This is a genomic window from Flavobacterium sp. A45 (assembly GCF_002001005.1).
In the GTDB taxonomy this organism is placed as follows: domain Bacteria; phylum Bacteroidota; class Bacteroidia; order Flavobacteriales; family Flavobacteriaceae; genus Flavobacterium.
The window spans coordinates 1-57,671 of sequence record NZ_MUNX01000090.1; the positions used below are offsets into that span (position 1 = coordinate 1).

Genomic DNA, 57,671 nt, shown 5'->3' on the forward strand with positions numbered 1-57,671 from the left:
ATCCAGAAATTATATAAATTGTAAATAAGTGATTTTAATTTTTTTGTTGAAAAACCAATTTTAAGTATTGATAACTTTTCTAAAAATTCATCAAACTAAATTAGGATTTCTAAAGTGGGTTTTGGATTACTTATTTTTTGTTTAGAAACACAAAAAACTTCTAAAATTCTATCTAAAGTTATAAACAATTTATGTTAATTTAAGGTTAACTGAATATCAAGTAGTTAGCTTTTAGTATTAACAATTCAAAATATTAACATTTTAATTTCATTCTTCCTATTGATTTGCAGACTATTGTGTATTTATGAAAATGTTAATAAACCTCAAAATTTCTTATAATCAAGGAGTTGTGTTACATTTATAAAAAATGTTTATCTACCTTATTTCTTAATCTATTATTAGAATTGAATAATTGTTTTTTGGCTTATATCTAAAATACTTTGGTTAAATTTGCAGTTCAAAATCTAATACAAAAAAAATGAAAATTTCGATAGGGAATGACCACGCCGGACCAGATTATAAAAAAGCAATTGTTGCAATGCTTGAAGCAAAAGGATATGAAGTAACCAATTACGGTACAGATACTGAAGCAAGTGTTGATTATCCTGATTTTGCACATCCGGTTGCTGAAGATGTAAGTGAAGGTAGAGCTGATTTTGGAATTGTTATTTGCGGAAGCGGGAACGGAATTGCCATGACTGTTAATAAACATGCTAAAATCCGAGCTGGTTTATGTTGGACTAAAGAAATTGCAGTTTTAACGAGATTGCATAATGATGCCAATATTGTTAGTATTCCGGCACGTTTTACTTCGATTCCACAAGCTGTAGAAATTGTTGAAACTTTCTTGGCTACGGAATTTGAAGGAGGAAGACACCAAAACAGAGTGAATAAAATAGCTTGTCACTAAAAAAATCGCGAGGTGCTTCGCACCAAAATATTTAAAGGCTCAGTTTTAAACTGGGCTTTTTTTGTTTTATAATAGTATTAGATCAAAATAAAACAATATGATAATGGTTATAATTTGAAGGGAAACGATTCCGAAAAATTTCAACAAAAAGCTTGTTTTTGCTGTTTTGTGCTGAAAAATCGACATCGCAAGCGATGATCCTATTGTTCCACCAAGTGCCACCCAGGCCAAAAGAGTTTTTTCGGAAATTCTATTTTTGTTTTTAATGGCTAGTTGTTTGTCGTAGCCTATTAATACAAAAGCTATTAAATTAATGAATAAAAAAGAATATAATAAAATCATAATTGGAGTTCAATTAAAATTTAAAGATAGTATTTTAGCATCTCTTTTTTTCAAAGAAAAAGATTCCTTTTTAAATAGAAATACACAATGACCAACTTACAATTCATTTCAAAGTACGTTGCAACGGCAACGATTAACATTCAAAATACGGTTCAATTATTGCAAGAAGACTGCACGATTCCGTTTATCTCAAGATATCGAAAAGATAAAACTGGAAACTTAGATGAAGTTTTTATTGAGCAAATTGCAAAATTTCAAAAGGAATATGAAACGATTGTAAAACGTAAAGAAGCGATTTTAAAATCCATTCAGGAACAAAATGCTTTGACACCAGAATTGGAGAAAAAAATCCAGATGAGTTTCGATTTACAGGAATTGGAAGATTTTTATCTGCCATATAAAAAGAAAAAAAGAACCAAAGCCGACGTGGCAAGAGAGAACGGATTGGAACCTTTGGCCAAGATAATTATGGCGCAAAGCAAAGATGATGTTGATTTCTTGGCAACGCAATATCTTAATGAAAATGTGATTAATGAGGAGTCGGCCTTGCAAGGAGCAAGAGATATTATAGCAGAATGGATTAATGAAAATATCTACGTTAGAAAGCAACTCAGACGCTTGTTTGAGCGTAAAGCAACAATCACAACAAAGGTGGTTAAATCCAAAAAAGACGAGGAAGGCGCCCAGAAATTCAATCAATATTTTGATTGGTCAGAGCCATTGACCAAAGCACCATCACATCGTTTACTAGCTATTATGAGAGCCGAAAACGAAGGTTTTATCAAGTTTAAAGTGGATGTGGAGCTGGATGATGCCTACGATATTATTGACGAATTAATTATAAAAGGTGATAATAGCACCACGCCACACATTCAGTTGGCGATTGAGGACTGTTATAAACGTTTGTTGAATCCTGCGATTTCCAATGAAGCATTACAGGAAGCTAAGGCAAAAGCGGATGCCAATTCGATTCAGGTGTTTGCGAATAATTTAGGGCAGTTGTTATTGGCTCCACCATTAGGGGAGAAACGAATTTTGGCGATTGACCCTGGATTTCGTTCGGGATGTAAAGTGGTTTGTTTGGACGAGAAAGGGGATTTGTTGTACAACGAAACCATTTATCCGCACGCTCCGCAAAAGGAGGAAGCAATGGCCATAAAAAAAATCCGTTCGATGGTCAATGCGTATCAAATAGATGCGATTTCGATTGGAAACGGAACTGCATCGAGAGAAACCGAATTCTTCATCAAGAAAATAGCTTTTGATAAACCAATACAAGTATTCATCGTATCGGAGGCTGGAGCTTCGGTGTATTCAGCTTCGAAGATTGCGAGAGAGGAGTTTCCTAATTATGATGTTACGGTTCGTGGATCGGTTTCTATTGGGAGAAGATTGTCGGATCCATTGGCTGAATTGGTGAAAATTGATCCAAAAGCGATTGGAGTTGGGCAATACCAACACGATGTGGATCAAAATAAACTTAAGGAAGAACTGGACAATACGGTTATTCGTTGTGTGAACTCGGTGGGCATAAACATCAACACGGCGAGTAAGCATTTGTTGGGTTATGTGAGTGGAATAGGAGAGAAGCTTGCCGAAAACATTGTAAACTACCGTTCTGAAAACGGCCCTTTTACAGATAGAAAGCAACTAAAAAAAGTGCCACGTTTGGGAGACAAAGCGTATCAACAAGGAGTTGCCTTTATCCGAATTTCGAATGCTAAAAATCCGTTGGATAATTCGGCGGTGCATCCTGAAGCGTATGGCATTGTGGAAAAAATGGCAAAAGATTTAAAACTTTCTGTAAACGATTTGATTGCCAACAAAGAAAAAACAGCTTTAATAAAACCCGAAAATTACATTACTTCCGATATTGGAGTTTTGACCTTGAAAGACATCATTAAAGAGTTAGAAAAACCAGGATTAGACCCAAGAAAAGCAGCTACAGTTTTTGAATTTGACCCGAATGTCAAATCGATAAAAGATGTTAGAACCGGCATGATTTTGCCTGGAATTGTCAATAACATTACCAATTTTGGCTGTTTTGTCGATATCGGAATCAAAGAAAGCGGTTTGGTTCACATTTCCCAACTTAAAGCAGGTTTTGTAAGTGATGTCAATGAAGTGGTTAAATTGCACCAACATGTTCAGGTGAAAGTGACGGAAGTTGATGAGGATAGGAAAAGGATTCAGTTGACGATGGTGATTTAAAAACCATTAAAATGACGAAATTTAATTAAATATCGTCAGTTAACTGACGGAAATCAATTAAATTCCGTCACTTAACTGACGGAAATCAATAAATATATTTATATTTGTGTCAATAAAATCTAATTTTATGGAAATAAATAGATTGGCACTTGATTTAGTTTTGCAAAAATTGCAACCCAACAAAGTGGTTGTTTTGTTAGGAGCAAGACGAGTAGGCAAGACCGAACTGATTAAAAAACTTATGGAAAAAGTAACTGAAAAAGTACTTTTTTTAAACGGAGACGATATTGAATCCCATAATTTATTGGAAATTCAGAGTACAGCCAATTTTAAAAGATTGCTCGGAGACACTAAATTTTTGATAATTGATGAAGCACAAGAAATACCTGCTATTGGCAAAAAATTAAAGTTGATGGTGGATACCATTGAAGATTTAAAAGTTTTGGTAACGGGTTCTTCAGCATTTGAAATAAACAATCAGTTAGGTGAGCCGTTAGTTGGGCGTATGAAAACCATAAATTTATATCCAATTGCACAAATTGAGTTTTCTGAAACCGAAAATTTTCTCGAAACCCGTAATAACCTTGAAGATCGATTAATATTGGGAAGTTATCCCGAATTGAGCCATATTACAAATCGAGAAGGTAAAATAAACTATTTAAAAGAATTGGTAAATACTCAATTGTTGCGGGATGTTTTTGCTTTTGAAGGTATCAAAAAAAGAGACAAAATTATTGCATTACTTCAGATTATTGCCTTTAGAACGGGTAGCGAATTGTCACTCGAAAGTGTTGGACGTGATTTGCAAATCAGTAAAAACACGGTCGAAAAGTATTTGGATTTATTTACTAAAGTATTTATAATTTACAGTGTATCAGGATTTAGCAGGAATAGGGATAATGAGATTACTAAGATGAAAAAATGGTATTTTGTGGATAACGGTATCCGAAATGCTATAATCAATTCATTTAATCCATTGAATACGAGAGAAGATGTAGGTAAACTTTGGGAAAATTACCTGAATTCGGAACGAATTAAAAAAATGAGTTATACCGAAAATTTTGTTCACGACTACTTTTGGCGAACCCATACCAAACAGGAAATTGACCGAATAGAAGAAAAAGACGAACAGTTATCGGCTTTTGAATATAAATACGGAAAAGTAAAAGCAAAGATTCCTTCAGAATTTGCAAAGTCATATCCGGATGCTACTTTTGAAATTATCAATCAGGATAATTATTTGGATTATATATTGTAATACTTTGTTTTATCGAGTTATCTTAAAATAAATTATAAAAATCCCAATCCAATCATTTCTGGATCGGATTTTTTGTTTAAGCAAAAAGCTACAAATTATATAAAACTACGTATTTTTACTTATTTACAAAAAATTGCGAATATCCAAAAAGCACCGACTCTAAGTAGATGAAATGATAATTGACATCATTTTTTCGGGTTCATTTATAAAAAATGCATAAAAAAGGAGTCTTTTTTTGAGCTGATGACCTGACTTATCGGCTTGAGTCAATTACCATTTATTGCGAAAAACTCATACATTTACTTCAAATAAAGACAGTTACAGTATAATTTTTACTGATTTTGTCATTTAACCAAGATTTGTTCATTGGATTAAATGTCTTGTTTACCGCAAACACTTAAAAATAAACAATAATTAACTACAGATGAAAGAGAATCAAGCTATTTGCAACAGTTGTAGTAATGAAAATTGTTTTATCAAAAAGCATATTCATTTGCCCAACATGCAAAGTTATATAGAAAAGAAACACAGTTTTACCTGCAAGAAGACACAGCAGTTCATTATAGAGGGCGCACCTATTCAGGGGCTTTATTTTGTGCAAAAAGGAAAGGTGAAAACGGTAAAAACAGGAATCAACGGAAGAGAACAAATTGTTCGGTTTACCACGAATGGAGACACGGTTGGTTTTAGGGGATTTGGTACGAGCAATCGGTATTTGATAGGGGCTTATGCCTTGGAAGATACGGTTTTGTGCAACTTTAACAATGAAGTGATGCTGGACATTCTTAAAAATGTTCCGGAATTCACTTATGATATGATGCTTTTTTATGCAGAGGAATTGAACAAGAGCGAGAACAACATTCGAAAAATTGCCCACATGAATGTGAGAGAGCGCGTGATCGATACCTTATTATATATTCATAGAAAATTTGGACAAACAAATGATTTGATTAATCTTGATTTGTCCCGAAAAGAAATAGCCGACTTTGCCGGAACAACCGAAGAACAGGTAACCCGAGTGATTTCGAGTTTGAAGAGAGAGACACTGATAAAAACGGTTGGGAAGAAAATAGGATTGCAACAAATCAATAAAATGAAATCCGAAATTATGGAACATAAGTATGTATAAGTAGTTTTAGATTTGAACTTTGAATTTATTAAGCCCTTCTGGGGCTTTTTTTGTGGAAATAAATGTCGTTTTAGGAGTATTGGAGGAAAAATATTTTTTTGTCATTGAGCTAAGTACGTATTTAGATAAAAACTAAGTGTTTGTTAATATCAATAATTATAAGGCTTAACAATAATTATTTGCGTTAACGCAGTAAATAAGTTGTTATCAGAATATTTTTTTCTGTGTAAAAAAGAGGTTTCAGGCTGTAAAAAGTAAATACGTAAGTATTAATACGTATGTATATTTGCTTCATACTAATCAAAACCAATTTACCATGCAAAAGATTACAACCACAATACAAAAAATAAAAGCACTTAAAAAGAGAAAGAATTCAAAATCGATACTATTAGGTTTGACCATAACATTGTTTGGTTATAACGCTGCAAATGCTCAGTTAACAGCATCAGGACAATTTAGACCAAGAACAGAATTTAGAGACGGTTACAGCACATTGCAGGCCAAAGATATGGAGGCTGCTGTTTTTACTTCACAAAGAACAAGATTGAATGTTGGTTTTACAGGATACAGATTCAAATTTTTTGTTGCCGTTCAGGATGTTCGTGTTTGGGGACAGGATGCTTCAACTATTAACAGAGCAACAACTGCTGAGAATAATGGAATTCAATTGCACGAAGCCTGGGGTGAAATTATGCTGGTAGACACTACTAGTACCATTCAAAATTTATCCTTAAAAATTGGACGTCAGGAGATTTCGTATGATGACCAGAAGGTTATTGGAGGTCTTGACTGGTTACAGCAAGCGCGTTACCATGATGCCGTTGTACTGAAATATGCTAACAAAGGATGGACAGCCGATTTTGGAGCTGCATTCAATCAAAACAAAGAACTGTTAGCCGGAACAATTTATAATGGAGTTCCAGCCGCAACTTCAGGTTATACCGCTGGAACGAACGGTTTGGGAACTAATTATAAATCCTTGGAATATTTGTATGTGGCGAAGAAGTTTTTCTTTGGAGACATTTCATTTTTGTTTTTAAGTGACAACTTTAATAAATATACCAATGTTACGGCAGGAACTCCGCCAGTTGTTACCAAAGTAAATGAGCAGGGAATCTGGACCCGTAACACTACTGGTTTCTACTATAATGTGAATGCAACCCGAAAATTGAAATTCGAAGGAAGTGTGTACCACCAATTTGGTCACGACAAAAACGGACGTAGTCTGAGCAGTAATTTGGCTTCTATAACCTCTACAGTACAAGTTGGACGAAAATTATTTATAGGGCCTGGAGTTGATTATTTATCAGGAAACGACGGTACAAAAGCAGTTACAGCAACTTCCGATAACAATCAGTTTGATCCTCTTTATGGAACGCCTCACAAATTTTGGGGAACTATGGATTACTTCTATGCCCCAAGCGGATTTGGAGCACAAGGTTTGTTAAACTACTTTTTGAAAGCAAAATACAATTTGAAAGACAACCTGACTCTTTTTGCAGACATACACTGTTTTGAATCGGCAAACACTTTATCTAATGGAGCAGGAGGAAAGCAAAACAGTTATTTAGGAACAGAACTTGACCTAAAATTGTCCTACAATATGACCAAAATGATCAATATAGAAGCAGGTTACTCATTCATGCAGGCTACCAACTCTATGGCTTCGGCACAAGTTAAAAATGTCGCCAACGCCAACCTAACGCCGCAATGGGCATATGTGATGGTGAATATTAAACCAAACTTTTTGTCAGCAAAAAAAATGTAATAAATAAGCAATAAATCTATTTAATATGAAAACAATAAAAACACAAATAGTAGCACTCCCAAAATCAGTATTGGTTTTGGCAGTAGCAGTAAGCACGGCCTTCTCAACAATAAGCGCTCAAAGTGATCCTGTAAGATTAGGTTTTATTCCATTGACGGACTGTTCGCCAATAGTTATGGCAAAAGAATTGGGATTGTTCAAAAAGTATGGAGTTGAAGTAGTGGTTACCAAGGAATCTTCTTGGGCCAATGTCCGCGACAAAATCCTGACAGGAGAACTGGACGGAGCACATTGCTTGTATTCCATGCCTTTTTCAGTATATACTGGAGTAGGCGGGAAAGCAGGATCAGAGATGAAAATCGCAATGATGCTGAACGTAAACGGACAAGCGATTACTCTTTCTAATGATTTCTGCGGTAAAGTAGGATTCAAACAAATGAACAAAGTGACACCAGTCGTTGCCGCTAAACTGAAAGCCGAAAAAGAAGTAACTTTTGCAATGACTTTCCCTGGAGGAACTCACGATTTATGGCTGCGTAACTGGATGTCATCAGCAGGGCTAAATCAAAAAGCGGTAAAAATCATCACGATTCCGCCTCCGCAAATGGTTGCCAACATGAAAGTAGGCAATATGGACGGATACTGCGTGGGTGAGCCTTGGGGTGGTGTTGCCGTAAAACAAGGAGTTGGATTTACTCAAATAGCTTCTCAAGACATTTGGAAAGACCATCCAGAAAAAGCATTGGTAGTAAACAAAGATTTCAGTGCCAAACGCAAAGCGGATTTGGTAAAAGTAATGAAAGCCGTTATGGAAGCCTGCAAATGGTTAGATGTTCCTGCCAACCGCAAGAAAGCTGCCGCTATCATTGGGAAAGCGCCTTATGTAAACGCTCCTGCTGATGTAATTGAAGGAAGACTGATGGGAGATTACAACTTAGGATGTAATCAAGGAACCGAAGTGTATGACAACGATTATATGCTGTTTCACAAAGGCGGAGCCGTGAATTATCCACGTAAATCGCATGCTATCTGGGCTATGGCACAGTTTGTACGATTTGGATATTTGAAAGAAGAACCAAATTATCAAGCAATCGCCGATAAATTAATTCTTCAGGATTTATACGAAGAAGTTGCCGCAAGTATGAAAATCAAAATCCCGACTGACGATATGAAACCGTTCTCGCTTACAATGGACAAAACAGTTTTCAACCCTGCAAATCCATCAGCATATTTAAAAGTAGTGAAACATTAAAAATAATTAGGGCGTGACCCTGTTGAGCAAAGGGGCTTACATACAGCACTGCTCATCAGCCCCTTTACTCAACAGGGTCGGGCTATCCGCGCTACTTCGGTAGCCAGCTTCTATCCCTCACGCGCTCGTAGAAGCTTAGAAAATCAGATTCTTAGCATCTTAGAAACTAAAAAAAACATTAAATTACAGCATTATGTCACATTCAACTACAGCAGCAATCGAAACAGAATTAGCCCCAAAAAACTATTCTCTTCAAAAAACTTTTGGTAAAGTAATCAAGAAAAAAAGCCTTAAAAAAGCGTCACGTTATATTTTAGAAAAAGTAAAATCAATTGGATTTGCTTGTATTGGACTGGCTATTTTTTGCGGATTTTGGAGCTTATTGAGTTTATATACAAAGGAAGCACTTCCTGGACCAACAGCTACTTTGAAGGTATTATATGAAATGTTGAGCGATCCGTTTTATGATTACGGACCAAACGACAAAGGAATCGGACTGCAGTTGTTTGTTTCTATCAAAACCGTTTTATTGGGATTTGCATTGGGTTCTTTATTCGCAATTCCGTTCGGAATCCTGATTGGGGCGAGTTCTTTTTTCAAAAAACTCTTTTATCCTATCGTTCAGTTTCTAAAGCCGGTTTCGCCTTTGGCTTGGTTTCCTATTGGCTTGGTTGTTTTTAAAGATACTGGAATAGCAACCATATTCATTGTTTTCATAACATCTTTATGGTCAACATTAATCAACACTTCTTTTGGAGTGAGCACTATTCCGCAGGATCATAAAAATGTAGCCAAGGCTTTTGGTTTTTCAAAATGGAGGTATTTAACCAAAGTTGTTTTTCCATACACCTTACCACACATTATTACTGGATTGCGATTGAGCATCAGCGTTGCATGGCTGGTAATTGTGGCTGGCGAAATGCTGTCAGGCGGTGCAGGAATTGGATTCTTTGTATGGGACAGCTGGAATGCATTGAGCTTGGAAAAAGTGATTTCGGCCATCATCATCATCGGATTTGTGGGAATTATTTTTGACGGATTTTTTACAATGATTGAGAAAAAAGTATCTTATTTATAAGATTCTAAGACTCTAAGATTCTGAGTTACTAAGATTTTAAAAGTTGTCTTAGTATTAAAATTTTTTAAAAAAACTTAGAAACTTAGTATCTCAGCATCTTAGTAACTTTAAAAACAAACAAACGTTATGAGCTATTTAGAAATAAAAGATTTGGAAATCTCTTTTCCAACTCCAAAAGGAAAATATATTGCAGTAAAAGACATTAACCTTTCTATCAAAAAAGGCGAAATCATATCCATCATCGGACATTCAGGCTGTGGAAAATCAACCATTATGAATGCGATAGGAGGAATGCTGACCCCAACTGGCGGATCGGTAGTATTAGAAAATAAAAACATCAAAGGTCCGGGACCAGATCGTGGAATTGTTTTTCAAAACTATTCGTTACTGCCTTGGCTAACAGTGGAAAACAACATTTTTCAAGCGGTGGATTCGGTTATGGATTGTTCCAAAGCTGAGAAACATGAAATCGTGATCAAAAACCTCAAAATGGTTAATTTGTTTCAGCACAAAGATAAATTACCGGGACAGCTTTCGGGCGGAATGAAACAAAGAGTAGCCATTGCCAGAGCATTTGCTATTAATCCAGGCGTTTTATTGTTGGATGAACCATTTGGAGCATTAGACGCTTTAACCAAAGGCTCGATGCAGCTCGAAGTTTTAAAATTGTGGAATCTGGACAATAGAGAAAAAACGATTATAATGATTACGCACGATATTGAGGAAGCTTTGTTTTTGTCAGACCGAATCGTGGTTTTGCATAACGGTCCTGCTTCAACTATTAGGGAAGTTGTAACGGTAAATTTACCAAGACCAAGAAATAAAATCGAAATTGTAAAAACTCCCGAATATATTGAGTTAAGAGATCATTTACTGCACCTGTTAACGGATCATTTTTCCATTGAAGATATGGGAGTTACATATAAAAACTAGTTAATTTTGTTTGCCCCAAAAAAGGCTTTTCAAGAAATTGGAAAGCCTTTTTTATTAAAAAAAATTCCAAACTCCTTAATATATTGGAATTTGGAATTTATAAAATTAGAATTTAGATAATTCTTATTTTGTTTCTTCTTCTTTTTTGTCAGCTGGCTGCTCGTCTTTGGCTGCGTTTTTAAATTCTTTAATACCGCTTCCTAACCCTTTCATTAATTCTGGAATTTTTTTACCTCCAAAAAGTAATAAAACAACTGCCAATATAATAAGGATTTCTGTAAGTCCAAATCTTCCCATGATTGAATATTTAATGCCGTAGCAAATTTGTAATGAATCTAATGTGCAAATGTATATAGAATAACTTAATACACATTCATTTTGGCGAATTTATTTGCTTTTGTCAGCGTTAAATATTTTATAAAATAGTGAAGTCAGCAATCCAAGAACTTAAAAGAGGCTAGTACTGACAACGTTTTAAATTGTTATATTTGTGATTAAAAACAAATAGCATGTCCAAGAAGCAGTTAAAAAAGAAGAAGTTTTTTGACAGATTATTAATCAAAAACCGATTAATAATTTTGAACGAGGATACTTTTGAGGAAATTTTTTCTTTCAAATTGAACATTATGAGTGTCTTTGTTTCGCTTTCATTGGGGGCTATTTTCCTGATTTCGATTACGACCGTTTTAATTGCTTTTACTCCTTTACGTGAATTCATACCTGGTTATTCTTCTTCTCAATTAAAGAGAGACGCGACAGTTCTGGCCTTAAAATCAGATTCGCTTACCACAGCTTTGAAGAAAAATGAAGCCTATATAAAATCGATTCAAAAAGTATTGAATGGAGAATTAGAATATGCCAAATTCAGTAAAGACTCTATACTTTCAAGTGTTGATGAAGCTTTAGAACCTGTAGATTTATCTCCTTCCAAAAAAGAAATGGAGTTGAGGGAAAGAGTGAAGGAAGAAGAGAATACTAACCTAGTATCTCCAAAGGGAAAGAACCAAAACACCAAAAAATAATCCGATAGCTTCGGAATTATAACAGAACATTACAATTTTTAAACAAAGCCCAAAAGAATGTCACTAAAATCGCTTGCAGCAAGATTGTTTGCACAAAAAATATATAAAAAGACACAAGCTTGGGCCAATTCTCCCGTTGAAACCCAGAAAGCTGTTTTCCTTAATTTGATACAGACCGCTAAGCAAACTCAATTTGGGAAAGATCATCATTTTGACCAGATAAAAACATATCAAGATTTTGCCAATCATGTTCCTGTTCGTGATTACGAAGCGTTGAAATCATACGTGGATAGAGTGGTAAAAGGGGAAGAAAATATTCTTTGGAAAGGAAAACCGCTTTATTTTGCAAAAACTTCGGGAACGACGTCGGGAGCGAAATATATTCCGTTGACCAAGGAATCAATGCCGTTTCATATTGAAGCCGCCCGAAATGCAATTTTGCTTTACATTCACGAAACTAAAAACGCCGATTTTGTAAACGGCAAAATGATTTTCTTGCAAGGAAGCCCTATTCTGGAAGAAAAATACGGAATTAAACTGGGCAGATTGTCTGGAATTGTGGCGCATTTTGTTCCAAAATATTTGCAAAAAAACCGACTGCCTTCTTGGGAAACCAATTGTATCGAAGATTGGGAAACCAAAGTAAATGCGATTGTTGGGGAGACAATCAACGAGGATATGACCGTGATTTCGGGAATTCCGTCATGGGTTCAAATGTATTTTGAAAAACTGCAGCAAAGAGCAGGAAAGCCGGTTGGTGCCATTTTCAAGAATTTCAATTTGTTTATTTATGGCGGTGTCAATTACGAGCCTTACAGAGCCAAATTTGAAAACCTTATAGGCAGAAAAGTAGATAGCATTGAATTGTTTCCGGCCTCGGAAGGTTTCTTTGCTTATCAAGATTCGCAAAAAGAAAAGGGAATGCTGCTGTTGCTGAATTCTGGGATTTTTTATGAATTTATAAAAAGCGAAGACTTTTTTACCGAAAGTCCAAAACGACATACAATAGGCGAGGTGGAGTTGGGAGTTAACTATGTTTTGATTATTTCGACCAATGCGGGACTTTGGGGTTACAACATTGGTGACACCGTTCAATTTACTTCATTGAAGCCTTATCGCGTTATTGTTTCGGGTCGCATCAAGCATTATATCTCGGCTTTTGGGGAACACGTCATTGGGAAAGAAGTCGAACACGCTTTGCAGGAAGCCATGATAGGAACAACTGTGCGAGTGAATGAATTTACAGTAGCACCACAAATCACACCCTTGGAAGGTTTGCCATATCACGAATGGTTTATCGAATTTGAGAACGAGCCAACGGATTTTAGCTCTTTTGCGGAAGCGCTAGACAATGCCATGCGAAAACAAAACATTTATTATGACGATCTGATTGTGGGTCATGTTTTGAAAAAACTGGTTATTACCAAAGTGGCTAAAAACGGTTTTCAAGACTACATGAAATCCATTGGAAAATTGGGTGGACAGAATAAAATCCCAAGACTTTCTAATGATAGGAGTATTGTAGCTGTTTTAAACCAAAAATAAAAACAATACATTTGAGGGTATTAAAGAATATAAGAATGAAAGAAACAAAAAACATATCCAGATCCAGAGCACAAGAATCATCGGCGGCCATTGAAAAAATGTACATCACGATGCGCCATCTTTTTAACAGAGGATTTTACAAACCGATGGGAATTTCTGGGGACACATTAAGAGAAGCATTGTTGGCTTTAAGACCTGAAATATATGGAAATATTGCAGAAGAAAAAGTTGAATTAAATGGACTTCTATACGTCATAGAACGTCTTCCGGTAGGAATCGAGGAGTGTCGTTTTATTAATTTAACCTCAGATGAAGGCTATTCCAAATCCCATTTTAAAGCGATAGTTCCGCCAAAAAGACGTCGCAATTGCTATCGAATAGATGAGGAACAAATGAATGTTGAAATCACTCGCGGGCGATCAGATATTTATGATATTTTGACCCACTTGACGTTTATTTTCATCGAATCGCATAAAATTAAAAACCGAATTTTACTGGATGATGCTGGTGAGGTTTCCCGCGATTGGACAAAACTGGAAATAGCTGTATCCCAAAGTAAAAAATTAACTCTGGTAGAAAAAGAAAAGGCTATTTCTCATGCAGCCAATATTCTGGGGAGAACTTTTGAGGAAGTTTTAAACATCTATGATTCATTTGGAACCGAAGCAGCTCCCGATCGCTTTTTGCACGTGATTTATTGGTTGGGAAAATTGGCAATTGAAGAAGTTATTGATAGTAATAAAAGAACGATTACATTCAGTCCAATTTTGAGAGAACGCTTAGGGCATCATATTCATGGAGAAGTTTGGGCTACCAATATCAAAGAAGTTTTGAAAGCGAACCAATTGCTGGATCGACCGATTCACGTGATTAGTGCCAATATGCACTCGGTGATGAATTCTATATTTGCTACGCCCATTTTGAAAACAAAATTTAAGGACAAGTCTGATTTCTTTATTTACGAAGAATTGAGCAAATCGGGGGCAAATGAACTTCGTAATCAGGTTGAAGCTGTTGCATTGAAGCAAGGAATGATTTCTCTTCCGGATACTTCAGGAACCAATATAGATGTTCAAATTTTTGATACTGACAAAATTGATTGGTCAAAATCATCATTCCCAAAGACTGACTTAGGAGAGAAAAAACCAGTGATTATCGTTATGGATTATGCTTTTGGAGAACAAGCTTATGAAACGATAGACGAGTTATTGAAACCCTATAAAAAAGACACTTTGCTTAACGTAAAATCGGTTTCGATTATGGGGAAAGCAGGAATTCTGGAAGGAGGAAAAGGAGACATCATGATTCCGAACGCTCATATCAATGAGGGAACGGCCGACAATTATTTTTTCGAAAATGAATTGACTGCCGAAATGTTTGAAGGCAATGACATTGCGGTTTTTGCAGGACCAATGGTTACGGTACTTGGAACATCATTGCAAAACAGGGACTTATTGAAGTTCTTTCATGAATCGACTTGGGGCGTTATTGGATTAGAAATGGAAGGTTCCTATTATCAGAAAGCCATTCAGTCTGCTTCCAAAATCAGAAAGAGTGTTCCTCATGATATCAAAGTGCGTTATGCCTATTATGCTTCGGATAATCCTTTGGAAACTGGAAGTACATTGGCTTCTGGAGGTTTGGGAACCACAGGAGTAAAACCTACGTATTTGATCACGATCAAAATATTAGAACAAATTTTTAATATAAAATAAAACAGGACAACGGTAATGGGTAAAAAAAAAGAAAAAAATCCTAAAAATGCAGAAATTGACCTGCTGACTGTTTTTGGCAGAATTGGGGATTTCTTTGAGTGGATTAATACTTTGTTGTTTCGAATGATTCGTTTTTTTGTAAAAAATGCAATTATTGTTATTGTCTTGCTCGTTCTTGGAGCTGGGATTGGTTTGTTCTTGGAGAAAGTAAGTTCTCGTTTTGAACAAAAAATCATTGTGGCTCCCAATTTTAAATCAACGGATTATCTGTATTCCAAAATTGATTTTTTGGCTTCCAAAATTGCTTTGAAAGACACTTTATTTTTAAAATCTATTGGGATTCAAAAACCTTCAGGAATGGTTTCTATTACCGTAGAACCAGTCATTGATGTTTATAATTTGATGAATTCGGATGGTAAAAACATGGAATTGTTACAATTGATGGCGCAAAATGGTGACCTTAAATCTATTGTTAAAGAGACAACGACCAATAAAAATTATGCACTTCATACCATTATTTTGAATACCGTTGGCGTTGTTTCTGCCCAAAATACCGTTGAACCTCTTTTAAAATATTTGAACACGAGCCCATATTATGATGTTTACAACCGAATTAATTCCAAAAACATTCAAAACAGCATAAAAAGTAAAGAAGCTACAATTCTTCAGATCGATGGGATTTTGAATCAGTTTTCAGCTGCTTACGGAAAACACCCAAACAATGAAAAATTGGTTTATTATAATGAAAATTTGAATTTGGATGGGGTTATCAAAACCAAAGATTCTATATCCGCCGAAATTGGCACATTAAAAATTGAACAGTACAATACGGATAAAACGATTAAAGAGAAAGGAATTGTTTTGAATACCAAAAACAGCAAAACATTAAAAGGAAAATTGATATTTATACTGCCTTTGGTCTTTGTTGGTCTTTTTGTCCTTTTTAGTTTTTTTATCTCTTTTTATAAAAAACAATCCCTGAAAGCAAATGCAAATTTGAAATAAGTAATGGGTATGGAGAAAGAAATATGTTAGAAAAAAGTCGGAATCAATTATTGAAAATTGTCAAAAACTCCTTTGTCCAACAAAGCTTTGTGACTTTGATTTTGAGAATTTTTGGCGTAATAACATTATTTGGATTCACAGTTTTTCTAACCAAAACCTATCCTCCAAAAATTGTCGGGCAATATGATTTTGTCCGTTCGTTTCTTCTGGTGGTTGGTAGTGTATGTTTGTTAGGATGTGACCAGTCGATATTATATTTTAAAGGCAGAATTAACAGCTCAGATTCTTTGGAGGGAATTAAGAAAGTCTATGTCAAAATGGTTGTCTTGTTGCTGTTGATGTCCATTTTGGTTCTTTTTATTTTTTGGAATATCGACGAAGAATTTGTAAATAATTATTTTTCTGATGGGAGAGTTTACGATGTTCTTTTGAAGGCAATAATGATTTTGTTCTTTTATGGATTAACAACTTTGAACACGGAAGTTTTTCGGGCATTGGATCATTTTTATGTTGCTGAACTTTTTAGAAACACAATTAAATATATTCCATTGATAGTTGGGGCAATTTTGCTTTATTCTTTTGGTTTAGAAACCTATTTGGTTGCCGTTTTCTTGATAGGTTTTGTTCTTCTTTCGATTATAACAACCATTCTCGTTTTCTATTATTTTAGCAAAGCTAAAATTGAAAATGAGATTACAAATTTCACTTATAAAGAAATATTCACTAAATCATATCCAATCGCTATTAGTGGTATGGCCTTGTTTTTATTAATGAGTTTTGATATTCTTTTTTTAAAAAAGTATAGGGATGATGCTACCGTTGCATTTTATTCGGTGGCGGTAAAATTAATGACCATTCTTTCGATGGTAATCATCACGGTTAATATTACGGTTTCAAGTAAAATTTCGGAATATTTTTTTAGCCAAAGCAAAGCAGATTTGATTAAAACAGTTCGTCATGGCTCACGTTTAATATTCTTTTTGACTTTTCCGGCAATGCTCATAATATTTTCATTTCCTGAGTATATTTTAGGTTTTTTTGGAAAAGGATACACGGCGGCCAAAGACGCTTTGCTTATTTTAATTATTGGTCAAGGAATTTGTTCTGCTTTTGGAACGGCACCCGTTTATTTGAACATGACAGGCAGGCAACATGTTTTTCAAATTATATTGGTAATTGCTGTGCTCATTAATTTTATTTTGAATAGGTTATTAATACCAGAGTATGGCATGACTGGAGCTGCAACTGCATTTGTAGTTAGTTCCATTTTTTGGAATAGTATATCGGCTGTTGTTATTTATAAAAAGGATAAAGTGAATGTTTTTTTGAATTAGAAATTAAGAATGAAAATAGTTCATATCATAAACAGTTTAGCATCAGGAGGCGCCGAGAAATTACTCTTGGACACGTTGCCTATTTATAAAGAAAAAGGAATTGTAGTCGACCTATTGGTGTTGAATGGTACTTCAAGTCCTTTTATGCAAGCATTAAAAGAAACAGCTTGTTGTTCGATTTATTCATTAGGTTTAAATTCTGTCTATAATCCGATACAGGTTTTTAAATTGATTCCTTTTTTGAAAAAATATGAAATTGCTCACGTACATTTATTCCCCACTCAATATTGGGTTGTTTTGGCAAAGTTGTTGTCTTTTTCTAAAATTAAATTGATCCTGACAGAACACAACTCGACAAATCCAAGATTAGAGAATCGATTCATTGCAGTACTTGACAGACTTTTTTATCGATTTTATGATAAAGTGATATGTGTCTCAAATGAAATTTCCAACACATTTAAAAATTACACAGGAATAAGAGAATCCAAATTTGTTGTAATTGAAAACGGAATTGATTTGATAAAAATCCATGAGGCAAAGCCTTATTTTAAAAATGAAATATCGAATCTTTTTAGTGCAAAAGATTTTATAATGATACAAGTGGCACGATTTGACAAGCAAAAAGACCAGGAAACCGTAATCCATTCCTTAACGTATTTGCGCGAAAATGTAAAGCTTATTTTAGTGGGCGAAGGCGTTTTTAAAACAAAGTGTCGGGAGTTGGTTCAAGAACTGAAATTGCAAGAACGAGTTTTGTTTTTAGGACAAAGAATGGATGTCCCCCAATTATTAAAAACAGCTGATGTGGTTGTTTTATCCTCAAGATATGAAGGTCTATCTTTGTCCAGTATTGAAGGAATGGCATCTGGAAAACCATTTGTTGCTTCTGATGTACCCGGTTTACAGGAAATTGTTTCCGGTGCCGGTATTTTATTTAAACAAGGTGATGCCAAAGAATTAGCCAATACAATCGAAAGATTATTAACAGACGAGGTTTATTACCAAGAAACCGTAAATTCCTGTTTGAAAAGATCGGAACAATTCGAGATACAATTAATGGTTGAGAAACACATACATTTGTATCAAACAATAGTATAATTATGCAAATGTTAATCAAAAGGAGTACGGCAACTTTTATTGTATTATTTATACTTAATTTATTGGTTACTGTTTTGGTATTCTATGTATTGCCGAAACGTTTTTTTTATGATGCAGTTACTATTGCACTTGACAAAGGCAACGAAATAGGCTTTATTGGAAGTTATCCGCTTACTATTTTATTTTATAAAATAACAGGCTTGCGCTATTTGCCTTTTCCGATAGTTGGATTGATACAGTTTCCTATTTTGATGTATGTTTTATATAAAATTGGGATTCCTACTGATTTTGAGAAACTAAACATTAAAAATGTGATTGTTTATTTGGGAATTCTTATGATAGCCATTTTTATGTCGATGCCTTCCAAAGAATTTATTACCTATTTGTATGTTTCTCTGGTTGTTTTTTTATTTCTAAACAAAAGAATTTCATTTCGCACAGCGCTTTTTTCATCCCTGTTTTTACTGGCTGTTTTCGGTGTTTTTTATAGACCCTATTTTTTCTTGATTCCGATTATTGCGATTGGGATGTATGGAGCGAGTTTGGTAAATTTTAAGAGCAGGACGTTAACAGTTATTTTTTTCGGATTAGTAATTGCCACATTTTTATCATTATGTTATGGAGTTGTTTCTGGACATTTTTTCTCGGAAGTCAGCAGAGAAGTCGTTAACAGTTCGAGATTAGGTTCTGCAGATGCTAATTCCATTATTGTGTCACCAATAAAACCAGATACTTGGTATGGAGAAACTGTAGGTATTGTATATGGTTTTTTCTCGGTGAATATACCGGTCAATGGTCTGAAGCATATTTTTTCTCCTCAAATATTGCTTTTTGTGATTTGGCAGCTTTTTCTGTTTTACATTCTGCTTGTGAGATTTTCGAGATGTATTCAAGCGAGAGATAAAAATAAAAATGAACTTTGGATTTTACTTATTTTGTTTGCTTTTTTTATTGTTCAAGGTGTTTTCGAGCCCGATTTGGGATCAGCTGTTCGACATAAAATAGGTGTTTTCCCTCTAATTTATTATGCATTATATTATGACCATTTCAGAAAAAAACTTCAATAAAATATTTAACTATTTTCTGGGATTGATTGCCATTGCAATGATATTCAGGAAACCCTGTACTTTATTGATTGTACTTTTTGCAATATTCAATTTATTATCCATAAAAAAACTGAATTTTTCCAAGCAATCTTTAGTTTTAGTATTCCTTATTGCATCTCCATTACTATTGGAAATTATCATGTTTTGGAACAATGATTATTTTGGTAAAGGCTTAAAATCATTAGAAAAATACAGTTCTCTCCTTATTTTTCCGTTATTTATTTTAGGAAATTATCAAAGGGTTCAATTTTTTAAAATTCTTAAATTTTATAGTGTTGCAACTACGGGAATTATACTTTTTTTCTTCATCCGATTTATTATTTTCTTCCCTGAATTGATTCATAAATATATAAACGGAAATGATTTATGGGAAATGGGATATGAGTTTTCAAACAGTATTGGGATTCATGCACCGGCATTGAATATGCATTTAGCTTTTGTGTCGATCTGCTGTCTTTTTTTTGTTTTTAAATCTTTTCATCAAAAGGAAAAATGGATTCTGAGATTGAGTAACATTATTCTCTTTATTCTCTCTTTTTTCTTCGTCCTTTTTGTAAACACTAGAATGGCTTTGTTTAATGTATTGATTGGCTTTGGTTTGATTTTTTTCGGAGAAGTAATGCGTAAATACAATTTAAAAAAAGTGATTGGAACGATGACTGTTTTAATGGTTGTATTGGGAGGAGTACTTTTTCTTTTTGTCCAAAGTAATCCTTATATGAAAGAGAAGTATTCTTCGGTGACTTTTGCTTATATGGATAAAGTAGGGAAACTGGACGAAATTGAGCATCCGGAATTTAAAGTATTTAATTCCCTTGTAACTCGTGTTTCTATTTGGAAATCAGGTTGGGAGCTTTCTGAAAAAAATCTTCTTTTTGGAGTTGGAGCTTCAGATGGAAAGCCAGAATTAGTCAAATATTTTAAACAAACAAATCAGCTTTTTTTGGCAAAATATGAGTTTCCAACGCACAATCAATTCCTTGATTTTTTAATAAAATTTGGAATACTAGGCCCTTTGGTAGTGTTGCTTTATATTTTTACAATTGGCTATTTGGGGTTTAGTTTAAAAAATGCTGTGGTACTTTCTTTCTTCTTCCTTTTTTTTACGTCCAATCTTACTGATGATTTTTTGTTGCGTTTTGATGGCATTGCCTTTAGTGGATTGTGGATGGCAATTTTCGGGAGTTATTGGCTGCAACAAAAACTATTGTTGATAAAGAGCCGTTAGGGCTTTAAAATTTTTGTTTTTATCAAATAAATCATGACATCTTTTATAGGCATTATCGCCAAATTGATTCCGGATTTTGTCGTCTTTTAATAATTCCAAGTAGCTATCTAGTTCTTCAATTTCATTAAAAAGAAAACCAGTTTCGTTTGGAACAACAACGTCTTTATTACCAATAATATTGGTTGCCAGAACGGGCTTTTTCATTGCCATTGCTTCCAAAACGGCAATAGGTAGTCCTTCCCAAAGAGAAGTTTGGATGTAAATATCTATGGCATTGAGTTGTTTCAGAGCATCATTTCTATCCATGAACCAACCCGTAATTTTTATATTTGGAGCAGTTAATTCACAATTTAATTCTCCATCTCCAATCCAAACAAAATTAAAATCAGGAAATCGCAATGCAATAGCATTGAATAGTTTTGGGTTTCTTGCAGTGGTTATTCTCGCGACAATACCAATTGTTAATGTTTGATTTTGGTGTTTTGTGGAATGTTGACAGACGTCTTCAATATTGATGCCGTTTCTTATCAAATATGACTTTCCTATTTTTTTTGCTATTTCATATTCAGTGTCTCCACAGGCAATTGTTATACCTCCGAATAATTGCTGAAAACTCTTTTCAATGAGCCAGTATATTTTTTTGGTCAAATTTGAAATATCAGTTCTCAGAAAAGAATAGCCATGTGGAGTGTAAAATAGTTGTATTCTTTTGAATAATAAAAAACAAGCAATTCTTCCTAAAACACCAGCCTTTGAAGAGTGAAGATGAATGACATCCGGATTTAATTTTTGAAGTTCTTTTCGTAAATGAAGAATGGATTTGAAATCTTGAATTGGTGAAAATTCGCGAACCATATCTACTTTTATCAGCGATACCCCTTTTGAAAATTCGGATTCAATTTTTTTAGGATCTATTTCTTTACGATTTCCACTATATATAATGGTAGTTGATAGTTTATTTGTTATTTCATCATCTCCAAAATAATAGGACAAGTCCTTGAAATAAGTATAAACGCCTCCTCCTAATGCTTCAATTACATGGACAACTTTCAAAATGGCTGATTTTTATTGGAACAAAAATAGTTTAAAGTTGATTAAATAAACATTTTTGGTTGAAAGATCGGTTTTAAAAAAATGCATCTGTGCATCTTAGGTTGTTTATAAATTGATGGGTTTACTCTGTAATCATTCCCCTTTAAATTTAAAAGGGAAAATATTTTAGTACATTTGTGCATATTACAAAAGTTAATTACAGTAGTATATATCGACTATGAAAAGAATACTCATCACAGGAGCAGCAGGATTTTTAGGATCTCATTTATGCGATCGTTTTATTAAAGAAGGTTATCATGTTATAGGAATGGATAACCTTATCACGGGTGATTTAAAAAACATAGAACATTTGTTCAAATTAGAGCATTTTGAGTTTTATCATCATGACATTACCAAGTTTGTGCATGTTCCAGGACAACTGGACTATATTCTACATTTTGCTTCGCCGGCAAGTCCTATAGATTATTTAAAAATCCCGATTCAAACCCTAAAAGTGGGTTCGTTGGGAACACATAATTTGTTAGGTCTGGCAAGAGTAAAAAAAGCAAGAATCCTTATAGCTTCAACATCTGAGGTGTATGGAGATCCTTTGGTTCACCCACAAACTGAAGAATATTACGGAAATGTAAACACGATTGGACCAAGAGGAGTTTATGACGAGGCCAAACGTTTTCAGGAATCCATCACAATGGCGTACCATACTTTTCATGGTGTAGAAACCCGAATTGTTCGAATTTTTAATACGTATGGACCAAGAATGCGTCTCAATGATGGTCGCGTTATTCCAGCTTTTATTGGCCAAGCCATTCGTGGAGAAGATTTAACCATCTTTGGAGACGGAATGCAAACCCGTTCTTTTTGTTATGTAGATGATCAGGTAGAAGGAATTTTCAGATTATTGCATTCAGATTATGTATTACCCGTGAATATTGGTAACCCTGATGAAATCACCATCAAAGATTTTGCTGAGGAGATTATAAAATTAACTGGAACTAACCAAAAAGTAGTTTACCATCCATTACCTATAAATGACCCATTGCAGCGCCAACCTGACACTACTAAAGCGAAAGAGTTACTAGGCTGGGAGGCAAAAGTAAATCGTGCTGAAGGGATGAAAATTACATACGATTATTTTAAATCATTGTCCAAAGAAGAACTTTCTAAAGAGGAGCATAAAGATTTTTCTAAGTATATTAATTAGTAGTGAAAACTAAAACCGGAAGATATTCAGGCTATATTCGCCCTTTTTCACGCATATTAGATTTGGTTATCATCAATTTTTTTGCAGCGTATTTTTCCGGTATACCTGTTTTTCATGATTTTTATGCTTTGTTCATCAGTAGTGCGTGGTTTGTTATTTCTTGGAATTTAGGTTTTTACGAAGTCTATCGCTATACCAAAGTAATTGCCATTTTGAACTGTACTTTGAAGCAGACCATCGCTTTTATAACTTGTTGTTTAGCGCTTGCTTATTTTTATCCTGAAAGAAATAGTTTGTCTGAAATAGCATCATTTGCGACAGTCTCTATAGCCTTAATTCTTGGTTTTAAACTATTTATTTATTTTTTTCTAAGAAAATACAGAATCCTATTTGGTGGTAATTTTAGAAGAGTAGTACTTGTTGGTAAGGAAAAAAGCATTAAGCCTTTGCAGAATTTTTTTGAGGAAAATCCGGATTACGGTTATAAATTATTAAAAATAGTTGATTTAGAAAATGATAAATCCGAGTTCTTGAACGAAAGTTTTTCTTTTATTTTAGACAATAAAATAGATGAAATTTATTGTTCTCTGACAGATTTGACCAGCAAGCAAGTGGAAGAATTTATATTTTTTTCCGACAATAATTTGAAAACACTTAAGTTTATTCCAGACCAAAAACAATTACTGTCTTTAAATACTGTTTTTGAATATTACGACTATATTCCAGTAATTTCTCAAAGAACAATTTCGTTAGACGAATCTTTGCACAAATTTATCAAGCGCATTTTTGACATTGTTTTTTCAATACTAATTATAGTTGGAGTATTATCGTGGTTGATCCCTATTTTGGCAATTATTATAAAAATCGATTCCAAAGGGACTTTGTTTTTTGTACAAAAAAGGAATGGCTTGAATAACAGGGAATTTAATTGTTTTAAGTTCCGATCTATGGAAATTAATGAATTGGCAGATATTGAACAGGTATCTAAAAATGATTCAAGAATTACAAGAGTTGGTAAGTTCATCCGTAAAACAAGTATCGATGAATTGCCACAATTTTTCAATGTTCTGTTGGGAGATATGTCGGTTGTGGGGCCAAGACCGCACATGGTAAGCCATACCAATATGTATGCCGAACGGATTGATAAATTTATGGTGCGTCATTTTATAAAGCCAGGTATAACCGGTTTGGCTCAAACCAAAGGGTTTAGAGGAGAAGTTGAAAACGACAAAGACATTATAAACAGGGTGCGGTATGATATTTTTTATATCGAAAAATGGTCATTGTTGTTGGACTTGAAAATCATTTTAATTACCATTTATAATACTTTAAAAGGGGACAGGAAAGCGTATTAAAATACATTTTTTTGGATTAAATCTTTAATTTGGAAATCGAGATCAAAATGATTTTCGGCATAATCAAAAACTTGTTTTTTCATCATTTGAATAGGCTCTTTTCCTGTTTTTGAGATTTCGATTAAAGTAGTATTTAAGCTTTCGAAATTTCCTACCTGAGCAACCCAGCCTAAATTGTTTTCTTTCACGATTGTTTCACCTTCACCTCCACCAAAATAAAGTACAGGGAATCCCAATGCACCATATTCGAATATTTTTGAAGGAACAGAGCCGTAAATTCTGGTTTTCAGAGGAACAATAGCAATATCAAAAGTTTTTATTTTTTCGTGTAGAATATGACGTTCCAGCATTCCGTGAAAATATATTTTTTTCTCTGGGTTTTGTTTAATTAAATCTTCGATTTGTGATTTTTCTGCACCATCGCCAAAAATGTGCAATTCAATGTCTACATTTTGTAATTCAATTTGTTGACATAATTCCAAAACACCCTGCGCTACGCCAAGTAATCCTGCGTAAAAGAGTTTAATGGGGTCATTTACATGGGTTGCAAAATGCATTTCAGCAGTTTGATGTTCGGGAAAATTGCGGTACAAATGACAATTTTTTTCTGGAAAAGAGGAATGGATGTGAGTAATAATTTCGTTGGATTGACCAAATATTAAAGTTGCTTTTGAGTAGATAAATCGTTCAAAAAACAAAGAAACTTTATGCGAAAAACTACCAGATCTCAAGGCTTTCAATTCAATGGCTGCCAAAGGCCATAAGTCAGAAACATTCAATATTATTTTTTTCCGCAATAGCGAAAGTGTTAAAACTGATACAAACGATAATAACAAAGGAGGCGATTGAACGATAACTTTATGGGGTGTTTTTTTTAACACTAAATAGAGAAAAAGCATGGAAGAAAAAGACAAAACAGAGAGTGTTCTTTTAAAAATGTTTTTGCTGACACTCGGATAAATCCAAAGTCGTTTTACGGTAATATCCTGAAGATTTTCTGTTACTGAAAACTTTCCTTTGTATTCAGGAAATAATTCACCTTTTGGGTAATTCCCCAGCGGACAAAGAACGGAAACTTTGTAATTGTTTTGATTCAATTTCAGCGCCAATTGTTCAATTCTATTGGCAGCAGCCCCTTTTTCTGGTGGGTAATAATTCGATATGATTAGAATTTCTTCCATTATTTTTTAAGCAGGATGTCAATAATTCTTTCTGAGGCTTTTCCGTCCCAAAGTTCTGGAATTCCAGTTTTTCGACTTCCATTTTTCAGGAATTTTCCAAATAGTTTTTTCAAATTTTCTACCGAAGTCCCAACTAAAGTATTGGTTCCAATACTTTGTGTTTCAGGTCTTTCGGTGTTGTTTCGCATGGTAAAACAAGGAATTCTCATAACGGTAGTTTCTTCCGAAATTCCTCCAGAATCAGTAATAACAGCAAAACTATTTTTGATGAGGAACATAAAATTTAGATAACCTTGTGGCTCCACAAAAAGAATATTTTTCAATTTCAAATTTGTTTCTCCCAAAATAGCTTTTGTTCTGGGATGGATGGGGAAAATTACTTTTTTGTTTTCAGCCATTTTATCAATGCCTTCTAGTAATTGAATTAAAGATTGTTCTTCATCTACATTAGATGGACGATGTAAGGTAAGAACGATGTAATTCTTAGCTTTCAATTGAAATTCATTCCAAAAAAGGGGCATAAAAATTCTGTCCAAATTTTGATATAAAGTATCAATCATCACGTTGCCAACGAAATGAATATTGGTTTTATCTATACCATTTATCAATAAATTTTCGGATGCTGAGGTTGAGGTGGTAAAGAAATAATCAGTGATGCTGTCGGTAACGATTCGATTGATTTCTTCTGGCATTGTCATATCTCCAGAGCGAATTCCGGCTTCGACATGAGCCACTTTTATGTTTTGTTTTTTGGCTACAATTGCGCAAGCCATTGTCGAATTGACATCACCAACGACCAGTACCAAATCACAGGGATTTTGTTGTAATTCTTTCTCAAAAGCAACCATAATCGCTCCGGTTTGCTCCGCTTGCGAACCACTTTTCACTTCCAGATTGCTGTTCGGTTTCGGGATATTTAATTCTTCAAAAAAAGTATCGCTGAGGTTTTTATCATAATGTTGACCTGTATGTACCAAACGATAGGAAATAGTAGCTCCTTCGTTTTGCTTTTTTTCAATTGCTTTGATGATGGGTGCGATTTTGATAAAATTGGGTCTTGCACCTGCGACTATTGTGATTATCATTATACTATTTCTTTAATTAATGAAACAAACTGTTTTAATTTTCCGCTTTTGCTTCGTTCCAGTTTTTCTTTTCTAACGAATGTAAAAACCAATCCTTTTTCTAAATATAGAGCAATTGCTGCTTCAATTTTGTGTATTTGTTCCAAATTCAATTCGGTTTGGCTCACATATTCAATGTCAAAAGTATCTATTTTAGTTTGTTTGATAACAAATTCTTTTACATTGCCGTCGTCTTCTATAATACTTTTGGTTACGTAATAAAAAGTCAATCCAGGCGATTTTTTTCCGCTTGGTAAAATGGCAACATCATTGGTTCTGCCGATTAATTTTTTGAGAATTGGTTTTTTAAAAGTGCTTTTTTCGTCTAAAATTCCAATGTCGCCAATATCGTATCGAATAAAAGGATGCGCTTTGTTGAAGAGAGAAGTAATCACAATCCGGCCCGAAGTTCCGTTCGGCACAGCCTGATTATTTTCGTCCAAAATCTCCACAAACAATGTTTCCGAATTAACTTGCCATTTTCCTTCAGGGTTTTGAAAAGCAATCAAATCCAATTCTGAAGCTCCATATTCATTGACAATAGGAACGCCAAATTGTTTTTCCAACAATAGTTTGTCTTCTTCAAAAAGCATTTCGGAGGTGACCATACATACTTTTAATGTTGGACAGATTTCCTTTAAAACAATATTTTTTTTCTGCAAAAATTTTGCAAACAAAACTATTGATGAGGTATAGCCATTGATATAGTCGAATTTCTTGGTTTTAAAGTCTTTTAAAAAACCTTCTAAAACTTCATCGGATAAATTGAATATCGAGAACCGATACCGATTGCTCAAAAAATCCTTGAATCGTTCTTTTCGATTACCTATAAAATCCAATGGTATCCCATAAAAACGGGCTTGATAGGAAGAGTTAAAATCAATTCCATACCAGCCAAAACGATAAATATTGGAAGCCCATGTCAAGGCATGGCAAAATTTGTCTTTAGCAAAAATAAATGGGTCACCACTGGAACCAGATGTTTTATTAATATATATCGATTTTTCATTGTAACCCAAAGAAAGTCTTTCTTTCAAAGGTTTCTGTAAATTCCTCTTATTCAAAATTGGCAAATTAGACCAGTTTTTAAAAGAGTTTTCGCCAACAAGCTCTTTATAAAAAGAATTATTTCTTAAATGAAAATTGACAATTTCTGTTTTTTTATGTTCAATATAATCACCAAAATTTTCCTCTGGAATAGCAATGATTTTTTGCAGTTCGGCTTTGGCTTCCTTCATTGGGAAACCATTTATTTTTAGTGTTAAGTCAAATAATTTGAACATCTACGCCACTTTTTGATTATCAAAGGGCTTAATGGATTGAATTTCTTCCCCTTTGTTTTCTTGTTCTTCTTCGATGTCATAATCATCTTGCAAACCAAGCCAAAATTTAGCTGAATTTCCAAAATACTGACTCAAACGTATTGCTGTATCTGCCGTAATTCGGCGATTTCCTTTAGTAATTTCCGAAATTCTGGTTTGTGGGATTTTTAAATCTTTTGATAAACGATACGGAGTTATGTCTAAAGGAATAAGAAATTCTTCAAGCAAAATTTCTCCAGGATGTATGTTTTTTAATTTTTCCATTTCAAATCTTTTTAATGATAATCTACAATTTCTACATTCGAAGCATTTCCGCTTTCCCAATTAAAAATGATTCGCCACTGATTGTTAATCCGAATACTGTAATACTCCTTTAAATTACCGCTCAGTTTTTCTAAACGATTGGATGGAGGAATTCTTAAATCTGTCAAATCTTGTGAGTTGTTAAGCATTCTCAGTTTTCTTCTTCCGATTTGCTGAATTTCTATTGAAGGTTTTTTTACAACAATTCCATTCCAAATTTTTTCGGTTTCTTTTGACCCAAATGAAATTATCATATCTTTCACGTTACTAACGTCAAAAGTAAGTAAAAAAAATTATTATTTCACGGCAAAACAAACTATTTTTGCACCGTCTGTCAAAAGGCAGTAATGCAACTAAATAACTACACCATGAATATTTTACTATTAGGATCTGGAGGAAGAGAACATGCTTTTGCGTGGAAAATGATTCAAAGTCCGCTTTGTGACACCCTTTTTGTAGCACCAGGAAATGCGGGTACTGCTCAAATTGCTAAAAACATTGATATCAGCGCCACTGATTTCGAAGCGATAAAAGCATTGGTTATCAAAGAAAATATAGAAATGGTAGTTGTTGGACCAGAAGATCCGTTGGTAAAAGGGATTTATGACTTTTTCTTAAATGACGAAGATTTAAAAGAGATTCCAGTAATTGGTCCATCAAAATTAGGAGCAACATTAGAAGGAAGTAAAGAGTTTGCCAAAGAATTTTTGATAAAACACAAAATTCCAACAGCAGCTTATGATAGTTTTACAGCCTCAACGGTTGAAAAAGGATGTAAATTTCTAGAAACTTTGCAGCCTCCGTATGTTTTGAAAGCAGATGGTTTAGCTGCAGGAAAAGGTGTTTTGATTATTCAGGATTTAGCGGAAGCTCAATCAGAATTAAGAAACATGCTGGTTGGTCAAAAATTTGGTGCAGCAAGTTCTAAAGTGGTTATCGAAGAATTCCTTGACGGAATTGAATTAAGCTGTTTTGTTTTGACGGACGGGAAAAGCTATAAAATTCTGCCAACGGCCAAAGATTACAAACGCATTGGCGAAGGAGACACAGGACTGAACACAGGAGGAATGGGAGCAGTTTCTCCAGTTCCTTATGTGGATGCGGTTTTGATGGAAAAAATTGAAACTCGTATTGTAAAACCTACGATTGAAGGTTTTCAAAAGGATGGAATTGCATATAAAGGTTTTGTGTTTATTGGACTAATCAATGTCAACAATGAGCCAATTGTTATTGAATATAATGTGAGAATGGGAGATCCAGAAACTGAAGTGGTTGTTCCAAGATTAAAATCTGATTTAGTGGAATTGTTTTTGGCTGTGGCCAATGAAAAACTAGACGAGTTCAATCTGGAAGTGGATGAAAGAAGCGCAACGACAGTTATGATTGTTTCTGGTGGATATCCTGAAGATTTCGAGAAAGGAAAAGTAATCACTGGACTTGAAAAAGTTACCGATTCTATCGTTTTTCATGCGGGAACCAAATTAGATAATGGAAATGTGGTAAGCAACGGAGGAAGAGTAATGGCTATTACTTCGTATGGAGATAATTTTCAGGAAGCTTTAAATAAATCATACAAAAATGTAGATCAGATACATTTCGATAAAATGAATTTTAGAAAAGATATTGGATTTGATTTAATCTAAAACAAAAAAACACGAATTGAACTTATTATTTTGTTCAATTCGTGTTTTATTTTTTATTTGGATTGGATATTATTATTCGTCACCCAAGAAAGAATGTGCCGTTGTATCTTGATACTCTTCTCCGTTTTCTTTGTGTAATTTTAATTGTTTAATCCAATAAACAATAGCAACTGAACAAATAATCATAAAGATCCAGTTGATAAAATTGGCACCAAACCAAGATTTAAGCTCTAATGAACGCAATAAGTCTAAAGGATAGAATAAAATGTTTACAAATAAATATTGTATTCCTTCAAAAAATGATGTCATAATGTATCTCTTTAATTTTTTATTATTTTTTGTTTTGGAATTTTGAACATCAAAAAAGAGAATTCGTTAGAATCTTTTTTAATCTTGCCCAATTCCTTTTTAAACAAGTATTATATTTACAGTCACAAAAGTATAAAATATCCTTATGATAACAAGTGTTTTTAAAAAATCTACACCATTTAATTTTTCTTTGGTTGTTATTTTAATGCTGGTTTTCTTTTTCCTGTATCAAATCCAAGATTCAGCTTGGACAAATTCTACTATTCTTATTCTTCAAAAAACAGGTTTATTTCTGATTTTATTTGCAACAGTTTTTCTGAATAGTTTTATTTCCAAAAAAAACGGATTGAGCAGGGACAGTACTTACACTGCTTTTTTTACTTTTCTACTCCTAATTTTTTTCCCAGACTTATTTAACAATCCCAATTTAATTCTGTCCAATTTTTTTGTGTTATTAGCCATTAGAAGACTTGTTTCTTTGCAGACTCTTAAAGAATCCAAGGAGAAGCTTTTTGATGCTTCATTATGGATTTTTATGGCGGCTTTATTTCAGTTTTGGAGTATTTTATATATTCTTTTGGTATTTATATCGGTGATATTTCATGTTTCCAGAGATTATAGAAACTGGGTTATTCCATTTATTGCTCTTTTTGCAGTATCAATTTTGTTTCTAGCCTGCTCTTTAATTTTTGATATCAGCGGTATTGCATTTTTAAAAGAAAGCAGTAAAATTGATTTAAGTCTTGACTATTTTACCAATAATTATCAGAACGCTGCTTTTTCAATATACATTACGGTGGCATTATTTTTTGTAATTTCTACGCTTTCAACCTTATCTAGCAGACCTTTAGTGTTGCTTTCTTCTTATAAAAAAGTCATCGCTTCGTTTTTTATAGGAATCTTAGTTTTTATTTTATCGGTCAATAAAAGTAATGAAACATTAGTATTTACTTTTGCACCATTGGCGATAATGGCAACCACTCAAATCGAAATATCTCAGCCCAAATTGAAAGAAGAAATTGTGATATTTGTGTTTTTGGCGTGTAGTTTATTTGCTTTTTTCTCTCAGCTATAATTTAGTGCCATAAGCCAAATCTCCTGCATCTCCAAGCCCTGGAACGATATAGCTTTTATCATTGAGTTTTTCATCGAGAGATGCAATCCAAAGATGACAGGTATCAGGCAAATTTTGTTTCAGATACGCAATGCCTTCAGGAGCAGCAATAATTACGGCGATATGAATTTCTTTTGGAGTTCCTCTTTCCATCAGTTTATTAAAAACAGCAACTATAGATTGTCCTGTGGCAAGCATTGGGTCTACCAACAAAACATTTTTCCCATTAATATCAGCAATCGCTTGGTATTCCACCAGAATATCAAAGAAATCATCATTATTCGGATGATGTCTGTAGGCGGAAATAAAACCATTTTCGGCATTGTCAAAATAGTTTAAGAATCCTTGGTGTAAGGTCAGTCCAGCTCTTAAAATGGAACATACAACCAATTGATCTGCGATTTCAGTTGTTTTCTTTACACCAAGAGGCGTTTTTATTTCAACATCTTTGTAATGAAATGACTGACTCATTTCATAAGCCATAATTTCTCCAATGCGTTCAATATTTCTGCGAAATCGCATACTGTCCTTTTGAACATTGACATTCCGAATTTGGCTTAAAAAGTGATTCAGCACACTATTTTTTTCCGATAAATAATGAATTTCCATGTATCTGTTATTAAGAACTTAATTTATAGAGTTTTTTTTATACCATAAAAGTATAAAAAGTATCTTTGTATTTCTAAAATCATAAGATATGTTTTCAAAATTAGCTTATTCAGTATTTGAGCAAAGTATAAAAGATTATCATCAATTTGATAATGTGGACCAACCGATAAACAATCCTTTTCCAAAAGATAAGTTCGAGCATTTATTGTATCTAAAAAACTGGATTGACACCGTTCAATGGCATTTTGAAGATATTATTCGCGACCCGAATATTGATCCAGTTGCTGCTTTGACTTTGAAAAGAAGAATCGATGCTTCAAACCAGGAACGTACGGATATGGTAGAATATATCGACAGTTATTTTCTTCAAAAATACAGCCATGTTGTAGTTAAGAACGATGCCAAAATCAATTCCGAAAGTCCGGCTTGGGCTTTTGACCGCTTGTCTATTTTAGCATTGAAAATTTATCACATGAATGAAGAAGCCAATCGTGCCGAAGCTTCACAAGATCATAGAGACAAATGTCAGGCAAAATTGAACATTCTTTTGGAACAAAGAAGCGATTTGTCAACAGCAATTGAAGATTTATTGACAGACATCGAAAACGGAGACAAATTCATGAAAGTGTACAAACAAATGAAAATGTACAATGACGATGATTTGAACCCAGTTTTGTATCAAAATAAAAAATAGTTTTTTGGCAACAAATTTGTCTCCAAAAATTAAACATATAGCCGTCATGAGACTTTCCGCAATGGGAGATGTTGCCATGACGGTTCCTGTTTTACGAGCTTTTGTAAATCAGTATCCAGAGGTAAAAATCTCATTAGTTTCCAGACCTTTTTTCAAACCTTTCTTCGAAGGTATTCCAAACCTCTCTTTTTTTGCTTTTGATGAAAAAGAAAGGCATAAAGGATTCTTGGGGCTTTGTAGATTATATCAGGATTTAGCAGCATTGGATATCGATGCTTTTGTCGATTTGCATAATGTCTTGCGTTCCAAAGTAGTGCGGACACTTTTTGCCATGAGCGGAAAAAAAACTGCATCTGTTGATAAAGGAAGAGAAGAGAAAAAAGCGTTAACCCGTCCCGAAAATAAAGTTTTCAAACCGTTGACCACGATGTTCGAAAGACACGTAAAAGTCTTTGAACAACTAGGGTTTTCTGTGGATTTAGCCAATCCAATTTTTCCTAAAAAAGCAATTTTAGATCAAGAAGTAATTGATATAATCGGAGAAAATAATCAAAAATTAATTGGGATTGCACCTTTTGCACAATACCATTCGAAAGTTTATCCCTTGGATTTAATGCAGGAAGTAATAGATACTTTAGCCTTAGACAAAAACAGTAAAATCTTGCTTTTTGGAGGCGGAAAAAAAGAAATTGAAATTTTAAATACAATAAGTTCTGGGAAAGAGAATGTCATTAATATGGCTGGAAAAATCAAGTTTCCACAAGAGTTGCAACTCATTAGCAATTTGGATGTAATGCTTTCTATGGATTCCGGAAATGCTCACATTGCTGCGATGCTGGGAGTGAAAGTAATTACGCTTTGGGGGGCAACACATCCGTATGCCGGTTTTTCTCCTTTCAATCAGCCCTTGGAAAACGCATTAGTTTCGGATAGAAATTTGTATCCAAAATTACCTACCTCTGTTTATGGAAATAAAATTGTAGAAGGTTATGAAGATGCTATGAGAACTATTTTACCAAAAATGGTTGTCCAGAAAATCAAAACTTCTCTAAAATAAAAAACTTCTCTTTTAAGAGAAGTTTTTCATTTTCATTTTCATTTATTTTATTAAACATCATCATAATCCACGCGAATTGTAGCGGTGGTTGGATGTGCCTGACAAGTTAAGATTAAACCTTCTGCAATTTCACTGTCAGTTAGAATGGAGTTTTTCTTCATCTCAGCTGCGCCTTCGGTAACACGTGCTAGACAACTGCTGCAGATTCCGCCTTGGCAGGAATAAGGAGCATCTATTCCTTGTTTAAGAGCGGCATCAAGAATGCTTTGTTTTTGAGACATTTCGAAAGTTGTTTCCTCATCATCAACCATAACGGTAATTTTAGAATGACCGCTTAATGATTCTTTGATAGGATTTTCTTGAGAAGAAGAAGTGAAAAGCTCGAATTTTATAGCCGATTCTTTTACGTTTTTTTCTTTCAAAACATTCGAAACGGTATTGATCATTTCTTCTGGACCGCACAAATAGAATTTATCAAACTGCAATGTGGCATGCTTTGTATTCAAGGCATAATTTACAGCAGCTTTGTCAATTCTTCCAAATAATGCGTTTTCAACATTCACTCTGCTATAAACATAATCTACAAATAGACGGCCTACATATTGAAGTTGCAAATCATGCAATTCCTGATGAAAAATGGTTTCTTCGGGTGATTTGTTTCCATATACTAGAGTAAAGGAACTTTTAGGTTCGCTTTTCAAAACCGATTTTATAATGGACAAAACAGGCGTAATTCCACTACCGGCTACAAAAGCGATATAATTTTTTTGGCGGTCAATTTCGGGTTCAAAAATAAATTTACCTTCTGGTTTCCCTACTTCAAGAACATCGCCAGCTTTTAATTTGCTATTGGCAAATTGAGAAAAAGCGCCATCTTTTACGGCTTTCACAGCAATACGCAATTCACCGCTTCCGGGAGCAGAGCAGATGGAATAGGCACGGCGGATTTCGGTATTATCCAATGTCAGACGTAAATTTATGTACTGACCGGCAATAAAAGTATAATTGGGTTTTAATTCTTCAGGGACATTAAAAAGTATCGAAACGGCATCTTTAGTTTCGCGTTTTACTTCTTTTACAATTAATTTAAGAAAATTTGGCATGAGACTATTTTTTTGCAAAAGTAATAAAACTATTTAGGATTGAAAGAATTTGATGCTATCCAAGGTAGTTTTTCATTATTTTTATGTAACGTTTTCCTACTATAAACTACTTACTTACAAAATCAAACAAAAAACCATGATTGCAAAATTTATTTATCTTGAGTGGAAATCCTTTTTGAGGGCAGCCTCTTTCGCTTCGAATTTGGCCTTGAAAATATTGATGGGATTTCTAGCGCTGTATTTCACCTTAGTTTTTTTAGCATTAGGAGTTGGTGCTTTTTATATACTGAGGAAATTGAAATTGGATCCGTTGGAGACCATCAACAAATTTTTGATGTATTACTTTTTGATGGATTTGATTGTTAGGCTTTTGCTTCAGTCGATTCCGGTAATGAACATACGGCCGCTGTTGACAATGCCTTTCAAACGGGCAACCATCGTCCATTTTTCTTTAGGGAAGACAGTATTATCTTTTTTCAACTTAGTGCATGCCTTTTTATTTCTTCCTTTTTGTGCCGTTTTAATTTATGAGGGGTATGATGTAATTAGTGTGCTTCTTTGGTTAATGGGTCTTTTTTCTATAATTTATGCAAATAACTTTCTCAATATTTTATTGAACAACAAAGATAACTTATTGGGTATTTTTATCACTATAGTCGCGATTTTGGCAGGCTGTCATTATTACAAACTCTTCGATATTACGTTTTACACTTACCCATTTTTTGAAGCCTTATTCCATACCAAATGGGTGTTTCTGATACCAGTTTTAGTTTTAGCCGGATTGTATTATTGGACGTATAACTACCTAAAAGGAGATTTGTACTTGGACGCTGGATTAACGGTTAAAAAAGACATTGCCAAAACGGAGAATCTAACATGGTTGAACCAATTTGGAACATTAGGTACTTTTTTGAAAAATGATATTAAATTAATAAAAAGGAACAAACGCTCCAAAACTACAATTGGGTTAAGTATTATGTTCTTGTTTTATGGATTGATCTTTTTTACCAATTCGCATCAACCAGCTGTGATGAGAATTTTTGCGGGAATATTCGTTTCTGGAGGATTTCTGATCACTTTTGGGCAGTTCGTACCAAGTTGGGACAGTGCTTATTATCAACTGATGATGACCCAAAACATACCTTATCGCGGGTATTTAAATTCCAAATGGTGGCTGATGATAATTGGCACAGTAATATCTACTATTTTGGCTTCTTTTTATTTGTATTTTGGATGGGATGTTTATTTGACCATATTTGTAGGTGCCATTTATAATATTGGATTCAATTCCCTATTAGTGTTATTAGGAGGAGCTTTTACGAAAACCCCAATTGATTTGAATTCTGGGAAAGGTGCCTTTGGGGACAAAAAAGCATTTAATGCAAAAACAATGCTTATTACTATTCCACAGTTGATTTTGCCAGTGGGATTGTATTGGTTGGGAACTTATTTGATGGATGCCAATTTGGGTCTAGCACTTGTTGCTGCTGTTGGACTTTTAGGTTTAGCATTCAAAAATAAAGCTTTTGTTTTTATTGAAAAAACCTATAAAAAGGAGAAATATGCAACCATTGAAGCCTACAAACAAAAGAGTTAATTTAATAGATTGACGAATCAATAAATCAACGATTAAACTTAAAAAAAATGATACAAGTAAATAATCTTTCAAAAAAGTATAACGGGACAACCGTATTGAATATAGAATCATTAGAAATCCCAAAGGGGCAAAGTTTTGGATTAGTAGGCAATAATGGAGCAGGAAAAACCACTTTTTTCAGTTTGTTATTGGATTTAATTCAGCCCACAACGGGCAGTATTTTGAATAATGAAATCCAAGTGAATACGAGTGAAGACTGGAAACCTTTTACGGCTTCATTTCTGGACGAAAGTTTCCTGATAGGATATTTGACACCCGAAGAATACTTTTATTTCATTGGCGATTTAAGAGGGCAGAATAAAGCTGATGTTGATGCTTTATTGCTTCAGTATGAGGAGTTTTTTAATGGAGAGATTCTTAAAAACAAAAAATATCTGCGTGATTTATCCAAAGGAAATCAAAAGAAAGTGGGAATCATCGCGACTTTAATCGGAAATCCGGAGGTCATTATATTGGATGAGCCTTTTGCTAATTTGGATCCAACAACTGTTAACCGATTGAAAAAAATCATCAAAGAATTAGCAGAGAATCCAAACATAACGATACTGGTTTCAAGCCACGATTTACAGCACACGGTTGAGGTTTGCGACCGAATTGTAGCACTAAACAAAGGAGAATTGGTAAAAGACATAGTAACTACAAAAGAGACGCTCCAAGAATTGGAATTGTTTTTTGCTGTTTAAATTTATATATTTCAAAAAGAAACGTATTTTTACAAGTCATTATACTAAAATCCTTTTTTAAAAGTTTAATGACCTAAACGTTTTCCTTTGAACAGCAATACATCAAAATATATTTTAGCCTTATTTTTAGTATCTTTCTTGATAGCTTGTTCTACCAAGAGAGATACTTTTTTGGCTAGAAATTCCCACGCATTGAGTACAAAACTCAACATATTGTACAATGGGCAAATTGCTTTAGATAAAGGTGTAAAAGGGATAAACGACAACAGTGTCGAAAATTTTTGGAAACGCTTACCGGTAGAAAAAATGCAAGTCAACGACGATGTGGCTGTTGATGGAAAACCCAAAAACGCCGATTTTGAAGTTGCCGAAGCTAAAGCAACCAAAGCCATTCAAAAGCATTCTATGAATATTGGTGGGCGCGAAAAAAATTATCAAATTGACGAAGCCTATTTATTGCTTGGAAAAGCAAGATATTATGACCAAAGATTCATTCCGGCTTTGGACGCTTTTAATTACATTCTTTATAAATACCCCAACAGCAGTAATATTTATGATGCTAAAATTTGGCGCGAAAAAACCAACGTTCAATTGGGAAATGATGCTTTGGCTATTAAAAACACCTCAAAACTTATTAAGGATAACGATTTAAACAAACAGGAATTTGCCAATGCTAATGCTATTTTAGCAAGCGCCTTTTTGAATATTGAAGAGAAGGACAGCGCAATAGTAAAGCTAAAATTAGCGAATGACTTTACCAAAATCCATGAGGAAAGAGAGCGTTATTCTTTTTTGTTGGGCCAATTGTATGAAGAAGCAGGCCAAAAAGACAGCGCCATTTATTTCTATCAGACGGTTATTGATATGAATAGAAAGGCCGAAAGGAAATTTGTTATTCAGGCCTACGCAAAAAAAGCAAAACTCAATAATTATCAAGGAGAGGACTATGATTTATTTGTCAAAAAATCCAAAAAGATTATGGAAGACAGAGAAAACAGACCCTATTTGGATGTGATTTATCATAGTATTGGAATTTTTTATGACAATAATAATGAGAAAGAATTGGCATTAGATTATTATAATGCTTCTTTGGACACCAAATCACCTGATGCTTATTTGAATGCTTCCAATTATAGAAACATTGGGAATTTATATTTTAAACACACTGATTATCTTTTTGCAGCCAAAAGTTATGATAAGAGTTTGGAATTATTGGATCCAAAAACTAGGGAGTATCTTCAGATTTCTAAAATTAGAAAAAATTTGGACGAGGCAATCGTCAATGAGGCTATTGCCAAACGAAATGACAGTATTATCTACGTTGCTTCTTTGAAGGAACCTGAACAAGTAGTGTATTATGAAAATTATATTCAGAAATTAAAAAGCAGTGATGAGCTTAAAAAACTGCTTGCTGAGAAGCAAAAGAAATTGGAGGACAATATTGCATTAAATGCTGGGACAATTATGCCTAATGATGCAACTACAAATCAACAAGGGCAAGTGGCAAATTCGCCCGCATTTGCTCCGCCTACAGATAACAATGCTACAGCTTCTAATATGTTTTATTTTTATAATCCAAACACGGTTGCTTACGGAAAACTGGAGTTTAAAAAAACATGGGGAAATAGAGCCCAAAATGGCTATTGGAGAGTTTCATCTGGTGCGGGACAAAATCAAAATACAACGGGAAGCGATGCTGTAGTTGAGACTGCAGACAAACCAATCGTTTCGACAGAAGTAAATGAAAAATATACTACAGACTATTATTTAAAACAACTGCCTAAATCACAAACGGCGATAGACAGCATTACCAAAGAAAGAAATGTGATTTATTATCAGTTGGGAGTCATTTATAAAGAAAAATTCAAAGAGTATAATTTGGCTTCTGCTAGATTGGAGCAGTTGTTAATGTATCAACCTGAGGAGAAATTAATTCTTCCTACGAAATACAATTTATATAAGATATACGAAATTACTAATCCGTCGAAAGCAGAATCGATAAAGAATGAGATAATAAGTCAATATCCCAATTCCCGTTATGCTCAAATTATCACCAATTCAAAAACCGATGAGAGCGTGGGTAGTGACAGTCCAGAAGGAGAGTATGAAAGAATATATCGATTGTTTCAGCAGGAATATTTTGCTTCGGTATTGCAGCAAATTGATGGTTTGATCAGCGATTTTTCGGGAGACGCGATAGTGCCAAAATTTGAATTACTGAAAGCATTTACTATTGGAAAACTATATGGATTGGAAGCATATAAAAAAGCGATTGAGTATGTAGCCGATAATTATGCGAATAATAAAGAAGGAAAAGAGGCTATAGAAATTCTTAGAACCCAAATTCCACTTTTGGAAAAAATGAGTTTTAGCACCATAGATAATAAAAACTGGAAAGTTGTTTTTAAAATTGACAAGAACGATACTAAAACTGAAGCTGCCATTGAGAGTAAGGTGATTTTGTTTTTTGCCAATGAAAATGTTGAAAAGTTAAAATACACTTGCGATTCGTATACTGAAAAAGAAAGTTTCATTTCAATTCAAGGTATGCATTCAGAGTCGTATGCCGTTTTTGTAGCAGCTCTTTTTGCCGAAAACGAGAAATACAAAATTAGCCAACCTGGAATTGTTATTTCAAATGAAAACTATAAAATTGTTCAAATAAAGAAAAATATTGAAGAGTTTCTTTCACTAAAAAAACCGTAATTATGTTTGATAAAAAACCAAAATCCTACACAGAACTTTTAGGGAAAACCAATAGAATAGTTGAGGGCACTACAATTCACGGGGACATAATTTCACCAGCCGATTTTAGATTAGACGGTGAACTGATAGGTAATTTTACATCTAACGGAAAATTAGTGATTGGTCCAGCAGGAAGTGTAAAAGGTGACATCATTTGTAATACGGCAGACATAGAGGGAAAATTCGAGGGAAAAATTCAGATTGAGGATATTTTGAATATTAAGGAATCAGCCAGTATTATAGGAGAGGTTATTATAGGTAAATTATCTGTAGAGCCTGGGGCCAATTTCAACGCAACCTGTGTTATGATAACCAAATCTGATAAAAACACTTCAAGTGCCAACGAATAATGACCCAAAAAAGAACAACTACAACAAATGGTTGGCCTTAATTAATATCCCAATACAAATGGGTGTTATTATTTTTTTGTTTTCCTATTTAGGAAATTGGTTGGACGAGAACCATCCCAGCACAAAAGTGTATTATGTAAAAGTGCTGGTAATGGTTGGTGTTGTTTTGGCACTTTATAATGTAATTAGACAAGTAAACGAAATCAACAAAAAACAATAAAAAGTATAATGAATCTTAAACAATTGTTTCCCTTTTTGACTTTATTGGGTAGTTCATTCCTATTATACGTAATTCATAAGATGGTTTTCTATGGTTTTAACATCAGAGAAGAACTTTTTCACTATTCTCTAGAAACGCTATATTTGTTTTTCTTTTCTTTATCTGTAATTATTTTCAAAGTTTTATTAATAATAAAAAAAAGAAGTTTTGACAATGTTGGAATGTCATTCCTTCTAGTCACAAGTATAAAGATGGTTTTTTGTTATTTGATTTTGAGGCCATTATTACAAGTACCAAAAACAAGTAATCCTACTGAAAAAATAAATTTTTTCATATTGTTTATTGTCTTTTTAACAATTGAGACCCTTTTTACGATACGCTTAGTAAACGAAAAGCAATAATCAATACCTCAGTGAATCAAATTCTCAAAAAAATACTTTTATATGCTTTTGAGTATTAATAAAAAATGTACCTTTGCACCAAATTTTAGAATCGTTAAAAAATAAGATATTTAAGAGATATGGTGATTTCCAACAAAGCACTTAGATTTATTATAGCGACTTTCGTTATATGTCTTCCTTTTATTAGTATGGCAAATCCTGAAAAGGACACTACAGCTGTTCAAACTGTAGTAGCACATGAAGGTGCAGAAGCAAGCCACGAAGCACATGCTGAACCAACAGATGTGAAATCTGAAATTAAAGAATTTATCAATCATCACCTTTTAGACGCTCACGATTTTACTTTCAGTGCCAATAAGGAAACTGGAGAACATTATGGTTTTTCTTTACCAATTATTCTTTGGGATAATGGCATTCAATTTTTTATGTCTTCAGCGTTTCACCACGGACCAGCAGAAGGCGTTGCAGAACACAACGGGAATTTCTACAAATTACACCACGAAAAGATTTATAAAACGGATGCTGCAGGTACTTTAACCGAAGAGCACGGTCACCCAACAAATGTTAGACCTCTGGATTTATCAATTACCAAAAGTGTTGTTGGAATTATATCAGTAGCAATACTAATGTTTTTATTATTTGCAGGTTTAGCTAAATCATATGCTAAAAATGGAGGAATTGCTTCAGGAGCTGGACGTTTCTTTGAGCCAATAGTAATTTATGTTAGAGATGAAATTGCTATTCCAAACATAGGTGAAAAAGGATACAAGAAATACATGAGTTATTTATTGACTATATTTTTCTTTATTTTATTCTTAAACCTTTTAGGATTAACGCCGCTAGGTTTCAACGTAACTGGTAATATTGCTATTACAGCTTCATTGGCTTTGTTAACTTATTTGATTACTACTTTTACAGCTAATAAAAATTACTGGGGACATATTTTCTGGATGCCAGGTGTGCCAACTCCAATGAAATTTATTTTGGCGCCAATTGAATTACTAGGAACTATTATCAAACCATTTTCATTAATGATTCGTTTGTATGCTAATATTTTAGCTGGACACGTAGTATTGATGAGCATCATTGGGTTGATGTTTATTTTCAAAAGCTGGATTGGAAGTTCATTGTCATTTGGATTGGCATTTGCACTTTCTATACTAGAAATATTAGTAGCGTTTTTACAAGCATATATTTTCACGATGTTATCTGCACTTTATTTTGGAGCAGGTAACGAAGAGCACCATCACGAAGAAGCTCATCACTAAAAGTTAGAAATTAGAAGTGAGAAGTTGGAAATAAATTCTAACCTCGAATTTCTTACCTCTAACCTCAAATTGAATGTTTAATTTTTAATATATATATTATGCAAATTCCAACTATTGTAGGAGCAGGATTAATTGTAATCGGAGCAGGTTTAGGTATTGGTAGAATCGGTGGTTCAGCAATGGACGCTATCGCTCGTCAACCAGAAGCTTCTGGAAAAATCCAAACAGCTATGCTTATTGCAGCTGCACTTATTGAAGGTATTGGTTTCGCTGCGTTATTCGCTGCTTAATTAAACTTAAAAACAATGGTTGCAACGGTTGGTTGCAACTATTGTTTTAAATTAAAACATTAAAATTAAATAATAAGGTATAAAATGGATAAGTTAATAAATGATTTTTCGTTTGGTTTGTTTATTTGGCAAGTATTAATATTTGTTGGGTTAATTCTTTTATTGAAAAAATTCGCTTGGAAACCAATTCTTGATGCTGTAAACGATAGAGAAGAAGGAATTAAAAATGCTTTGCTTTCTGCTGAAAATGCTAGAAAAGAAATGCAAAATTTACAAGCAGACAACCAACGTATTTTGCAAGAAGCAAGAGTAGAGCGTGACAACATGCTTAAAGATGCTCGTGAAATGAAAGACAAAATGGTTGATGATGCAAAAACTGAAGCTCAAGCTCAAGGTCAAAAAATGATCGAACAAGCTAAGGCTGCTATTGAAAGCGAGAAAAATGCAGCTATGGCTGAATTGAAATTACACGTTTCTACATTATCTCTTAGCATTGCTGAAAAAATATTAAAAGATGAACTATCTAACAAAGAAGCTCAAACTAAATTGGTTGAGAAATTGTTAGGTGACGTTAAATTGAACTAATCATGGCAAGTACTAGAGCAGCAATTCGTTATGCAACCGCAATTTTAGATTTATCCAATTCAAAAGGGGTATCTGAAGCTGTGAATAATGACATGAAATCTATTGCTTCAACGATTAAGGGGAATGAGGAATTGAGTACTTTTATTCAAAACCCAACCATTAAAGTAGAAGTGAAAGAGAAAGCACTTTTAGAAGTTTTTGCTTCTGTTGATAATGTAACTAAGGGTTTGCTTCATTTGTTATTTGAAAACAAAAGATTCGAAATTCTGGATGTTATCGCTGCAGAGTATAGCAAATTGTTCGATATCATGAATAATGTTGAAGTAGCAAAAGTAACTACAGCTGTTACTATGGATGCTGCGCTTGAAGCTAAAGTTTTGGCTAAAATAGCAACACTTTCTGATAAAAAAATTACAATTGAAAACATTGTAGATCCTGCTATCATTGGAGGATTTATATTAAGAATAGGTGATCAGCAGTATAACGCTTCTGTTGCCAACAGATTACAAGTATTAAAAAGAGAGTTAAGTAATTAGTTTTATTACACATTAGTGTCTAAATTATAAATTAAGATGGCGGAAATTAAACCTGCTGAAATATCAGCAATATTAAGAAAGCAAGTAGAAGGTTTTGAATCTGGTGCTACGCTAGAGGAAGTAGGAACGGTGCTTCAAGTTGGAGATGGTATTGCTCTTATTTATGGGCTATCAAATGTTCAATACGGTGAATTAGTTGAATTCGAAAACGGATTAGAGGCTATCGTTTTGAACCTTGAACAAGACAATGTTGGGGTGGTTCTTTTAGGACCTTCAACAGGAATCAAAGAAGGATCTACTGCAAAAAGAACACAACGTATTGCTTCCCTTAAAACAGGAGAAGGAATGGTAGGACGTGTAGTGAACACTCTTGGTTTTCCAATTGATGGAAAAGGACCAATCGGTGGTGAATTATTCGAAATGCCTTTGGAAAGAAAAGCTCCTGGAGTTATCTTCCGTCAACCGGTAACTGAGCCTTTGCAAACAGGGGTAAAAGCGGTTGATGCTATGATCCCAGTTGGTCGTGGACAACGTGAGCTTGTTATTGGTGACCGTCAAACAGGTAAATCAACTGTTTGTATTGATACCATCTTAAATCAAAAAGAATTTTACGATGCTGGGAAACCAGTATTCTGTATCTATGTTGCAATTGGTCAAAAAGCTTCTACTGTTGCAGGAATTGCAAAAATGTTAGAAGAAAAAGGAGCAATGGCTTATACAGTGATCGTTGCTGCAAATGCTTCTGATCCAGCTCCAATGCAAGTTTACGCTCCTTTCGCAGGTGCTGCTATTGGAGAATATTTTAGAGATTCTGGTCGTCCAGCTTTAATTGTTTATGATGATTTATCTAAACAAGCAGTTGCATACCGTGAGGTTTCTCTTTTATTAAGAAGACCACCGGGACGTGAAGCATATCCTGGAGACGTTTTCTACTTACACTCTCGTTTATTAGAGCGCGCTTGTAAAGTGATTGCTGATGATGGAATTGCAAAAGACATGAACGATTTACCAGATTCTTTAAAAGGAATCGTAAAAGGTGGAGGTTCTTTGACTGCATTGCCAATTATCGAAACACAAGCAGGTGACGTATCAGCATATATCCCTACAAACGTAATTTCGATTACAGATGGTCAAATTTTCTTGGATGGAGATTTGTTTAACTCAGGGGTTCGTCCAGCGATTAACGTAGGTATTTCAGTATCTCGTGTTGGAGGTAATGCTCAAATTAAATCAATGAAAAAAGTAGCAGGTACTTTGAAATTAGATCAAGCGCAATTCCGTGAATTGGAAGCGTTTGCTAAATTTGGTTCTGACCTTGATGCTGTTACATTGAACGTAATTGAAAAAGGAAAAAGAAACGTTGAAATCTTGAAACAAGGTTTGAATGACCCTTATACTGTTGAAGACCAAGTTGCAATTATCTATGCTGGATCTAAAAACTTATTGAGAAATGTTCCTGTGAATAAAGTGAAAGAATTTGAGAAAGATTTCTTGGAATTCTTGAACAACAAACACAGAGCTACTCTTGATGCTTTGAAAGCAGGAAAATTAACAGATGAAATTACAGACGTACTTGAAACTGTTGCAAAAGAAATTTCAGCGAAATATAACTAAAAAGTACTAAGTAATGAGTATTAAGTATTAAGATTTTCTTGGTACTTAATACTTGATACTTAAATCTTAATACTTACAAAAAAATGGCAAATTTAAAGGAAATCCGTAATAGAATTACTTCCATTTCATCAACGATGCAAATTACATCGGCAATGAAAATGGTTTCTGCAGCAAAGCTAAAGAAAGCACAAGATGCGATCACAGCAATGCGCCCTTATGCCGAAAAATTAACGGAATTATTACAAAATCTTTCAGCTTCTCTTGATGGAGATGTTGGTGGAGAATTTACTACACAGCGTGAGGTAAAAAAAGTTTTAATTGTTGCCATCACTTCTAATAGAGGTTTGTGTGGTGCTTTTAATACAAATGTAATTAAGGAAGCTAAAAACCGTTCTGAATATTATGCTGGTAAGCAAGTAGATATTTTTGCTATCGGTAAAAAAGGAAACGATATTTTATCAAAAACTTTGACAGTAATTGATAATCAAAGTTCAATTTTTGATCATTTAACTTTTGATAATGTGGCTGCTATAGCAGAAACGTTAACTCAAAAATTTGTTGCGGGTGAATATGACAGAATAGAATTGGTTTACAATCAATTTAAAAATGCCGCTACTCAAATTGTACAAACTGAACAATTTTTGCCATTAGCGCCTATTCAATCAGACAAACCAGTTTCAACAGGAGATTACATTTTTGAACCTGCAAAGGAAGAAATTGTGATGACATTAATCCCAAAAGCGTTGAAAACACAATTATACAAAGGTATTCGTGATTCATTCGCTTCAGAGCACGGAGCACGTATGACTGCAATGCACAAAGCAACAGACAACGCAACCGACTTGAGAGATCAATTGAAATTAACTTACAATAAAGCACGTCAGGCAGCTATTACTAACGAAATCCTTGAGATTGTTGGTGGAGCTGAAGCTTTGAAAGGATAATTTATAAAATGCATAAAATGAAAAAAGAGCCATTTGGCTCTTTTTTTATGCTTTGTTTTTAAAGGAACAAATAGCTTTATAATCCTTCTGCTCTATGTTTAAGGGTGAATCTAGCTTTTCCCTAGGCTTTTTTTTGAGGGAACAATTAGCTTTATAAACCCTATGCTCTGTTTTGTGGGGATCAATTAGCTTTATAAACCCCTTATTTAAATTTTATTTTACAAATATCATTCATTAAGAGGGTTTACACAATACCCACTTTTGGTGATATTTCAATAAATTTTATTGACTTTTCTGAATGGTTCTTTTTTGTTTATTTTTGTTTTATCTATTTTTAAATTCTATTCAATTGAAACTCGTCGAACTCATTACCGTCCCAGAAATGCTCGCTCAGATTGAAGTGATGCAACATTTGTATCCCAAACTCACTTTAGAAAAGTATGAATCATACTTGCAGGAAATGGTTCCTCATAATTACAAACAAGTGGCGGTTTTTGAAAATGATACTTGCGTTGGTCTTTCTGGTTTTTGGACAGCAATTAAACTTTGGACTGGTAAGTATATAGAAATTGATAATTTTATTGTACATTCTGAACATCGCTCAAAAGGAATTGGTAAGATGATGACTGATTATATTGATGTAAAAGCCCGAGCAGAAGGATGCACTGCTATTGTTTTGGATGCTTTCACAGGAAACTTTACAGCGCATCGTTTTTATTACAATCAAGGGTATGAACCAAGGGGTTTTCATTTTTTGAAAATGCTAAATGAAGATGGATTAACATAATCACAATTTCATTTTTGAAACTTTATTCAACAGTAAAACTCCAAAAGTAACCAAAGAATTGGTTATTTTTGTTTTATAATAATTAACAGAAAATTAATTTTGGGATTATATAAAAAGCTTTTTAAACAAACGGCCATATATGGGCTTGCCACAGTAATACCAAGGATGTTCAGCTTTTTGCTGGTACCGCTCTATACGGGACTATTGCCTCAAGCGGAGTACGGAAAAGTATCCATCATTTTTGCTTGGATGATTTTTTTCAATGTTATTCTGGCATATGGTATGGAAACTGCTTTTTTCAGATTTTATAATGCCGAGAAAAATAAGGATAGTGTGGTCGAAACGACAACCGTTTCCATTTTCTGGTCCACAATCCTTTTCGTTTTTATAGCGTTATTGTTTCGAAACTCTTTGGCGCTTTGGTCTGGAGTCGATACGCAATACATCACTTATTCCATTTGGATTTTAGCGTTAGATGCTTTAGTTATTGTGCCTTTTTCTAAGTTGAGAGCCAATCAAAAACCTAAATTTTATGCCTTAATCAAAATCGGGAATGTTCTGGTCAATCTATCTTTCAATTTATTTTTTTTACTGTATTTGCCAAGTGTTTCTGTATCGCAACCGGATGGTTTTCTAAGTTCGGTTTATATTGAAAATTTCCAGATTGGGTATATTTTCCTTGCCAATATTATCGCCAGTTTCTTGACTTTTGTTGTCCTTTTCCCTGATTATTTTTCCATTAAATGGAAATTCGATTACGAGCTTTGGAAACGAATGATGCGTTACGGATTACCCATTATGGTAGCCGGAATTGCCTTTGCGATCAACGAACAATCTGATAAAATCCTTTTAGGGTTCTGGTTGCCCGAGAATATTGCGGACGAACAAGTTGGAGTATATTCTGCCTGTTATAAATTGGGACTATTTATGGTTTTGTATAGAACCGCTTATACACTTGGAATCGAGCCTTTCTTTTTTAGTCATGCTTCTAATGAAAATGCGCAACAAACCTATGCGACAGTTACCAAATATTTTGTCATTTTTGGATCTTTTATTTTATTGACAGTAATCGTATTTGCTGATCTTTTGAAACAAATTATGATTCCAAATCCTTCCTATTGGGAAGCTATGAAAGTGGTTCCGCTGATTATTTTGGCCAATTTTTTCTTGGGGATTTACACCAATCTTTCCGTTTGGTATAAACTCATAGATAAAACCTACGTTGGAGCCTATATTTCTATAGCTGGAGCAGTAGTAACTCTGGTATTAAACTACTTATTGATTCCAAAATACAGCTATTACGGTTCGGCAATTGCTACAATTTCGGCTTATGGAAGCATGATGTTCATTTCCTATTATCTCGGAAATAAGTATTACCCAATTCCTTACGACAAGAAAAAAATTGTTGGCTACCTTGGTTTATCCACAGGTTTCTCATGTATTTCTTTTTATGGTTTTAATGGAAATTATTTTATTGGGATATCACTTTTGGCAATATTTATGGGCTTTATCTATTATAATGAAAAAGAAACACTTTTACGAATTTTAAAACGTCCAACTAAAAATTAGGAGCTATTTCCTGCTATCCGTTACAATCTTGTTGGCCAAACCCCGACCAACAAGGATTTTCACTACTATCAGGGCTAGGGCATTCCGTAATCAACATATTTTATATTAAAAACAATGACAATAAACATCATCAATAAATCACAGCATGCATTGCCAAATTACGAAACCATTGCCTCTGCAGGAATGGATTTAAGGGCAAATTTAACTCAAGCAATAACTTTGCAACCTTTAGAAAGAACCATAGTAAAAACTGGTCTTTTTATAGAATTGCCAATAGGTTATGAGGCGCAAGTGAGGCCAAGAAGCGGATTGGCTGCCAAAAACGGTATAACCGTTCTTAATGCTCCCGGAACAGTCGATGCCGATTATAGAGGCGAAATTGGAGTAATTTTAGTAAATTTATCCAATGATCCATTTGTTATAGAAAACGGAGAACGAATTGCACAACTCATCATCGCCAAACACGAACGAGCCGATTGGATTGAAGTACAGGAATTAACCGAAACTTCAAGAGGTGCAGGTGGATTTGGAAGTACAGGAGTGAAGTAAGTATTCAGTACTCAGTTTTTAGTGTTCAGTCCTAGTGTAGCGGTCAAGAAACATGTAAAAAAATTAATTAAAAATCTGTGGGAATCGGTTTAATCCGTTTAATCTGTGGCTAAAATAAAACAGTAATATCTTCGTGAACTTTGCGAAAACCTTCGCGACTTTGCGGTTAAATAACCAATGAAAATGAAAATAATAGTACCAATGGCTGGACGTGGTTCCAGATTAAGACCTCATACATTAACTATTCCTAAGCCGTTAATTCCGGTTGCAGGAAAACCAATCGTACACCGTTTGGTCGAAGATATTGCTGGTGTTTTGAATCAGCCAATCGAAGAAATTGCATTTGTAATTCACGAAAGTTTTGGCCAAAAAGTAGAAGAAGATTTAATCGCAATTGCTCAAAAGCTAGGAGCCAAAGGGACTATTTATTATCAAAACGAAGCACTTGGAACGGGTCACGCCATTATGTGTGCCAAAGATTCTTTGAGCGGACCAGCCGTAATTGCGTATGCAGATACTTTAATTCGAGCTAAGTTTGATTTGGACGCCAATGCAGACAGTGTAATTTGGGTAAAACAAGTAGATCAGCCTGAAGCTTTTGGTGTGGTGAATTTAAATGGCGCTAACGAAATAATCGAATTAGTTGAAAAACCAAAAGAATTTGTTTCTGATCTTGCCGTTATCGGAATTTATTATTTCAAAGATGTTGCCGTTTTAAAAAATGAACTTCAATCAGTGTTGGATAACAACATAATTCATGGAGGAGAATATCAGATTAATGACGGTATAAAACAAATGATGGCCAAAGGCATGAAATTTGTTCCAGGAAAAGTGGATGAGTGGATGGATTGTGGAAACAAAGATGTTACTGTAGAAACCAATTCCAGAATGTTAGGATTTCTTCAAAGTGACGGAATTAATTTGGTTGATGAAAGTGTTAAGTTAGAGAATTCAACTATTATTCCACCTTGCTATATTGGAAAAAATGTAATTTTAATCAATGCAACCGTGGGACCAAATGTATCTTTGGGTGATGCCTGTCATGTACAAAACAGTACAATACAAAACAGTTTGGTTCAAACGCATTCGCATATAAAAAACGCCAATTTAGACAATGCGATGATTGGAAATCACGCTAGTTTTGATGGGAGTTTCACTAGTATAAGTATTGGAGATTACTCGGTTTTAGAATAATTTTAGAACAAATATTTAAAAAAAATCAAGCAGCATTATTTAAGTTTTTATTATGCTGCTTTGTTGTTTTTTTAATTTATTTTGCAAAGGAGAACAATACGGTTGATTTTGTTCCAAAAGACTTCTTTTTCGATGAAAAAAAAATGGACTTTCATATTCGCTTTTTCTGTTTTGCTGGGCAATGCTGTTACGGTATTGGCACAAACAGAACCTGAGGAAATCAAAGTGGAAGGAGATAAATTTCAAGATTTTTTCTATGAATCCATTTTTCAAAAAAGCATTGAAAATTATGATAAATCATTAGTCGCATTGGAACAATGTTTAAAATTGAAACCCAATGATGCTACCATTTATTTTGAAATGGGTAAGAATTATCAATATTCTAAAGATTATAAAAATGCCTATTCTTCATATGAGCATGCCACTCAAATTGATCCCAACAATAAATGGTTTTGGGTAGGACTGTATGATGTGTGTTATGAAACCAAAGATTTCAATCAAGCAATAGTTTTTGTCAATAAAATCATCCCTTTTGACGCAGAATATAAAGAAGATTTGGTTTCTCTTTATATGGCAACGAAACAATACGATAAAGCGTTGGCGGGAATCAATGAGTTGAACGAAAAGGTTGGGAAAACAGAGAGAAGGGAAATGTATAAAATGGAAATCTTGTCTGAAGGAAAATATCAAAGTTCAGAGATTGATAATTTAAAAGCACAGATTGAGAGTAAACCAAAAGAAGAGGCAAATTATATTGCTTTAATTTTTTTGTATTCCAATAATAATGACGAAGAAAAGGCAATGGAAGTTGCCAAAAAATTAGAAAAAGAAATTCCTGAGTCTGTTTGGGCACAAGTAAGTTTGTTCAAAAGTTATATCGAAAATAACGATGGTGTCAATGCGGTAAAATCGATGAATATGGTTTTGGCAAGTTCCAAAATTGATATCAAAATTAAGCACCGAATTCTGAATGAATTTTTACTTTTTGCTAATGCAAATACGCAATTTGTACCAGATTTGGATACAGCTATCGGTTATTTTAAAAATGAAAAGACAATCAATGTTGCCAAGGAAATAGGAAAGTTTTATCATAATAAAAAGCAATGGGTGCAGGCGATTAAATATTATGAGTTATCCGAGAAAAATAGTTCAGATGTTGATTTGGAGACCAATATGCTTTGGCTACAAGCCAATACCGAACTCAAACAATTTGAACCTGTTGTCAAAAAAGCCATGACAATGATTGACACGTATCCTGCCGAACCACAGTTTTATTATTATGCAGGAATGGCCAATAATCAATTGCAATTGTTCAAGAAAGCAAAAGATATTCTTGAAATGGGTTTAGATTATGTTGTGGAAAATAAAAATTTAGAAATCAATTTCAATATACAACTGGGAGAAGCCTTTAGTGGCTTAGGAGATGCAAGCAAAAAAGAATTATATTTCAATAAAGCCAATCAATTATTAAAAGAAAAAAAATAATGAATCGATTTCTAGTAAGAGTACTTTTTGTTTTTATGATTTGCTTAAGCAGTTCACTAACATTGGTGTCCTGTAAAGCAAAGGCAAAAGTCGCGAATGTGAGTAAAAGTACTGATACAAATCGGATGACAGCAGAGCGAATTATAGAAAATTACTATGCCAACAAAAACGATTTTAATACATTATATATAAAATCAAATGTAAAATACAGTGATGAAAAACAAACTCAAAATTTAACAGCCGAAATTAAGATTAAAAAGAATGAACAAATTTTGGTAAGTATTCGTTTTCTTGGGATTACTATGGCCAAGGCCTTGATAACGCCAACTAAAGTAAGTTATTATGAGAAACTGAATGCCAGTTATTTTGAAGGGGATTTTAGTACATTGAGCAAATGGCTTGGCACAGATTTGGATTTTAATAAAGTGCAAAATATCTTGCTTGGACAGGCAATGGATGATTTAACCAAAGGGAATTACAAAGATTCGTTAGTTGACCAAACGTATCGATTGGAAAATATTTCGAATGACAACACTAAGAAGTTTTTCTTTTTTAACAAAGAAAAATTTTTGTTAAACAAGCAAGAGATTGCCCAAATTATCGAAAACAGAAAGATAGAGGTGTCTTATTCGGATTATAAAATGTATAATGAATCCCCAATTCCATCAGATATTGCCATTAATGCCGAACAGGAAAAAGGCAAAACAGAGATTAAATTAGGGTATAATACTATAACCATAAATGAAGAACTCACTTTTCCGTATAGTGTTCCAAATGGTTATCAAAGAATTTTAATTAAGTAAATTTGAACAAATATAATTGTAAGATGCGAAAATTTCTCTTAGGTCTTTTTTTTGTATGCACCACTTCAGTAATGTGGGGGCAGGAATCGCAACAAGAAAAATTAGAAAAGCGTAAAGCCGAAATTCAACAGGAAATTTTGGCTAATGAAAAATTATTGCAATCGGTAAAGAAAAAAGAAAAATCGGCCGTTAATGTGATTGTTTTGCAAAACAATAAAATAAAACTGAAAGAAAAATTGATTTATACTACAGCGAAACAGACTAAGATTCTGAGCAATGATATGTATATTAATCAAATGAAAATAAACAAACTCAATAGAGAATTGGTGATTCTTAAAGAGGATTATGCCAAAATGATTGTGAAATCATACAAAAGCAGATCTGAACAGAGCCGAGCTATGTTTTTATTGTCATCTGAGAATTTTTTGCAGGCTTACAAAAGAGCTCAGTATATGAAGCAATATACGAGTTATAGAAAAATGCAGGGTGAAGAAATTAAATCCAAAACGGATGAACTTTTAGGATTTAATGAAAGGCTTAATGTTCAAAAAGCAGCCAAAAAGAAATTATTGGCTGAAAACACAAAAGAAAAATTGTCTCTTGAAAAAGAAAAGAGAGAACAATTAAAGTTGGTGAATTCAATCAAAAAAGACAAGAAGAAAATCACAGCCGAAATTAAAAGAAAACAGCAGGAATCGCGAGCGATTGACCGTCAAATAGATCGTTTGATTCGAGAAGCCATTGCAACTGCTAATAGAAAAGCCGCGAGCGAAAATGCCAAAGCCAATCCAAATGCTCCTGTGACAGCCTATACTTCGTCAAAAATTGTACTAACAGCCGAATCCAAAATATTGGCAGATAATTTTAGGGCCAATAGAGGAAAACTACCTTGGCCTGTTGAAAAAGGATTTGTATCACTAGGATTTGGGGATCAACCCCATCCGGTTTATCCAAACCTTGTGATTCACAATAGCGGAGTAGAAATCACCACAGAACAAGGGTCAAATGCGAGAGCCGTTTTTGGTGGAGAAGTGACCAGCGTTATCGTTTTGTCACCAGTGAATAAAGCCGTAATGATTCAGCATGGAGATTGTTTCACGGTATATCAAAATTTAAGTTCCGTTTTTGTTAGCAAAGGAGAGAAAGTAAATATTAAACAAAGTTTAGGAAAAATAAGAACCAATGGCGAAGGAAAAACGATCATAAAGTTCACTATTTCACAAAACACAACCTACAACAATCCAGCATCTTGGTTGTATAATATGTAGTTTTGTAATAACAAAAGCTGCACTAATTTATTTTTGTAAAAATAAATTAGTGCAGCTTTTTAATAAAATCATTCATTAAGTTTGCACCTTTATATATAATCTGCGATGTTAAAATATTTTCTGAGTTTTATTTTTCTAATAACAACGACTTTACTTTGGAGTCAAGATAATCAACAAAAAAAATTAGAAGAGCGTAAAGTCAAAATCCAACAAGAGATTAGGGAGAACGAAACCAAACTTCAAACGGTAAAGAAGAAAGAAAAAACGGCGACCAAAGCGATAGTTTTACAGAGTAATAAAATCAAACTTAAGGAAGAATTGATTGCCACTACCGAAAAACAAAAATCACTTCTAGGTAATTCAATAACTGTCAATCAAGCACAAATTGCAAAATTAGAAAAGGAGTTGGAATTGCTTAAAGCAGATTATGCAAAAATGATTATTCAATCCTATAAAAGCCGTTCTGAAGAAAGCCGTGCGATGTTTTTACTGTCATCAGAAAGTTTTTTTCAAGCTTATAAAAGGGCTCAGTATATGAAACAGTATACTAACTACAGACGCTTACAAGGGCAAGAAATAAAGTCCAAAACCAATGTGCTTTATACGTTTAATGCCAAATTGGATGTTCAAAAAAGCGAAAAGGAACAACTCATTGCCGAAAATGATAAAGAGCGATTGTCTTTGGAAAAAGAGAAGCTGGAACAAGTAAAATTGGTAGAGTCTTTGAAGAAAGATAAAAAGAAAATTATTGCCGAAATAAAGAAAAAACAACAAGAATCTAAATCTATTGACAAAAAAATAGACAAATTAATTCGTGCAGCCATTGCCGAAGCCAATAGAAAAGCAGCTATAGAAAAAGCAGCAAAAGAGAAAGCAAAAGCTGATGCTATTGCAAAAGCGAATGCACTGGCAAAAGCCAAAGCTTTAGAAAAGAAAAAAGAAATAGAAAAGGCTAATGCATTGGCAGCTGCAAAAGCAAAAGCAGCATCTAAACCAGCTCCAAAACCAATTCCGATTCCAAAAGAAGTGGAAAAAGCCATTGCTAAAGTTGAGCCAGCATCTGAGCCAGTAAAATCGGTCTCATCAACTAAAATAGAACTATCATCGGATGGAAAAGTCGATTCAGATAATTTTAAAGCGAATAGAGGCAAATTGCCTTGGCCTGTCGAAAGAGGATACATTTCTTTGGGGTTTGGCGATCAAGCGCATCCAGTTTATAAAACATTGGTAATTCACAATAGCGGATTGGAATTTACAACCGATTCCGGTTCCAGCGCCAGAGCTGTTTTTGCAGGGGTTGTGACGAGCGTTATTATTATTTCGCCGGTGAATAAATTGGTGATGCTGCAGCATGGTGATTTTTTTACCATATATCAAAACTTGAGTTCAGTGAATGTATCTAAAGGAGATAATGTGAGCATAAGACAAAGTTTAGGGAAAATTAAAACCAATGGCGATGGGAGAACAATATTAAAATTTGCTATCACCCAAAACACGACTTACACCAACCCGAGGTCTTGGCTAGCGGGTAAATAGCGCGAATAAATTAATAAATTTTAAACATTCTTCTAAAGAATATAATTTATATTTGATAAAATTTAAATTTGAAAACTATGAATTCGAATAACCCTTTTTTAAACAACAAAACATTTTCAACTGCTGTTTCAAGAAAAGACGATGCACAGCAATTCAATGTTATTGATGGAAATCAAGACATGACTTTGGCGGGAACCATCAACAGAACATTAATTCTTTTTTTATTGCTTGTTGCTTCGGCTACGGTAATTTGGTGGGCTACTTTTAATGGGATGAATCCAATAGTTCCGGCATTTGGTGGAGCTATAATTGGATTGATTTTGGTTGTAATCTCAGCATTCAAACCTCAATATTCTCCTTATTTGGCACCAGGTTATGCGCTTTTTGAAGGATTGTTCATCGGAGGAGTTTCAGCTATTTTTGAAGTTCAGTATCCTGGAATTGTAACACAGGCTGTTGGTGCAACTTTTGTCACTTTTGCTGTTTGTCTAGGTTTGTATAAATATAAAATTGTAAAAGTAACCGAGCAATTCAAATCAGTTGTTGTTGCAGCGACCTGTGCCATTGCAACTTATTATTTAATTTCTTGGTTGTTCTCAATGTTTACTAGTTTTACGCCTGTACATTATGGAAACTCTATGATGAGTATTGGTATTAGCGTATTTGTGATCGTAATTGCAGCATTAAACTTGTTCTTGGATTTTGACAGAATTGAAAAAGGAGTAGAGCAAAAAATGCCAAAATTCATGGAATGGTATGGAGCAATGGGTTTAATGATAACTCTAGTGTGGTTGTATATTGAATTTTTGCGATTACTATCCAAACTGTCTAAAAAATAATATTCCAATAATATTTATAAAAATACCCTTCAGAGATGAAGGGTATTTTTTTTGCACAGATTTCGGTTATTAATTTTAGGAGCAGAAAGATTTGGCATTTTTAGCTGGCATTGGTCCCACTATCCACTTCAATCTTGTAGCCCGAACCCCGGGCCACAAGGATTTTCGCTTCTATCGGGGCTAAAGGGAGTTATTCTGTTTTTTTGTCATCATTCAAAAAAGGAAAATAGAAATAATCAAATTCAGTTTTTTATGGATTTATAATGGTATAAAAGGGATTGTAGCCATCAAATCATTAAATTTGCATTCTTATTTAAAGACATGTTAGAAAAAGAAACAATAAATTTCGAAAAAACAGCTATTGTTGGTATTGTTACCCAAAACCAAAGTGAAGAGAAACTCAACGAGTATCTTGATGAATTGGAGTTTTTGACGTTTACCGCTGGAGGTGAAGTGGTGAAACGTTTTTCGCAAAAAATGGAGCGCCCTAATCCTAAAACTTTTGTTGGAACAGGAAAACTAGAAGAGATTTGTCTTTTTGTGAAAGAAAATGATATCTCGACTTTGGTATTTGATGATGAATTATCGCCTTCTCAACAAAAGAATATTTCCAAAATAATAGATTGCAAAATATTAGATCGAACTCACCTTATCCTTGATATTTTTGCTCAAAGAGCCGAAACCTCTTATGCTAGAACTCAAGTGGAACTGGCACAATGTCAATATTTATTGCCTAGACTTTCCGGAATGTGGACTCACTTGGAACGCCAAAAAGGAGGTATCGGAATGCGTGGACCTGGAGAAACTGAGATTGAAACAGACAGACGTATCGTACGTGATCGTATAGCTTTATTGAAAGAGAAGATAAAAACTATCGATAAGCAAATGGGTGTGCAGCGCAGTAATCGCGGCGCCATGGTTCGTGTTGCTTTGGTGGGTTATACGAATGTTGGTAAATCGACTTTGATGAATGCGGTAGGGAAAAGCGACGTATTTGTAGAAAACAAGCTTTTTGCAACATTAGATACTACCGTTCGAAAAGTGGTTATTAAGAACTTGCCTTTTTTGTTATCGGATACGGTAGGATTTATTCGAAAATTACCAACTCAATTGGTAGATTCGTTCAAGAGTACATTGGATGAAGTTCGTGAAGCTGATTTATTATTGCATGTTGTCGATATTTCACATCCTGAATTTGAAGATCATATCGAATCGGTAAATCAAACGTTGTTGGATATTAAAGCCCATGACAAACCAGTTATTATGGTTTTCAACAAAATTGATGCCTACAAACATTTAACGATTGATGAAGATGATCTAATGACTGAAAAAACTCCAAGACATTT

General features: G+C 34.0%; 54 protein-coding genes (1 of these 54 running past the window's edge). 43 read left to right on the plus strand and 11 right to left on the minus strand.

What is annotated here, in order from left to right:
• Positions 1 to 478 precede the first annotated feature (478 nt).
• The gene (gene rpiB, locus B0E44_RS11040) at positions 479 to 910 is read left to right on the plus strand and encodes a ribose 5-phosphate isomerase B (protein WP_077374707.1); all 432 of its coding nucleotides are present in this window, start codon (positions 479 to 481) and stop codon (positions 908 to 910) included.
• A gap of 66 nt (positions 911 to 976) precedes the next feature.
• Here rpiB and B0E44_RS11045 read toward each other — a convergent pair whose 3' ends face one another.
• On the minus strand, positions 977 to 1,252 hold the full coding sequence (locus tag B0E44_RS11045; RefSeq protein WP_254423285.1) for a DUF1294 domain-containing protein: 276 nt from the start codon (positions 1,250 to 1,252) through the stop codon (positions 977 to 979).
• An 87-nt stretch (positions 1,253 to 1,339) separates the two neighbouring features.
• On the opposite strand from B0E44_RS11045, the gene B0E44_RS11050 reads away from it, so the two are divergent.
• The 7 genes from B0E44_RS11050 to B0E44_RS11080 all read left to right on the plus strand — a co-directional run bounded on the left by B0E44_RS11050 (position 1,340) and on the right by B0E44_RS11080 (position 10,881).
• Complete coding sequence (locus B0E44_RS11050; RefSeq protein WP_077374713.1) at positions 1,340 to 3,463, plus strand: Tex family protein; 2,124 nt, start codon at positions 1,340 to 1,342, stop codon at positions 3,461 to 3,463.
• 127 nt (positions 3,464 to 3,590) lie between these two features.
• Positions 3,591 to 4,721 carry an ATP-binding protein gene (locus B0E44_RS11055; protein ID WP_077374716.1) on the plus strand — a complete coding sequence of 377 codons (1,131 nt, stop codon included), beginning with the start codon at positions 3,591 to 3,593 and terminating at the stop codon, positions 4,719 to 4,721.
• Between the two features lie 424 nt (positions 4,722 to 5,145).
• Positions 5,146 to 5,850: a Crp/Fnr family transcriptional regulator gene (locus tag B0E44_RS11060; RefSeq protein WP_077374719.1), complete on the plus strand. Its 705-nt coding sequence runs from the start codon at positions 5,146 to 5,148 to the stop codon at positions 5,848 to 5,850.
• 316 nt (positions 5,851 to 6,166) lie between these two features.
• Positions 6,167 to 7,618 carry an alginate export family protein gene (locus B0E44_RS11065; RefSeq protein WP_077374721.1) on the plus strand — a complete coding sequence of 484 codons (1,452 nt, stop codon included), beginning with the start codon at positions 6,167 to 6,169 and terminating at the stop codon, positions 7,616 to 7,618.
• A 25-nt stretch (positions 7,619 to 7,643) separates the two neighbouring features.
• Complete coding sequence (locus B0E44_RS11070) at positions 7,644 to 8,870, plus strand: CmpA/NrtA family ABC transporter substrate-binding protein (protein WP_077374724.1); 1,227 nt, start codon at positions 7,644 to 7,646, stop codon at positions 8,868 to 8,870.
• Between the two features lie 193 nt (positions 8,871 to 9,063).
• Positions 9,064 to 9,948, plus strand: coding sequence for a nitrate ABC transporter permease (gene ntrB, locus B0E44_RS11075; RefSeq protein ID WP_077374727.1), 885 nt, complete (start codon positions 9,064 to 9,066; stop codon positions 9,946 to 9,948).
• Between the two features lie 126 nt (positions 9,949 to 10,074).
• Positions 10,075 to 10,881 (plus strand): ABC transporter ATP-binding protein, encoded by an 807-nt coding sequence (locus B0E44_RS11080; RefSeq protein WP_077374731.1) that lies wholly within the window; start codon positions 10,075 to 10,077, stop codon positions 10,879 to 10,881.
• 123 nt (positions 10,882 to 11,004) lie between these two features.
• Here B0E44_RS11080 and tatA read toward each other — a convergent pair whose 3' ends face one another.
• Positions 11,005 to 11,178, minus strand: coding sequence for a twin-arginine translocase TatA/TatE family subunit (gene tatA / locus B0E44_RS11085; protein WP_077374734.1), 174 nt, complete (start codon positions 11,176 to 11,178; stop codon positions 11,005 to 11,007).
• Positions 11,179 to 11,390: 212 nt separating this feature from the next.
• On the opposite strand from tatA, the gene B0E44_RS11090 reads away from it, so the two are divergent.
• The 8 genes from B0E44_RS11090 to B0E44_RS11125 are packed head-to-tail and all read left to right on the plus strand — an operon-like array spanning position 11,391 to position 20,934.
• Positions 11,391 to 11,903: a peptidase gene (locus B0E44_RS11090; RefSeq protein WP_077374737.1), complete on the plus strand. Its 513-nt coding sequence runs from the start codon at positions 11,391 to 11,393 to the stop codon at positions 11,901 to 11,903.
• A 57-nt stretch (positions 11,904 to 11,960) separates the two neighbouring features.
• Positions 11,961 to 13,448: a GH3 auxin-responsive promoter family protein gene (locus tag B0E44_RS11095; protein WP_077374740.1), complete on the plus strand. Its 1,488-nt coding sequence runs from the start codon at positions 11,961 to 11,963 to the stop codon at positions 13,446 to 13,448.
• Between the two features lie 35 nt (positions 13,449 to 13,483).
• Complete coding sequence (locus tag B0E44_RS11100) at positions 13,484 to 15,163, plus strand: hypothetical protein (RefSeq protein ID WP_077374743.1); 1,680 nt, start codon at positions 13,484 to 13,486, stop codon at positions 15,161 to 15,163.
• 15 nt (positions 15,164 to 15,178) lie between these two features.
• Positions 15,179 to 16,168 carry a hypothetical protein gene (locus B0E44_RS11105; RefSeq protein ID WP_077374746.1) on the plus strand — a complete coding sequence of 330 codons (990 nt, stop codon included), beginning with the start codon at positions 15,179 to 15,181 and terminating at the stop codon, positions 16,166 to 16,168.
• Between the two features lie 23 nt (positions 16,169 to 16,191).
• On the plus strand, positions 16,192 to 17,502 hold the full coding sequence (locus B0E44_RS11110; protein WP_077374748.1) for an MATE family efflux transporter: 1,311 nt from the start codon (positions 16,192 to 16,194) through the stop codon (positions 17,500 to 17,502).
• Between the two features lie 9 nt (positions 17,503 to 17,511).
• The gene (locus B0E44_RS11115; RefSeq protein WP_077374752.1) at positions 17,512 to 18,600 is read left to right on the plus strand and encodes a glycosyltransferase; all 1,089 of its coding nucleotides are present in this window, start codon (positions 17,512 to 17,514) and stop codon (positions 18,598 to 18,600) included.
• A 2-nt stretch (positions 18,601 to 18,602) separates the two neighbouring features.
• Entirely contained in the window at positions 18,603 to 19,667 is a 1,065-nt protein-coding gene (locus tag B0E44_RS11120) for a hypothetical protein (RefSeq protein WP_077374755.1), read from the plus strand.
• Complete coding sequence (locus B0E44_RS11125; protein WP_077374758.1) at positions 19,639 to 20,934, plus strand: O-antigen ligase; 1,296 nt, start codon at positions 19,639 to 19,641, stop codon at positions 20,932 to 20,934. The genes B0E44_RS11120 and B0E44_RS11125 overlap by 29 nt, the downstream gene beginning before the upstream one ends.
• Here the strand turns inward: B0E44_RS11125 and B0E44_RS11130 are convergent.
• Positions 20,911 to 21,987 (minus strand): glycosyltransferase, encoded by a 1,077-nt coding sequence (locus tag B0E44_RS11130; RefSeq protein WP_077374761.1) that lies wholly within the window; start codon positions 21,985 to 21,987, stop codon positions 20,911 to 20,913. The two genes, B0E44_RS11125 and B0E44_RS11130, sit on opposite strands and share 24 nt — an antisense overlap.
• Before the next feature lie 217 nt (positions 21,988 to 22,204).
• Between B0E44_RS11130 and B0E44_RS11135 the strand changes: the two genes are divergently transcribed.
• Together B0E44_RS11135 and B0E44_RS11140 are read left to right on the plus strand one after the other, a co-directional pair.
• Positions 22,205 to 23,188: a UDP-glucuronic acid decarboxylase family protein gene (locus B0E44_RS11135; RefSeq protein WP_077374764.1), complete on the plus strand. Its 984-nt coding sequence runs from the start codon at positions 22,205 to 22,207 to the stop codon at positions 23,186 to 23,188.
• Between the two features lie 2 nt (positions 23,189 to 23,190).
• Positions 23,191 to 24,543, plus strand: a complete 1,353-nt coding sequence (locus B0E44_RS11140; RefSeq protein WP_077374767.1) for an exopolysaccharide biosynthesis polyprenyl glycosylphosphotransferase — start codon at positions 23,191 to 23,193, stop codon at positions 24,541 to 24,543.
• On the opposite strand, the gene B0E44_RS11145 is transcribed toward B0E44_RS11140, so the two are convergent.
• The 5 genes from B0E44_RS11145 to B0E44_RS11165 are packed head-to-tail and all read right to left on the minus strand — an operon-like array spanning position 24,540 to position 28,727.
• On the minus strand, positions 24,540 to 25,724 hold the full coding sequence (locus B0E44_RS11145; protein ID WP_077374770.1) for a glycosyltransferase family 4 protein: 1,185 nt from the start codon (positions 25,722 to 25,724) through the stop codon (positions 24,540 to 24,542). The two genes, B0E44_RS11140 and B0E44_RS11145, sit on opposite strands and share 4 nt — an antisense overlap.
• Positions 25,724 to 26,809, minus strand: coding sequence for a non-hydrolyzing UDP-N-acetylglucosamine 2-epimerase (gene wecB, locus B0E44_RS11150; protein WP_174565130.1), 1,086 nt, complete (start codon positions 26,807 to 26,809; stop codon positions 25,724 to 25,726). Before wecB ends, B0E44_RS11145 begins: the two co-directional genes overlap by 1 nt.
• On the minus strand, positions 26,809 to 28,131 hold the full coding sequence (locus B0E44_RS11155; protein WP_077374776.1) for a phenylacetate--CoA ligase family protein: 1,323 nt from the start codon (positions 28,129 to 28,131) through the stop codon (positions 26,809 to 26,811). Before B0E44_RS11155 ends, wecB begins: the two co-directional genes overlap by 1 nt.
• Positions 28,132 to 28,434 carry a HigA family addiction module antitoxin gene (locus B0E44_RS11160; RefSeq protein WP_077374779.1) on the minus strand — a complete coding sequence of 101 codons (303 nt, stop codon included), beginning with the start codon at positions 28,432 to 28,434 and terminating at the stop codon, positions 28,132 to 28,134.
• An 11-nt stretch (positions 28,435 to 28,445) separates the two neighbouring features.
• On the minus strand, positions 28,446 to 28,727 hold the full coding sequence (locus tag B0E44_RS11165; protein ID WP_077374782.1) for a type II toxin-antitoxin system RelE/ParE family toxin: 282 nt from the start codon (positions 28,725 to 28,727) through the stop codon (positions 28,446 to 28,448).
• Positions 28,728 to 28,841: 114 nt separating this feature from the next.
• On the opposite strand from B0E44_RS11165, the gene purD reads away from it, so the two are divergent.
• The gene (gene purD, locus B0E44_RS11170; RefSeq protein ID WP_077374900.1) at positions 28,842 to 30,116 is read left to right on the plus strand and encodes a phosphoribosylamine--glycine ligase; all 1,275 of its coding nucleotides are present in this window, start codon (positions 28,842 to 28,844) and stop codon (positions 30,114 to 30,116) included.
• A gap of 72 nt (positions 30,117 to 30,188) precedes the next feature.
• Here the strand turns inward: purD and B0E44_RS11175 are convergent, their stop codons facing one another.
• On the minus strand, positions 30,189 to 30,425 hold the full coding sequence (locus B0E44_RS11175) for a uracil phosphoribosyltransferase (protein WP_077374785.1): 237 nt from the start codon (positions 30,423 to 30,425) through the stop codon (positions 30,189 to 30,191).
• A 145-nt stretch (positions 30,426 to 30,570) separates the two neighbouring features.
• On the opposite strand from B0E44_RS11175, the gene B0E44_RS11180 reads away from it, so the two are divergent.
• On the plus strand, positions 30,571 to 31,500 hold the full coding sequence (locus tag B0E44_RS11180) for a hypothetical protein (RefSeq protein ID WP_077374788.1): 930 nt from the start codon (positions 30,571 to 30,573) through the stop codon (positions 31,498 to 31,500).
• On the opposite strand, the gene upp is transcribed toward B0E44_RS11180, so the two are convergent.
• Positions 31,495 to 32,148 carry a uracil phosphoribosyltransferase gene (gene upp, locus B0E44_RS11185; protein ID WP_077374791.1) on the minus strand — a complete coding sequence of 218 codons (654 nt, stop codon included), beginning with the start codon at positions 32,146 to 32,148 and terminating at the stop codon, positions 31,495 to 31,497. The genes B0E44_RS11180 and upp overlap by 6 nt on opposite strands.
• 88 nt (positions 32,149 to 32,236) lie before the next feature.
• Between upp and B0E44_RS11190 the strand changes: the two genes are divergently transcribed.
• Both B0E44_RS11190 and B0E44_RS11195 read left to right on the plus strand, forming a co-directional pair.
• Positions 32,237 to 32,842, plus strand: a complete 606-nt coding sequence (locus B0E44_RS11190; protein ID WP_077374794.1) for a DUF4254 domain-containing protein — start codon at positions 32,237 to 32,239, stop codon at positions 32,840 to 32,842.
• A gap of 46 nt (positions 32,843 to 32,888) precedes the next feature.
• A complete protein-coding gene (locus B0E44_RS11195; RefSeq protein ID WP_077374903.1) occupies positions 32,889 to 33,899 on the plus strand; it encodes a glycosyltransferase family 9 protein in 1,011 nt (336 codons plus the stop codon).
• Between the two features lie 50 nt (positions 33,900 to 33,949).
• Here B0E44_RS11195 and B0E44_RS11200 read toward each other — a convergent pair whose 3' ends face one another.
• Entirely contained in the window at positions 33,950 to 35,002 is a 1,053-nt protein-coding gene (locus tag B0E44_RS11200) for a ferredoxin--NADP reductase (protein ID WP_077374797.1), read from the minus strand.
• A gap of 136 nt (positions 35,003 to 35,138) precedes the next feature.
• Here B0E44_RS11200 and B0E44_RS11205 point away from each other — a divergent pair, with 136 nt between their 5' ends.
• From B0E44_RS11205 to hflX, 21 genes are all read left to right on the plus strand, one after another.
• Complete coding sequence (locus B0E44_RS11205) at positions 35,139 to 36,599, plus strand: DUF5687 family protein (RefSeq protein WP_077374906.1); 1,461 nt, start codon at positions 35,139 to 35,141, stop codon at positions 36,597 to 36,599.
• A gap of 47 nt (positions 36,600 to 36,646) precedes the next feature.
• Positions 36,647 to 37,342 (plus strand): ABC transporter ATP-binding protein, encoded by a 696-nt coding sequence (locus tag B0E44_RS11210; RefSeq protein WP_077374800.1) that lies wholly within the window; start codon positions 36,647 to 36,649, stop codon positions 37,340 to 37,342.
• An 87-nt stretch (positions 37,343 to 37,429) separates the two neighbouring features.
• Positions 37,430 to 40,048 (plus strand): gliding motility protein, encoded by a 2,619-nt coding sequence (locus tag B0E44_RS11215; protein WP_077374803.1) that lies wholly within the window; start codon positions 37,430 to 37,432, stop codon positions 40,046 to 40,048.
• A gap of 2 nt (positions 40,049 to 40,050) precedes the next feature.
• A complete protein-coding gene (locus tag B0E44_RS11220; RefSeq protein ID WP_077374806.1) occupies positions 40,051 to 40,437 on the plus strand; it encodes a polymer-forming cytoskeletal protein in 387 nt (128 codons plus the stop codon).
• Entirely contained in the window at positions 40,424 to 40,657 is a 234-nt protein-coding gene (locus B0E44_RS11225; RefSeq protein ID WP_077374809.1) for an AtpZ/AtpI family protein, read from the plus strand. Before B0E44_RS11220 ends, B0E44_RS11225 begins: the two co-directional genes overlap by 14 nt.
• 520 nt (positions 40,658 to 41,177) lie before the next feature.
• On the plus strand, positions 41,178 to 42,326 hold the full coding sequence (atpB, locus tag B0E44_RS11235) for a F0F1 ATP synthase subunit A (protein WP_077374815.1): 1,149 nt from the start codon (positions 41,178 to 41,180) through the stop codon (positions 42,324 to 42,326).
• A gap of 98 nt (positions 42,327 to 42,424) precedes the next feature.
• On the plus strand, positions 42,425 to 42,616 hold the full coding sequence (atpE, locus tag B0E44_RS11240) for an ATP synthase F0 subunit C (RefSeq protein WP_077374818.1): 192 nt from the start codon (positions 42,425 to 42,427) through the stop codon (positions 42,614 to 42,616).
• Between the two features lie 84 nt (positions 42,617 to 42,700).
• Positions 42,701 to 43,201: a F0F1 ATP synthase subunit B gene (locus tag B0E44_RS11245; RefSeq protein WP_077374821.1), complete on the plus strand. Its 501-nt coding sequence runs from the start codon at positions 42,701 to 42,703 to the stop codon at positions 43,199 to 43,201.
• 2 nt (positions 43,202 to 43,203) lie between these two features.
• On the plus strand, positions 43,204 to 43,737 hold the full coding sequence (atpH, locus tag B0E44_RS11250; RefSeq protein WP_077374823.1) for an ATP synthase F1 subunit delta: 534 nt from the start codon (positions 43,204 to 43,206) through the stop codon (positions 43,735 to 43,737).
• A gap of 36 nt (positions 43,738 to 43,773) precedes the next feature.
• Positions 43,774 to 45,351, plus strand: coding sequence for a F0F1 ATP synthase subunit alpha (gene atpA, locus B0E44_RS11255; protein WP_077374826.1), 1,578 nt, complete (start codon positions 43,774 to 43,776; stop codon positions 45,349 to 45,351).
• 83 nt (positions 45,352 to 45,434) lie between these two features.
• Positions 45,435 to 46,295, plus strand: coding sequence for an ATP synthase F1 subunit gamma (atpG, locus tag B0E44_RS11260; protein WP_077374829.1), 861 nt, complete (start codon positions 45,435 to 45,437; stop codon positions 46,293 to 46,295).
• A 343-nt stretch (positions 46,296 to 46,638) separates the two neighbouring features.
• Entirely contained in the window at positions 46,639 to 47,082 is a 444-nt protein-coding gene (locus tag B0E44_RS11265; RefSeq protein ID WP_077374909.1) for a GNAT family N-acetyltransferase, read from the plus strand.
• A gap of 99 nt (positions 47,083 to 47,181) precedes the next feature.
• The gene (locus tag B0E44_RS11270; protein ID WP_077374832.1) at positions 47,182 to 48,651 is read left to right on the plus strand and encodes a lipopolysaccharide biosynthesis protein; all 1,470 of its coding nucleotides are present in this window, start codon (positions 47,182 to 47,184) and stop codon (positions 48,649 to 48,651) included.
• Positions 48,652 to 48,765: 114 nt separating this feature from the next.
• On the plus strand, positions 48,766 to 49,200 hold the full coding sequence (gene dut / locus B0E44_RS11275; protein ID WP_077374835.1) for a dUTP diphosphatase: 435 nt from the start codon (positions 48,766 to 48,768) through the stop codon (positions 49,198 to 49,200).
• Between the two features lie 183 nt (positions 49,201 to 49,383).
• On the plus strand, positions 49,384 to 50,394 hold the full coding sequence (locus B0E44_RS11280; protein ID WP_077374912.1) for a sugar phosphate nucleotidyltransferase: 1,011 nt from the start codon (positions 49,384 to 49,386) through the stop codon (positions 50,392 to 50,394).
• Positions 50,395 to 50,526: 132 nt separating this feature from the next.
• A complete protein-coding gene (locus B0E44_RS11285) occupies positions 50,527 to 51,879 on the plus strand; it encodes a lipopolysaccharide assembly protein LapB (RefSeq protein ID WP_077374838.1) in 1,353 nt (450 codons plus the stop codon).
• A complete protein-coding gene (locus tag B0E44_RS11290) occupies positions 51,879 to 52,682 on the plus strand; it encodes a DUF4292 domain-containing protein (RefSeq protein ID WP_077374841.1) in 804 nt (267 codons plus the stop codon). The genes B0E44_RS11285 and B0E44_RS11290 overlap by 1 nt, the downstream gene beginning before the upstream one ends.
• A gap of 23 nt (positions 52,683 to 52,705) precedes the next feature.
• On the plus strand, positions 52,706 to 53,950 hold the full coding sequence (locus B0E44_RS11295; RefSeq protein ID WP_077374844.1) for a murein hydrolase activator EnvC: 1,245 nt from the start codon (positions 52,706 to 52,708) through the stop codon (positions 53,948 to 53,950).
• Positions 53,951 to 54,055: 105 nt separating this feature from the next.
• Positions 54,056 to 55,486 carry a murein hydrolase activator EnvC gene (locus B0E44_RS11300; protein WP_077374847.1) on the plus strand — a complete coding sequence of 477 codons (1,431 nt, stop codon included), beginning with the start codon at positions 54,056 to 54,058 and terminating at the stop codon, positions 55,484 to 55,486.
• Between the two features lie 77 nt (positions 55,487 to 55,563).
• On the plus strand, positions 55,564 to 56,325 hold the full coding sequence (locus B0E44_RS11305; RefSeq protein WP_077374850.1) for a Bax inhibitor-1/YccA family protein: 762 nt from the start codon (positions 55,564 to 55,566) through the stop codon (positions 56,323 to 56,325).
• 321 nt (positions 56,326 to 56,646) lie between these two features.
• Positions 56,647 to 57,671, plus strand: the 5' portion of a protein-coding gene (gene hflX / locus B0E44_RS11310; protein WP_077374853.1) for a GTPase HflX. 223 nt of this gene lie beyond the right edge of the window; only the first 1,025 of its 1,248 coding nucleotides appear in the window; its start codon is at positions 56,647 to 56,649; its stop codon lies beyond the right edge, outside the window.

Excerpts from the sequence above, each read along its gene's own strand:
- B0E44_RS11055 (WP_077374716.1), top strand. The coding sequence starts at position 3,591 with ATGGAAATAAATAGATTGGCACTTGATTTAGTTTTGCAAAAATTGCAA.
- B0E44_RS11160 (WP_077374779.1), bottom strand. The coding sequence starts at position 28,434 with ATGGAAAAATTAAAAAACATACATCCTGGAGAAATTTTGCTTGAAGAA.
- atpE (WP_077374818.1), top strand. The coding sequence starts at position 42,425 with ATGCAAATTCCAACTATTGTAGGAGCAGGATTAATTGTAATCGGAGCA.
- upp (WP_077374791.1), bottom strand. The coding sequence starts at position 32,148 with ATGGAAATTCATTATTTATCGGAAAAAAATAGTGTGCTGAATCACTTT.
- B0E44_RS11300 (WP_077374847.1), top strand. The coding sequence starts at position 54,056 with ATGTTAAAATATTTTCTGAGTTTTATTTTTCTAATAACAACGACTTTA.
- atpA (WP_077374826.1), top strand. The coding sequence starts at position 43,774 with ATGGCGGAAATTAAACCTGCTGAAATATCAGCAATATTAAGAAAGCAA.
- B0E44_RS11095 (WP_077374740.1), top strand. The coding sequence starts at position 11,961 with ATGTCACTAAAATCGCTTGCAGCAAGATTGTTTGCACAAAAAATATAT.
- B0E44_RS11285 (WP_077374838.1), top strand. The coding sequence starts at position 50,527 with ATGAAAAAAAAATGGACTTTCATATTCGCTTTTTCTGTTTTGCTGGGC.
- B0E44_RS11205 (WP_077374906.1), top strand. The coding sequence starts at position 35,139 with ATGATTGCAAAATTTATTTATCTTGAGTGGAAATCCTTTTTGAGGGCA.
- atpG (WP_077374829.1), top strand. The coding sequence starts at position 45,435 with ATGGCAAATTTAAAGGAAATCCGTAATAGAATTACTTCCATTTCATCA.
- atpH (WP_077374823.1), top strand. The coding sequence starts at position 43,204 with ATGGCAAGTACTAGAGCAGCAATTCGTTATGCAACCGCAATTTTAGAT.
- rpiB (WP_077374707.1), top strand. The coding sequence starts at position 479 with ATGAAAATTTCGATAGGGAATGACCACGCCGGACCAGATTATAAAAAA.
- B0E44_RS11050 (WP_077374713.1), top strand. The coding sequence starts at position 1,340 with ATGACCAACTTACAATTCATTTCAAAGTACGTTGCAACGGCAACGATT.
- B0E44_RS11195 (WP_077374903.1), top strand. The coding sequence starts at position 32,889 with ATGAGACTTTCCGCAATGGGAGATGTTGCCATGACGGTTCCTGTTTTA.
- B0E44_RS11155 (WP_077374776.1), bottom strand. The coding sequence starts at position 28,131 with ATGTTCAAATTATTTGACTTAACACTAAAAATAAATGGTTTCCCAATG.
- ntrB (WP_077374727.1), top strand. The coding sequence starts at position 9,064 with ATGTCACATTCAACTACAGCAGCAATCGAAACAGAATTAGCCCCAAAA.
- B0E44_RS11100 (WP_077374743.1), top strand. The coding sequence starts at position 13,484 with ATGAAAGAAACAAAAAACATATCCAGATCCAGAGCACAAGAATCATCG.
- B0E44_RS11125 (WP_077374758.1), top strand. The coding sequence starts at position 19,639 with ATGACCATTTCAGAAAAAAACTTCAATAAAATATTTAACTATTTTCTG.
- B0E44_RS11190 (WP_077374794.1), top strand. The coding sequence starts at position 32,237 with ATGTTTTCAAAATTAGCTTATTCAGTATTTGAGCAAAGTATAAAAGAT.
- B0E44_RS11115 (WP_077374752.1), top strand. The coding sequence starts at position 17,512 with ATGAAAATAGTTCATATCATAAACAGTTTAGCATCAGGAGGCGCCGAG.
- tatA (WP_077374734.1), bottom strand. The coding sequence starts at position 11,178 with ATGGGAAGATTTGGACTTACAGAAATCCTTATTATATTGGCAGTTGTT.
- B0E44_RS11060 (WP_077374719.1), top strand. The coding sequence starts at position 5,146 with ATGAAAGAGAATCAAGCTATTTGCAACAGTTGTAGTAATGAAAATTGT.
- B0E44_RS11290 (WP_077374841.1), top strand. The coding sequence starts at position 51,879 with ATGAATCGATTTCTAGTAAGAGTACTTTTTGTTTTTATGATTTGCTTA.
- B0E44_RS11200 (WP_077374797.1), bottom strand. The coding sequence starts at position 35,002 with ATGCCAAATTTTCTTAAATTAATTGTAAAAGAAGTAAAACGCGAAACT.
- B0E44_RS11220 (WP_077374806.1), top strand. The coding sequence starts at position 40,051 with ATGTTTGATAAAAAACCAAAATCCTACACAGAACTTTTAGGGAAAACC.
- B0E44_RS11135 (WP_077374764.1), top strand. The coding sequence starts at position 22,205 with ATGAAAAGAATACTCATCACAGGAGCAGCAGGATTTTTAGGATCTCAT.
- B0E44_RS11045 (WP_254423285.1), bottom strand. The coding sequence starts at position 1,252 with ATGATTTTATTATATTCTTTTTTATTCATTAATTTAATAGCTTTTGTA.
- B0E44_RS11280 (WP_077374912.1), top strand. The coding sequence starts at position 49,384 with ATGAAAATAATAGTACCAATGGCTGGACGTGGTTCCAGATTAAGACCT.
- dut (WP_077374835.1), top strand. The coding sequence starts at position 48,766 with ATGACAATAAACATCATCAATAAATCACAGCATGCATTGCCAAATTAC.
- B0E44_RS11080 (WP_077374731.1), top strand. The coding sequence starts at position 10,075 with ATGAGCTATTTAGAAATAAAAGATTTGGAAATCTCTTTTCCAACTCCA.
- B0E44_RS11305 (WP_077374850.1), top strand. The coding sequence starts at position 55,564 with ATGAATTCGAATAACCCTTTTTTAAACAACAAAACATTTTCAACTGCT.
- B0E44_RS11295 (WP_077374844.1), top strand. The coding sequence starts at position 52,706 with ATGCGAAAATTTCTCTTAGGTCTTTTTTTTGTATGCACCACTTCAGTA.
- B0E44_RS11065 (WP_077374721.1), top strand. The coding sequence starts at position 6,167 with ATGCAAAAGATTACAACCACAATACAAAAAATAAAAGCACTTAAAAAG.
- B0E44_RS11210 (WP_077374800.1), top strand. The coding sequence starts at position 36,647 with ATGATACAAGTAAATAATCTTTCAAAAAAGTATAACGGGACAACCGTA.
- B0E44_RS11180 (WP_077374788.1), top strand. The coding sequence starts at position 30,571 with ATGATAACAAGTGTTTTTAAAAAATCTACACCATTTAATTTTTCTTTG.
- B0E44_RS11175 (WP_077374785.1), bottom strand. The coding sequence starts at position 30,425 with ATGACATCATTTTTTGAAGGAATACAATATTTATTTGTAAACATTTTA.
- B0E44_RS11090 (WP_077374737.1), top strand. The coding sequence starts at position 11,391 with ATGTCCAAGAAGCAGTTAAAAAAGAAGAAGTTTTTTGACAGATTATTA.
- B0E44_RS11245 (WP_077374821.1), top strand. The coding sequence starts at position 42,701 with ATGGATAAGTTAATAAATGATTTTTCGTTTGGTTTGTTTATTTGGCAA.
- B0E44_RS11145 (WP_077374770.1), bottom strand. The coding sequence starts at position 25,724 with ATGGAAGAAATTCTAATCATATCGAATTATTACCCACCAGAAAAAGGG.
- purD (WP_077374900.1), top strand. The coding sequence starts at position 28,842 with ATGAATATTTTACTATTAGGATCTGGAGGAAGAGAACATGCTTTTGCG.
- B0E44_RS11165 (WP_077374782.1), bottom strand. The coding sequence starts at position 28,727 with ATGATAATTTCATTTGGGTCAAAAGAAACCGAAAAAATTTGGAATGGA.
- wecB (WP_174565130.1), bottom strand. The coding sequence starts at position 26,809 with ATGATAATCACAATAGTCGCAGGTGCAAGACCCAATTTTATCAAAATC.
- atpB (WP_077374815.1), top strand. The coding sequence starts at position 41,178 with ATGGTGATTTCCAACAAAGCACTTAGATTTATTATAGCGACTTTCGTT.
- B0E44_RS11105 (WP_077374746.1), top strand. The coding sequence starts at position 15,179 with ATGGGTAAAAAAAAAGAAAAAAATCCTAAAAATGCAGAAATTGACCTG.
- B0E44_RS11120 (WP_077374755.1), top strand. The coding sequence starts at position 18,603 with ATGCAAATGTTAATCAAAAGGAGTACGGCAACTTTTATTGTATTATTT.
- B0E44_RS11070 (WP_077374724.1), top strand. The coding sequence starts at position 7,644 with ATGAAAACAATAAAAACACAAATAGTAGCACTCCCAAAATCAGTATTG.
- B0E44_RS11110 (WP_077374748.1), top strand. The coding sequence starts at position 16,192 with ATGTTAGAAAAAAGTCGGAATCAATTATTGAAAATTGTCAAAAACTCC.